This is a genomic window from Nostoc sp. WHI, assembly GCF_015714725.1.
In the GTDB taxonomy this organism is placed as follows: Bacteria; Cyanobacteriota; Cyanobacteriia; order Cyanobacteriales; family Nostocaceae; genus Nostoc.
In genome coordinates this window covers 1-55731 of sequence record NZ_WBKM01000219.1, presented here as the reverse complement: position 1 = coordinate 55731, position 55731 = coordinate 1, and the positions used below count along the sequence as shown (strand labels likewise).

Annotated in this window: 69 protein-coding genes and 2 tRNA genes (1 of these 71 only partly in view); 14 read left to right on the top strand and 57 right to left on the bottom strand. The window is 43.1% G+C overall.

The window, feature by feature from the left end; genetic code table 11:
- A protein-coding gene (locus F8S12_RS22020) for a YcjF family protein (protein WP_196518391.1) crosses the window boundary here: on the bottom strand, positions 1-433 show its 5' portion. The gene continues 1022 nt to the left of window position 1, outside the view; only the first 433 of its 1455 coding nucleotides appear in the window; its start codon is at positions 431-433; the stop codon falls past the left edge of the window.
- Positions 434-475: 42 nt separating this feature from the next.
- Positions 476-697, bottom strand: a complete 222-nt coding sequence (locus F8S12_RS42415) for a group I intron-associated PD-(D/E)XK endonuclease (protein ID WP_442946819.1) — start codon at positions 695-697, stop codon at positions 476-478.
- 168 nt (positions 698-865) lie between these two features.
- On the opposite strand from F8S12_RS42415, the gene F8S12_RS22015 reads away from it, so the two are divergent.
- The gene (locus tag F8S12_RS22015) at positions 866-1309 is read left to right on the top strand and encodes a hypothetical protein (protein WP_196518390.1); all 444 of its coding nucleotides are present in this window, start codon (positions 866-868) and stop codon (positions 1307-1309) included.
- Positions 1310-1443: 134 nt separating this feature from the next.
- Here the strand turns inward: F8S12_RS22015 and F8S12_RS22010 are convergent.
- The 5 genes from F8S12_RS22010 to F8S12_RS21990 all read right to left on the bottom strand — a co-directional run bounded on the left by F8S12_RS22010 (position 1444) and on the right by F8S12_RS21990 (position 5517).
- Positions 1444-1520: transfer RNA gene (locus tag F8S12_RS22010), tRNA-Met, on the bottom strand.
- Between the two features lie 46 nt (positions 1521-1566).
- Positions 1567-2520: an asparaginase gene (locus F8S12_RS22005; protein ID WP_196518389.1), complete on the bottom strand. Its 954-nt coding sequence runs from the start codon at positions 2518-2520 to the stop codon at positions 1567-1569.
- A gap of 89 nt (positions 2521-2609) precedes the next feature.
- A complete protein-coding gene (locus F8S12_RS22000; protein WP_196518388.1) occupies positions 2610-3110 on the bottom strand; it encodes a CGLD27 family protein in 501 nt (166 codons plus the stop codon).
- Positions 3107-3565, bottom strand: a complete 459-nt coding sequence (gene rsfS / locus F8S12_RS21995) for a ribosome silencing factor (RefSeq protein WP_196518387.1) — start codon at positions 3563-3565, stop codon at positions 3107-3109. Before rsfS ends, F8S12_RS22000 begins: the two co-directional genes overlap by 4 nt.
- 680 nt (positions 3566-4245) lie before the next feature.
- Positions 4246-5517: a glycosyltransferase family 4 protein gene (locus tag F8S12_RS21990; protein ID WP_196518386.1), complete on the bottom strand. Its 1272-nt coding sequence runs from the start codon at positions 5515-5517 to the stop codon at positions 4246-4248.
- A gap of 275 nt (positions 5518-5792) precedes the next feature.
- Between F8S12_RS21990 and F8S12_RS21985 the strand changes: the two genes are divergently transcribed.
- The 5 genes from F8S12_RS21985 (at position 5793) to F8S12_RS21965 (ending at position 11997) form a co-directional block, all read left to right on the top strand.
- Entirely contained in the window at positions 5793-6971 is a 1179-nt protein-coding gene (locus F8S12_RS21985) for a DNA cytosine methyltransferase (RefSeq protein ID WP_196518385.1), read from the top strand.
- A 171-nt stretch (positions 6972-7142) separates the two neighbouring features.
- Positions 7143-7823: a deoxyribose-phosphate aldolase gene (gene deoC / locus F8S12_RS21980; RefSeq protein ID WP_196518401.1), complete on the top strand. Its 681-nt coding sequence runs from the start codon at positions 7143-7145 to the stop codon at positions 7821-7823.
- A 114-nt stretch (positions 7824-7937) separates the two neighbouring features.
- Positions 7938-8867, top strand: a complete 930-nt coding sequence (gene recO / locus F8S12_RS21975; RefSeq protein WP_196518384.1) for a DNA repair protein RecO — start codon at positions 7938-7940, stop codon at positions 8865-8867.
- Positions 8854-10506 (top strand): MFS transporter, encoded by a 1653-nt coding sequence (locus F8S12_RS21970; RefSeq protein WP_196518400.1) that lies wholly within the window; start codon positions 8854-8856, stop codon positions 10504-10506. The genes recO and F8S12_RS21970 overlap by 14 nt, the downstream gene beginning before the upstream one ends.
- A gap of 342 nt (positions 10507-10848) precedes the next feature.
- Positions 10849-11997, top strand: a complete 1149-nt coding sequence (locus F8S12_RS21965) for a glycosyltransferase family 4 protein (protein WP_196518383.1) — start codon at positions 10849-10851, stop codon at positions 11995-11997.
- Between the two features lie 270 nt (positions 11998-12267).
- Here the strand turns inward: F8S12_RS21965 and F8S12_RS21960 are convergent, their stop codons facing one another.
- From F8S12_RS21960 to rplC, 40 genes are all read right to left on the bottom strand, one after another.
- Positions 12268-13092 carry a peptidase gene (locus tag F8S12_RS21960; RefSeq protein WP_196518382.1) on the bottom strand — a complete coding sequence of 275 codons (825 nt, stop codon included), beginning with the start codon at positions 13090-13092 and terminating at the stop codon, positions 12268-12270.
- A gap of 2 nt (positions 13093-13094) precedes the next feature.
- A complete protein-coding gene (gene secG / locus F8S12_RS21955) occupies positions 13095-13328 on the bottom strand; it encodes a preprotein translocase subunit SecG (RefSeq protein WP_094328436.1) in 234 nt (77 codons plus the stop codon).
- Positions 13329-13441: 113 nt separating this feature from the next.
- Positions 13442-15040: a 2,3-bisphosphoglycerate-independent phosphoglycerate mutase gene (gene gpmI, locus F8S12_RS21950; protein WP_196518381.1), complete on the bottom strand. Its 1599-nt coding sequence runs from the start codon at positions 15038-15040 to the stop codon at positions 13442-13444.
- Positions 15041-15260: 220 nt separating this feature from the next.
- On the bottom strand, positions 15261-16946 hold the full coding sequence (locus tag F8S12_RS21945; protein ID WP_196518380.1) for an ABC-F family ATP-binding cassette domain-containing protein: 1686 nt from the start codon (positions 16944-16946) through the stop codon (positions 15261-15263).
- A gap of 154 nt (positions 16947-17100) precedes the next feature.
- Positions 17101-17436: a hypothetical protein gene (locus F8S12_RS21940; RefSeq protein WP_196518379.1), complete on the bottom strand. Its 336-nt coding sequence runs from the start codon at positions 17434-17436 to the stop codon at positions 17101-17103.
- A 30-nt stretch (positions 17437-17466) separates the two neighbouring features.
- A complete protein-coding gene (locus tag F8S12_RS21935; RefSeq protein ID WP_196518378.1) occupies positions 17467-18324 on the bottom strand; it encodes an Rpn family recombination-promoting nuclease/putative transposase in 858 nt (285 codons plus the stop codon).
- A gap of 34 nt (positions 18325-18358) precedes the next feature.
- Positions 18359-18490 (bottom strand): hypothetical protein, encoded by a 132-nt coding sequence (locus tag F8S12_RS41710; RefSeq protein ID WP_269144839.1) that lies wholly within the window; start codon positions 18488-18490, stop codon positions 18359-18361.
- 114 nt (positions 18491-18604) lie between these two features.
- Positions 18605-19315 carry a DUF4336 domain-containing protein gene (locus F8S12_RS21930; RefSeq protein WP_196518377.1) on the bottom strand — a complete coding sequence of 237 codons (711 nt, stop codon included), beginning with the start codon at positions 19313-19315 and terminating at the stop codon, positions 18605-18607.
- Positions 19316-19423: 108 nt separating this feature from the next.
- Complete coding sequence (locus tag F8S12_RS21925; RefSeq protein ID WP_442946820.1) at positions 19424-19882, bottom strand: DUF29 domain-containing protein; 459 nt, start codon at positions 19880-19882, stop codon at positions 19424-19426.
- A gap of 156 nt (positions 19883-20038) precedes the next feature.
- Complete coding sequence (prfA, locus tag F8S12_RS21920) at positions 20039-21139, bottom strand: peptide chain release factor 1 (protein WP_196518375.1); 1101 nt, start codon at positions 21137-21139, stop codon at positions 20039-20041.
- Between the two features lie 105 nt (positions 21140-21244).
- The gene (gene rpmE, locus F8S12_RS21915; protein WP_196518374.1) at positions 21245-21487 is read right to left on the bottom strand and encodes a 50S ribosomal protein L31; all 243 of its coding nucleotides are present in this window, start codon (positions 21485-21487) and stop codon (positions 21245-21247) included.
- A 126-nt stretch (positions 21488-21613) separates the two neighbouring features.
- Positions 21614-22030 (bottom strand): 30S ribosomal protein S9, encoded by a 417-nt coding sequence (gene rpsI, locus F8S12_RS21910; protein WP_196518373.1) that lies wholly within the window; start codon positions 22028-22030, stop codon positions 21614-21616.
- On the bottom strand, positions 22030-22491 hold the full coding sequence (gene rplM / locus F8S12_RS21905) for a 50S ribosomal protein L13 (RefSeq protein ID WP_196518372.1): 462 nt from the start codon (positions 22489-22491) through the stop codon (positions 22030-22032). The genes rpsI and rplM overlap by 1 nt, the downstream gene beginning before the upstream one ends.
- A gap of 183 nt (positions 22492-22674) precedes the next feature.
- Positions 22675-23523: a tRNA pseudouridine(38-40) synthase TruA gene (gene truA, locus F8S12_RS21900; protein WP_196518399.1), complete on the bottom strand. Its 849-nt coding sequence runs from the start codon at positions 23521-23523 to the stop codon at positions 22675-22677.
- Positions 23524-23597: 74 nt separating this feature from the next.
- Positions 23598-23948 carry a 50S ribosomal protein L17 gene (rplQ, locus tag F8S12_RS21895; protein ID WP_196518371.1) on the bottom strand — a complete coding sequence of 117 codons (351 nt, stop codon included), beginning with the start codon at positions 23946-23948 and terminating at the stop codon, positions 23598-23600.
- Positions 23949-23980: 32 nt separating this feature from the next.
- The gene (locus F8S12_RS21890; RefSeq protein WP_196518370.1) at positions 23981-24928 is read right to left on the bottom strand and encodes a DNA-directed RNA polymerase subunit alpha; all 948 of its coding nucleotides are present in this window, start codon (positions 24926-24928) and stop codon (positions 23981-23983) included.
- Positions 24929-25239: 311 nt separating this feature from the next.
- Positions 25240-25635: a 30S ribosomal protein S11 gene (gene rpsK, locus F8S12_RS21885; protein WP_096558115.1), complete on the bottom strand. Its 396-nt coding sequence runs from the start codon at positions 25633-25635 to the stop codon at positions 25240-25242.
- Between the two features lie 54 nt (positions 25636-25689).
- Positions 25690-26070 (bottom strand): 30S ribosomal protein S13, encoded by a 381-nt coding sequence (rpsM, locus tag F8S12_RS21880; protein WP_104906411.1) that lies wholly within the window; start codon positions 26068-26070, stop codon positions 25690-25692.
- Positions 26071-26185: 115 nt separating this feature from the next.
- Entirely contained in the window at positions 26186-26299 is a 114-nt protein-coding gene (gene rpmJ / locus F8S12_RS21875) for a 50S ribosomal protein L36 (RefSeq protein ID WP_015129703.1), read from the bottom strand.
- Positions 26300-26415: 116 nt separating this feature from the next.
- Positions 26416-26640, bottom strand: a complete 225-nt coding sequence (infA, locus tag F8S12_RS21870) for a translation initiation factor IF-1 (protein ID WP_006196724.1) — start codon at positions 26638-26640, stop codon at positions 26416-26418.
- 183 nt (positions 26641-26823) lie between these two features.
- On the bottom strand, positions 26824-27378 hold the full coding sequence (locus F8S12_RS21865) for an adenylate kinase (protein ID WP_196518369.1): 555 nt from the start codon (positions 27376-27378) through the stop codon (positions 26824-26826).
- 2 nt (positions 27379-27380) lie between these two features.
- Positions 27381-28691, bottom strand: coding sequence for a preprotein translocase subunit SecY (secY, locus tag F8S12_RS21860; RefSeq protein WP_196518368.1), 1311 nt, complete (start codon positions 28689-28691; stop codon positions 27381-27383).
- A 70-nt stretch (positions 28692-28761) separates the two neighbouring features.
- Positions 28762-29205: a 50S ribosomal protein L15 gene (rplO, locus tag F8S12_RS21855; RefSeq protein WP_196518367.1), complete on the bottom strand. Its 444-nt coding sequence runs from the start codon at positions 29203-29205 to the stop codon at positions 28762-28764.
- A gap of 103 nt (positions 29206-29308) precedes the next feature.
- Positions 29309-29836, bottom strand: a complete 528-nt coding sequence (gene rpsE / locus F8S12_RS21850; protein ID WP_196518366.1) for a 30S ribosomal protein S5 — start codon at positions 29834-29836, stop codon at positions 29309-29311.
- A 149-nt stretch (positions 29837-29985) separates the two neighbouring features.
- Complete coding sequence (rplR, locus tag F8S12_RS21845) at positions 29986-30348, bottom strand: 50S ribosomal protein L18 (RefSeq protein ID WP_196518364.1); 363 nt, start codon at positions 30346-30348, stop codon at positions 29986-29988.
- Between the two features lie 2 nt (positions 30349-30350).
- A complete protein-coding gene (rplF, locus tag F8S12_RS21840; protein WP_196518362.1) occupies positions 30351-30899 on the bottom strand; it encodes a 50S ribosomal protein L6 in 549 nt (182 codons plus the stop codon).
- Positions 30900-30971: 72 nt separating this feature from the next.
- Positions 30972-31373 carry a 30S ribosomal protein S8 gene (gene rpsH / locus F8S12_RS21835; protein ID WP_012410712.1) on the bottom strand — a complete coding sequence of 134 codons (402 nt, stop codon included), beginning with the start codon at positions 31371-31373 and terminating at the stop codon, positions 30972-30974.
- Positions 31374-31393: 20 nt separating this feature from the next.
- On the bottom strand, positions 31394-31942 hold the full coding sequence (rplE, locus tag F8S12_RS21830) for a 50S ribosomal protein L5 (RefSeq protein ID WP_196518360.1): 549 nt from the start codon (positions 31940-31942) through the stop codon (positions 31394-31396).
- A 110-nt stretch (positions 31943-32052) separates the two neighbouring features.
- The gene (gene rplX / locus F8S12_RS21825) at positions 32053-32406 is read right to left on the bottom strand and encodes a 50S ribosomal protein L24 (protein WP_196518358.1); all 354 of its coding nucleotides are present in this window, start codon (positions 32404-32406) and stop codon (positions 32053-32055) included.
- Positions 32406-32774 carry a 50S ribosomal protein L14 gene (rplN, locus tag F8S12_RS21820; protein WP_069070772.1) on the bottom strand — a complete coding sequence of 123 codons (369 nt, stop codon included), beginning with the start codon at positions 32772-32774 and terminating at the stop codon, positions 32406-32408. The genes rplX and rplN overlap by 1 nt, the downstream gene beginning before the upstream one ends.
- Before the next feature lie 46 nt (positions 32775-32820).
- Positions 32821-33069, bottom strand: a complete 249-nt coding sequence (rpsQ, locus tag F8S12_RS21815; protein ID WP_196518355.1) for a 30S ribosomal protein S17 — start codon at positions 33067-33069, stop codon at positions 32821-32823.
- A 6-nt stretch (positions 33070-33075) separates the two neighbouring features.
- On the bottom strand, positions 33076-33303 hold the full coding sequence (rpmC, locus tag F8S12_RS21810) for a 50S ribosomal protein L29 (protein WP_196518353.1): 228 nt from the start codon (positions 33301-33303) through the stop codon (positions 33076-33078).
- Between the two features lie 3 nt (positions 33304-33306).
- Positions 33307-33732 (bottom strand): 50S ribosomal protein L16, encoded by a 426-nt coding sequence (rplP, locus tag F8S12_RS21805; protein WP_196518351.1) that lies wholly within the window; start codon positions 33730-33732, stop codon positions 33307-33309.
- A gap of 94 nt (positions 33733-33826) precedes the next feature.
- On the bottom strand, positions 33827-34609 hold the full coding sequence (gene rpsC / locus F8S12_RS21800) for a 30S ribosomal protein S3 (RefSeq protein ID WP_196518349.1): 783 nt from the start codon (positions 34607-34609) through the stop codon (positions 33827-33829).
- A 53-nt stretch (positions 34610-34662) separates the two neighbouring features.
- Positions 34663-35019 carry a 50S ribosomal protein L22 gene (rplV, locus tag F8S12_RS21795; RefSeq protein ID WP_196518347.1) on the bottom strand — a complete coding sequence of 119 codons (357 nt, stop codon included), beginning with the start codon at positions 35017-35019 and terminating at the stop codon, positions 34663-34665.
- An 81-nt stretch (positions 35020-35100) separates the two neighbouring features.
- The gene (rpsS, locus tag F8S12_RS21790) at positions 35101-35379 is read right to left on the bottom strand and encodes a 30S ribosomal protein S19 (protein ID WP_196518345.1); all 279 of its coding nucleotides are present in this window, start codon (positions 35377-35379) and stop codon (positions 35101-35103) included.
- A 157-nt stretch (positions 35380-35536) separates the two neighbouring features.
- Complete coding sequence (gene rplB / locus F8S12_RS21785) at positions 35537-36400, bottom strand: 50S ribosomal protein L2 (RefSeq protein WP_196518343.1); 864 nt, start codon at positions 36398-36400, stop codon at positions 35537-35539.
- A gap of 106 nt (positions 36401-36506) precedes the next feature.
- Positions 36507-36821 (bottom strand): 50S ribosomal protein L23, encoded by a 315-nt coding sequence (locus F8S12_RS21780; RefSeq protein WP_196518341.1) that lies wholly within the window; start codon positions 36819-36821, stop codon positions 36507-36509.
- Positions 36814-37452: a 50S ribosomal protein L4 gene (gene rplD / locus F8S12_RS21775; protein ID WP_196518339.1), complete on the bottom strand. Its 639-nt coding sequence runs from the start codon at positions 37450-37452 to the stop codon at positions 36814-36816. Before rplD ends, F8S12_RS21780 begins: the two co-directional genes overlap by 8 nt.
- A gap of 110 nt (positions 37453-37562) precedes the next feature.
- Positions 37563-38201: a 50S ribosomal protein L3 gene (gene rplC, locus F8S12_RS21770; RefSeq protein WP_196518337.1), complete on the bottom strand. Its 639-nt coding sequence runs from the start codon at positions 38199-38201 to the stop codon at positions 37563-37565.
- 898 nt (positions 38202-39099) lie between these two features.
- On the opposite strand from rplC, the gene F8S12_RS21765 reads away from it, so the two are divergent.
- Positions 39100-39576, top strand: a complete 477-nt coding sequence (locus F8S12_RS21765; protein WP_196518335.1) for an NAD(P)H-quinone oxidoreductase subunit N — start codon at positions 39100-39102, stop codon at positions 39574-39576.
- Between the two features lie 126 nt (positions 39577-39702).
- Here the strand turns inward: F8S12_RS21765 and F8S12_RS21760 are convergent, their stop codons facing one another.
- Complete coding sequence (locus tag F8S12_RS21760) at positions 39703-40530, bottom strand: ABC transporter permease (protein ID WP_196518333.1); 828 nt, start codon at positions 40528-40530, stop codon at positions 39703-39705.
- A 494-nt stretch (positions 40531-41024) separates the two neighbouring features.
- On the opposite strand from F8S12_RS21760, the gene F8S12_RS21755 reads away from it, so the two are divergent.
- Positions 41025-41564, top strand: a complete 540-nt coding sequence (locus tag F8S12_RS21755; RefSeq protein ID WP_196518331.1) for a DUF3172 domain-containing protein — start codon at positions 41025-41027, stop codon at positions 41562-41564.
- A 155-nt stretch (positions 41565-41719) separates the two neighbouring features.
- Here F8S12_RS21755 and F8S12_RS21750 read toward each other — a convergent pair whose 3' ends face one another.
- The 5 genes from F8S12_RS21750 to F8S12_RS21725 all read right to left on the bottom strand — a co-directional run bounded on the left by F8S12_RS21750 (position 41720) and on the right by F8S12_RS21725 (position 46470).
- Positions 41720-42559: an AMIN domain-containing protein gene (locus F8S12_RS21750; protein ID WP_196518329.1), complete on the bottom strand. Its 840-nt coding sequence runs from the start codon at positions 42557-42559 to the stop codon at positions 41720-41722.
- Positions 42537-42749, bottom strand: a complete 213-nt coding sequence (locus tag F8S12_RS21745; RefSeq protein ID WP_196518328.1) for a hypothetical protein — start codon at positions 42747-42749, stop codon at positions 42537-42539. The genes F8S12_RS21750 and F8S12_RS21745 overlap by 23 nt, the downstream gene beginning before the upstream one ends.
- Before the next feature lie 41 nt (positions 42750-42790).
- Positions 42791-43300: a hypothetical protein gene (locus F8S12_RS21740; protein ID WP_196518326.1), complete on the bottom strand. Its 510-nt coding sequence runs from the start codon at positions 43298-43300 to the stop codon at positions 42791-42793.
- 4 nt (positions 43301-43304) lie between these two features.
- Positions 43305-45497: a cation:proton antiporter gene (locus F8S12_RS21735; RefSeq protein WP_196518324.1), complete on the bottom strand. Its 2193-nt coding sequence runs from the start codon at positions 45495-45497 to the stop codon at positions 43305-43307.
- A gap of 538 nt (positions 45498-46035) precedes the next feature.
- Positions 46036-46470, bottom strand: coding sequence for a hypothetical protein (locus F8S12_RS21725; RefSeq protein WP_196518322.1), 435 nt, complete (start codon positions 46468-46470; stop codon positions 46036-46038).
- A gap of 318 nt (positions 46471-46788) precedes the next feature.
- On the opposite strand from F8S12_RS21725, the gene F8S12_RS21720 reads away from it, so the two are divergent.
- The 4 genes from F8S12_RS21720 (at position 46789) to F8S12_RS42035 (ending at position 51255) form a co-directional block, all read left to right on the top strand.
- Positions 46789-46932 (top strand): hypothetical protein, encoded by a 144-nt coding sequence (locus F8S12_RS21720; RefSeq protein ID WP_196518319.1) that lies wholly within the window; start codon positions 46789-46791, stop codon positions 46930-46932.
- A 397-nt stretch (positions 46933-47329) separates the two neighbouring features.
- Entirely contained in the window at positions 47330-48895 is a 1566-nt protein-coding gene (locus tag F8S12_RS21715) for an AAA family ATPase (RefSeq protein ID WP_196518317.1), read from the top strand.
- Position 48896: 1 nt separating this feature from the next.
- Positions 48897-50645 carry a hypothetical protein gene (locus F8S12_RS21710; RefSeq protein ID WP_196518315.1) on the top strand — a complete coding sequence of 583 codons (1749 nt, stop codon included), beginning with the start codon at positions 48897-48899 and terminating at the stop codon, positions 50643-50645.
- Positions 50575-51255, top strand: coding sequence for a WD40 repeat domain-containing protein (locus F8S12_RS42035; RefSeq protein ID WP_196518313.1), 681 nt, complete (start codon positions 50575-50577; stop codon positions 51253-51255). The genes F8S12_RS21710 and F8S12_RS42035 overlap by 71 nt, the downstream gene beginning before the upstream one ends.
- Positions 51256-51268: 13 nt before the next feature.
- On the opposite strand, the gene F8S12_RS21700 is transcribed toward F8S12_RS42035, so the two are convergent.
- A complete protein-coding gene (locus tag F8S12_RS21700) occupies positions 51269-51832 on the bottom strand; it encodes a Uma2 family endonuclease (protein WP_196518311.1) in 564 nt (187 codons plus the stop codon).
- Positions 51833-51877: 45 nt separating this feature from the next.
- Between F8S12_RS21700 and F8S12_RS21695 the strand changes: the two genes are divergently transcribed.
- Positions 51878-53056 carry an ATP-binding protein gene (locus F8S12_RS21695; protein WP_196518309.1) on the top strand — a complete coding sequence of 393 codons (1179 nt, stop codon included), beginning with the start codon at positions 51878-51880 and terminating at the stop codon, positions 53054-53056.
- 37 nt (positions 53057-53093) lie between these two features.
- Here the strand turns inward: F8S12_RS21695 and F8S12_RS21690 are convergent.
- The 3 genes from F8S12_RS21690 to hisF all read right to left on the bottom strand — a co-directional run bounded on the left by F8S12_RS21690 (position 53094) and on the right by hisF (position 54332).
- Positions 53094-53166: transfer RNA gene (locus tag F8S12_RS21690), tRNA-Ala, on the bottom strand.
- A gap of 97 nt (positions 53167-53263) precedes the next feature.
- Positions 53264-53455 (bottom strand): hypothetical protein, encoded by a 192-nt coding sequence (locus tag F8S12_RS21685; protein ID WP_196518307.1) that lies wholly within the window; start codon positions 53453-53455, stop codon positions 53264-53266.
- 88 nt (positions 53456-53543) lie between these two features.
- Positions 53544-54332, bottom strand: a complete 789-nt coding sequence (gene hisF / locus F8S12_RS21680) for an imidazole glycerol phosphate synthase subunit HisF (RefSeq protein ID WP_196518304.1) — start codon at positions 54330-54332, stop codon at positions 53544-53546.
- Between the two features lie 259 nt (positions 54333-54591).
- Between hisF and ruvB the strand changes: the two genes are divergently transcribed.
- Positions 54592-55692: a Holliday junction branch migration DNA helicase RuvB gene (ruvB, locus tag F8S12_RS21675; RefSeq protein ID WP_196518302.1), complete on the top strand. Its 1101-nt coding sequence runs from the start codon at positions 54592-54594 to the stop codon at positions 55690-55692.
- Positions 55693-55731: the final 39 nt, after the last annotated feature.

Genomic DNA, 55731 nt, shown 5'->3' with positions numbered 1-55731 from the left:
CAAAATTTGAAGACACGAAATTTTGCTCTAGCACTTGAATTAAAGTGCTTTTGCCCACGGATTTCCCACCAGTCACAGCCACTTTAATTTCTTGTCTGTCTAATTCCAACAACAATTGTGAAGCTTGTTCTCTAAGTGTTTCTAACGCCCGATGGTTTTCTGCTTCTTGTGCAAGTTGGTTTATTACGGCTTCAGTTTTAGCGATCGCACTTTCCACAGTCGCCCGATCCACTAGCCTACCATTTAGCTGCTCTAAACTATCTTTCGGGCGATTTTGCTGGAATAACCACAAACCACCCCCAACTGCAAAAACACTCAATAAACCAAACTCACCCACCTGCATTATTGAATGATGCCAACTTTGTAGCATCCACAGAGAAAAGGACAGTCCCAATCCTCCCACTAAAATTGGTCGCTGCAACTTCACAACCATGATTCTCCGCGCCTTTTAGATGGCTATTTCTTCCAGAATAGATCAAAAACCTGCTTCTCTGAATTTAACAGGCGATCGAACACAACTTTCTTTACCTACAGATGCTTGTAAGATTAACTTCCAAGCATTCCTATATTGTCTCGAACGCGGTTTGCGCTGTCTTTTATCAGCCTTAAAAAGGTGTATTTTGCTACAGTAGCCAATAAATATATCTATTGAAAAGATATAAAACAGGTCAAGATTTTCTATGATTTTCTCTTTCAAACAGTTTAGTATACGGAAAAAGTATGGATATTATCTGAAAAGGGATGTTATGCGGAAACTTTCTATATATTTGTAACTCTTAAGTAAATATGCGGTTATTTTCTGTATATAACTGACTTAGAATTCAGTTACTCGAACACTTGGCAATTTCATATATGGAAACGTGTAATGATGAAATTTCTTGAATCTTTATCGGGAAACAAGCAGAACATTCTATCAATAAATTTCACTGCAATATTCTTTAGTAGTATTCTTTTTACCTGTTTGTTTAAAATTGCTCCGGAGCGAGTTTGGCTTAATTTGCTAATCAGCTTATTAGGTGCTCTAATCGGCTGGGTATTTGGGAACGCTGGATCACCTGTTAGCGAGGAGGAAGAGAAAACTTTTAGTGAATTAGCAAAAGTAGTAGCGACATTCTTTTCTGGCTATTTAGTATCCAAACTAGACAGATTTCTTGAGCGCGTACTATTTACAAATAATCAAATTGATGAAAATTCCTGGATCTCTGTATGCTTCTTCTCGTCAGATCTCATTCTTACTAGTGTTACTGTTTTTCTAAACAGAACCTATGGGTTAAAGCCACCAAATCAAACTGAGCCAACCACGTTTTAAGGCATGAAGAACAGATGCTTGTTTAGCTATGTCTCCTCTAAGCTTTGTGTCCATCCGTGAGATCAAGTTGACAATCAGCATAAAACAAAACCCCCTAATCTTCTCTGATTACAGGGTTTCATTATTTTTGTATTTGGTGGCGGGAAGTGGATTTGAACCACTGACCTTCGGGTTATGAGCCCGACGAGCTACCAGGCTGCTCTATCCCGCGTCGCTCTTGACTTTTCTAGCATAACCTATAGTCAAGAGTTTGGCAACTACAAAAATGATAATTCTCCAATTACTTCTAAACGCTTGTATTTACCCAAGGTGACAAACTTTTCTGAGAGACTTTCTGCGGCGCTGGGACTAATCCAACCCATTTGCTGAAGCAAGTGAATAGCAACAGCATGTTTTGCTCGTTTTGCCCCATCCATGACTTTGATTGCCAATCCCAAGCCTTCACCGAGTCTACCAATGCACTGCACTCCTTCGGCACCAGTTTTGCTGACCAGTTCCCCTGGAGTTAAGCGCATCAGTTCCGTGTCAAATTCTCCATCTCCTGCTACCATAGCGGGGTGATGCGTCATAGCACGGACAATGCGCTCCATATCCAAGTTGGTACTAGAGGCTAGTAGGGCATACAAAGACGCCATATGACCAATTTGCATTAGATAAGTTGGAGCGCCACAGTCATCATGAGCGCTGATAAATTCCTCAGCTGGCATTCGCAACAACTCTGCTACTTTGCCCAAAATCAACTGCTGTATTGGGTGCTTGCGTTCTAAGTAGTTATTCAAGGGCCAATGGCGTTGCTGACAAACGGCTAACATCCCTGCATGTTTACCAGAGCAATTGTATTCCAGACTACTCCGCTTACCTTCAGAAATCGGACATTGGAGTGTAGTCGGGTCAATATCTGCCCGCCAAAGGATGTTAAATACCTGTCGGACTTGCTCTATTGTTCCTTTGTGGGAACTTGTGATTATTGCTAAGTCGCGATCGCTGAGGTTATAGCGTTCCAGTGTGCCTGTGGTGGTGACTGCGAGTGCCTGAAATGGTTTGAGCGCTGAACGAATAAATGCAGCAGTTTCAGAGTTTCCGGCAACGGTTAGAACCCGTCCCCGTTCGTCGCATACAACAGCTTGTACTATATGCCTGGATTCAATAATGCCTTCCCGCAGCAACCGTACTTCTAGTGCTGTGGCTTGAGTTCGTTTTCCCATTGTCATGGGTTAATATTTATTACCTTTTATTAGTTATTAGTCATTAGTCATTAGTCATTAGTCCTTAGCTAATGACTAATGACTAATGACCGTTTTTATAACAAATGCCAAACTATAGTACCAGTAACTAACATTCCCGCCAAGCCAGCAAAGGTAAATTGTAATCGCTGCAAAATAGGTTTGATTTCGTATGCGACAATTAAGCGATCGCGGTTGAGAACTTCCTGTGGTTTCGTCCAAGTTTGGCCATCGTACCAGCCTGACTCTTCATAAAATACTGTAGAATTGCAAAGGCGATCACGCACGTAGAACCAGCCTAAGTACAATCTCACAAGTGCCAGCACTACCCCAACGCTTGCTCCTGCTGCACCACAGAGGATAAAATGTGCAACGTACTTTTGTGGAGAAAAACTTGCTGCGGCCACAGGGCCTGCTATTAGCCAAGATAAACCCCAAATCCAAACCATTTTCGTGATATATTTGCGCCAATCTAAAGTGCTATCACGAAACAGCCAGGAAGTTTTTAACTCTTCGTACTCATTGAGCGGTTGTTGGTCTGTAGGAACTGGACAATTTGAAACCGAAGACCTAATCATGTTGGCTTACCCTCACCCTCATCAGATTCTGGAAGGGAAATACGCTCTGCATGAATCCAGAACGCTTCTAAATTATAAAACTCTCGTTCTTTGGGCATCATGATGTGAACGATCACATCACCGTAGTCTTGTAATACCCAACTCCCCTCGGCTTTTCCTTCTATCCTTAGGGGACGCCGTTGCAACTCACTTTCAACTTTTCCTTCAATTGCTTGAGCGATCGCCCTTACCTGTACCCTAGAATAGCCAGTCATCATCACAAAGTAATCAGCTAAGTAAGATACCTCTGCTACTCTGAGCAATAAAATCTCACCCGCTTTCCGCTCTGATGCCGCTTCGGCAATGGTTGTGGCTAATTTTCCGCTCGCCTCTTCAGTTTGGGCAAAGCTTCTCACCGCACTCTTCGTCAGTGAGATAGACTGTAATGGGGAATTTCCTTGGAAATAATCAGTCATTAAACCTCAGGTGCTTTCTTTCTTTTGAAACAATTGTTTACATTTCCTTACAAACAACAAACAATTGATCTGAAAATGTGTCAATAGGTTTTTTTGAATACTAACAAAAAAACAGGTGTTTATGGGGACTAGTTTGACAATTGGCTGTTCAAATTTCGGCATCAGCAAGAAGCAGTTGCGGATGGCTATTGGGGAGCGAGAAATTAATCAATAGCTTTCCAGCGAGAACTTCCGGCGAAAATAAACGCAGATTTATGAAACAGCCTAATATGTAAAGTTAGTACATTTCCGCCATAGTGTACTAGTAATTCGTAAGTAAGGCCACATCTATGTCTTGGCTTGTCTACTAAAAATTACGATACAACACAGCACACTAATACATGATTTACCGAAAGTGTGATTGGCATAAGCGTACTAGTCGTTATTTGGGCGTAATAAAGCATTCCTATTGTATAATATGTAAAAAATTGGCCTTCCCACGGCTTGAATGAAGTGAAGCCGTGGGATTTTTTGCTCAACAAAGCACTTGAAAACTTGCTCGTCTAGTTGCTATATGTTTTTTATAGAATTAGCCACCCTTCAAATCTCCTGCTACCTAGATTTTGAGAAGATGATTGTGACTAACATATCAGCGAATTTCCTGAAAGTACAGGTATGTAATGTAACATCAGTACCGGAGATTAAACTTCTTGTTTCGTAACTATTGTGGACTGAATTGCCCCACGATTTGCCTTCAATGAGTAACACAAGGACTCATACTGATTTAAAGCTTGCTCAAAAGCATAGTGTTCAACTGCATATTGGCGACTTTTATAACCGAGAGTTTTGACTTTTTCGGGATTTTGGTACAAATCTAAAATTGCCATTGCTAAAGCTTGGGGATCTTCTGGAGGAACTATAACTCCGCCGCCACTTTGCCTGATGGCTCTTGCTGCCGTACCATTATCAGGGACAGAAGCAACTAAGGCTCTTCCACTGGCAAGTAGCACTTGAATTTTTGATGGCATATTGAAGGATACAATATTTTTCTTTTGCACCACCAAACCAACATCCGCAGCCGCCAACATTTGTGGCAAATATTTGCGGGGTTGAAACGGCAGTAGCAAAACATTATCTGCACCGCAGTCTAGACATTCTTGTTGCAATCGCTGTAAACCTTGTGCCTCTCCAACGATCACAAAAACAATATCTGGGATATGGCGTAATACAGAAGCAGCTTTGACGACGCTTTCTAAGCCTTGGGTTAGGGCAATATTACCAGAATACAGGACTACAAATTTGCCATTTAGATTATGTGCTATGCGGAAAGGGTTATTTTCTTTAGGCAAAGGGCGGATAAAATTTACATCAACCCAGTTGGGAATTTGCACAATTTTGTCGGCTTCTACGCCCTTAGATCGCAAATTGTCCACAAACCCATCGGCGATGACGCTAATTTTATTGGCAGTATGGTAAGCAAATTTTTCCAATAGTGTAAACAATTGGATAAGTAATTTATTTTTCAGTAGACCGACATGGACGGCTGCGTCTGGTAAAATATCTTGTAGATTTAAAATCACAGGGCAACCACGTAACCATCCTAAAAGAGCAACTGGTACACAGCTTGGCAAGGATGGTGAGGTTGAGAGAATAACATCTGGACGCCAACCGATGAGGGCAGGCACAAAACTAGTGACAACGAAACTAGCATCTAGTAATACCCGATCTAATAGATTTGGTTGTGGACGAATCCAAACGTAACTGCGTTGAATTTGAACGCCATTTTTGTATTCGTTGAGATACCACTTGCCCCGATATTCCTGGTAAATTTGACGCTCAGGGTAGTTGGGCATAGCAGTGACTACGCGCACTTGATGCCCACGTTTCACTAGTCCCTCTGCTAATTCAGTCATCAGTGGGGCAATACCAATTGGCTCTGGATAGTAATTGTAGGAGTAAATTAAAATTCGCATAAAAAATTAGTCCGAAGTATCCCGACTTTTTATTTAATGACAATAGTTGTCTTACACATGATTGGAGCTTGAAAACTCCTGTATTTAATTGTGGCTTTATACTTTTTTTCTGTCAGGCATTTTTGTTAAAGATTAAGTAAAATTTAATATTAAGTACTTAAGAAGGTTTTGATTATTTTTATTATTTTTCAAGTATTCATTGATGATGTACGTGTAAGTATAAACTCTTAAGCATTATGATACTGATAAAACTATTTCACAATACTAGTTATTGAATGAGCGATCGCCCTTGTATCTTCTCCTTTTTTGCTGGCTCAGGTTTCCTAGATTTAGGTTTTGAAACCAGTGGTTTTAATATTATTTATGTCAATGAAATTTTTTCTCCATTCATGGCAGCATACCGCTATTCACGGCAAGTTCTCAATCTACCGTTGCCAGAATACGGATATTATCATGGGGAAGCAGGAGACATAACTAAATTTACCCAAGGATTACAAGCACAACGCCTTCAAGAATTAGTCAAAGACTGCCGCAAATCTCATAATATAATTGGTTTCATCGGTGGGCCTCCTTGTCCTGATTTTTCTATTGGGGGGAAAAATAGAGGACATTTGGGAGATAATGGCAAGCTTTCGGCTTCTTATGTTGAATTAATTTGCCTAAATACTCCAGATTTCTTTTTATTTGAGAATGTTAAGGGTTTGTGGAGAACCACAAAGCACCGCTTATTTTTTGAATCGCTCAAGCAACAATTATTGGAAGCAGGCTATATATTAACAGAGCGGTTAATTAATGCTATCGAATACGGTGTACCCCAGGATAGAGAAAGAATTATTCTCATTGGTTTCCGAAATAATTTTATCAAAAATATAGGAATAAAACTCGGTAGTGAAAAGTTACTACCTGAGAGATATTTTCCTTGGGGAAATCATATTTTATATCCTCAAAAAAAGGTTTTTGCTTACCCTTGGCGTAAGTGTGAACCATTTCAAGAAAATTCTATAATGCCTTGTCCTGATGGCATACCTCAAGAACTCACAGTAGAATACTGGTTTAGAAAAAATAATGTGCTGAAGCATCCCAATGCTGAAAACTGTTTTCAACCAAGGGCAGGGATCACAAGATTTGCTGCTATTGATGAAGGAGATGATTCTAAAAAGTCTTTCAAACGTCTGCACAGATGGCGTTACTCTCCGACAGCTTGCTATGGAAATAATGAAGTACATTTGCATCCCTATAAAATCCGTCGAATATCTGTGGCAGAAGCTTTAGCTATTCAATCTTTGCCTGCAAATTTTGTGCTTCCAGAGGATATGTCGCTTACAAATATGTTTAAAACTATTGGGAATGGCGTACCATATTTGGCATCGAAGGCGTTAGCTACAAGTATTTTTGACTTCTTAGGAACTGCTGTTAAAAATACTGTTGATATTTTTAACCTTACTACTGTCTAATGTCAACTTAAATACTTATAATAATTACGGTACATCTACAAAGCCGACATCTCAAGACAAGTCAGCAGTTTGTTTTCAGGATAAACTCGTAATAAATGTGGTTTAATACGTATATAAGAAATGTTTTAATTTTTTATAAACTTTAATAATCAATTAGTGGCAGAAGACACGATGGCAGCAGACTATCCAGACATTGATATTGCGCCATTTATCGATCACGCCCTGTTAACGTCAACGGCTACTCCAGAGCAGGTTGAGCAGTGGTGTGAAGAAGCATATAGATTTAATTTTGCGGCAGTTTGCTTGTACCCTGCCTATATCAAACAAGCAGTCGAACTCCTCCACGGCAAGAACCCGAAAGTCTGTGCGGTGATTGGCTTTCCTGCGGGTGCGACGACTTCAGCCGTGAAACTATATGAGGCTCAAGAAGCGGCGGATAGTGGGGCCACTGAGTTGGATGTGGTAATGAACTTGGGCTGGTTGAAAGCTGGTAAAATTGAAGAAGTCCACCGAGAGATTGCCGAAATTTGTGAAGAAACTGGGCAAACTGTCAAGGTAATTTTGGAAACCAATCTGTTGACAGATGCGGAGAAAAAAATAGCTGCTGAAATAGCTATGGAGGCGGGAGCAGCTTTCTTAAAAACTAGTACAGGTTTGAATGGTGGGGCTACAGTCGCAGATGTGCGACTTTTGCAGGAATTAGCAAAAGAAAGAGTGGGAATTAAAGCATCGGGCGGTATCCGTACTATCGATCAAGCCCTAGATTTAATTGTAGCGGGTGCTACTAGATTAGGCACATCTCGCGGTATTGATTTGCTCCGCCAGCGCGATAACCTGGGAAAGGGTGAATAGTTATTTGTCTCTCCTCTTACCTGCGGGAAGGCACGGGCGCGTCTTTATGTCATTTGTCCTTGAAGTTCTGGCCTTTGGCTTTTCTCTTTGTCCTAACCTAATGACCAATGACTAATGAGTAGAACCTACAAAGCAACCGGAATTAATCTTAAAACTCAGGTGCTGGGAGAATCGGATAAAATAGTCACGATTTTGACACGGGAATTTGGGCTGATTCGAGCAGTGGCTCCAGGGGCACGCAAGCACAACTCCAGCCTGGGTGGTAGGAGTGGTATGTTTGTTGTGAATGAACTATTGATTGCGAAAGGGCGATCGCTTGATAAAATTACTCAAGCACAAACGTTAAAAACTTATCCTGGTTTAGCGAAAGATTTGGGAAAACTGGCTGCTGGTCAGTATTTAGCAGAAATAGTACTGTGTCAAGCTTTGAGCGAACAACCCCAAGAAGAACTTTATGAGTTGTTCAATGAACATCTCCATCGGTTGGAGGCGTTGTCTAGTGCAAATGCATCTGGTGTTTTGGCTCATCTAGCTCATGGGGTATTTCACCTTTTAGCCTTGGCAGGACTAACGCCGCAAGTCCAAGTCTGCTGCCTATCTGGACGCCCCCTGAAGCCAGACTTTACAGACCCCAACTGGCAGGTAGGATTTAGCATCCCTGCGGGTGGAACGGTTTCCTTAGAAGCTTGGAAAAGTTTACACAGAGAGGTGGAAAGGGAGAGAGGCATACAAAGAAATTCATCTTTTTCTCCATCACCCAACCACCCCATTATCCCATCACCTCTAAAACCTGGCTCCCAAACAGTTGTTGTGCATCGGCAAGAAATACCTGTGATTTCTAGTCGTCTAGGTGCTATGGAATTAGTTTTGCTCCAACATCTGTCACAACCAGAGATAATGCAAATTGATGGTACTAGAGATTATGACTGGTTATCTGTTGAGCAGATTTTGCGCCAGTATGCTCAGTATCAATTAGGTCGCCCTATTCGCTCTGCTACCTTGCTCGACTCTTACTTTGCTGCCAACCATGATGCAATCGTCTGATTTGGATCGAAAAATCCTGCCTTTGTCACCAAGCCTCATCAAAAAAGAGAATAGTGCATCAGATCATACAGTCAGGAATCACCTAAGTGCGGTTTCCAAGTCTACACCTAGTCAAACCAATGGTCAAGAAATGTCCCCAAAAGACGTTTCTAAAAACGACCAAAGTTGGACAGGGGAGATCCCAAAAACTGATGTTTCAAGTCCATCAGAAACACAATCTGAAGACCAATTAACTACTTCTGAGGTAGATAGCAACGGCGTTCGTAATGGGCAGAGTTTGCCAGTAGCCACTATTCCAGAAAAAGAACCACCGAAATTAAATGGGTCTGGTTTAGGTGGAGATGCTGTTTTAGGAAATGTAAAACAGCAGGGGTTTTTGCCTGTATTAAAAAATCCTAATTTCCTGGCTCTTTGGGGCGGCCAAGTTTTCTGTCAACTAGCAGATAAAGTTTATTTGGTACTGATGATTGCCTTGATTAATACTCAGTTTAAAGCAAGTGATCAGAGTATTAGTGGCTGGGTATCAACCTTGATGATGGCTTTTACTATTCCAGCCGTATTGTTTGGTTCCGTTGCTGGTGTATTTGTCGATCGCTGGTCGAAAAAGGCTGTGCTGGTGGCAACGAATGTTTGGCGCGGTATCCTAGTTTTGTCAATTCCCTTTTTGCTGTGGTTGACTCATGATTGGCAACCCATAGGAGTGCTGCCAGTAGGTTTTATAATCATCCTGGGTGTAACTTTTTTAGTTTCCACACTGACGCAGTTTTTTGCACCAGCAGAACAGACGGCAATTCCTTTGGTCGTAGAAGAACAGCATTTGCTCTCGGCAAATTCGCTTTACACGACAACAATGATGGCATCGGTGATTGTTGGGTTTGCCGTCGGGGAACCGTTGTTAGCGATCGCTGATAGACTTTGGTTGCAGATTGGTGGTAGTGGTGGTTTAGGTAAGGAACTTTTAGTTGGTGGTAGTTATGCGATCGCTGGACTAATTTTGTTTCTGCTGGCGACTAACGAAAAAACCCACGACCCCAAAACAGAATTTCCCCATGTATTCTCTGACTTGCGGGACGGTTTCAGCTACCTCAAAGCAAATCATCGCATTCGTAATGCCTTGCTTCAGCTAATTATCTTATTTTCTGTCTTTGCAGCACTAACTGTTTTAGCCGTTCGGATGGCAGAAATAATTCCCAATTTAAAAGCCTCCCAGTTCGGCTTTTTACTAGCAGCAGGTGGTGTTGGCATCGCTGCTGGAGCAACAATTCTCGGTCAATTTGGTCAACGCTTCTCTTATATACAACTAAGTCTGTACGGTTGTATAGGTATGGCAGCATCCTTAATTGGTCTGTCAGTATTTACAACCCAGCTGTGGCTAGTCGTGTTACTTCTAGCACTGTTGGGTGTCTTTGGAGCGCTAGTAGGGATTCCCATGCAAACTGCAATCCAAACAGAAACACCTCCAGAAATGCGGGGTAAAGTCTTTGGCTTGCAGAACAATGTAATTAATATTGCCCTCTCCTTACCTTTAGCCTTAGCAGGTGTAGCAGAAACCTTTCTGGGATTACAGGTAGTTTTTTTGGGATTAGCAGCGATCGTCTTTTCAGGAGGTATATTAACCTGGTATAACTCTCATAAGTAGTTATCAGTTAACAAGAGTTATTATTTATTACCTTGAAGTAATTAGTAATTTCCTTAAAGCTTTTGTGTTCATGGTAAACTGTCGTCAGTGAAAATTTATCACATACTTGCGGGATATGATCTGACATTAGTCAGAATAAGTTGTTTAGATATCAGAAATTAACAACTTAATAAATAGAATAAATCCACTGATTTAATTAGCTCAAAATAGGCTTTTTAAACTAGATTATGGCGGGAATCTGTAATAACTAAAAAACCCAGCAAGTATAGCTAGATAAAATAAAAATCACAAAGGACACACAAGTAATAGATCAAACTCGATTTTCTTACAGCTAAATAAAGAATGCGTATAGCCTGGATTGGAAAAAAATCACCCTTTTGCGGCAATGTCACTTACGGTCGAGAAATTACAAATGCCTTGCTAGACAGGGGACATCAAGTTAGCTTTCTTCACTTTGCCCAAGAAGAATCGGAACCTGATAACTGGCCAAATCTTCGAGAGGTTTCCCTTCCTTTCATTTATAAGTCCCAGGTTTACACAATTCCCACTTTTAAAGCGACCAAACTTTTAACCGAGTCGCTGCGGGAAATCAAACCAGATATAGTCCATGCTTCTTTGACCCTCTCTCCTCTGGACTTTATTTTACCGGAAATCTGTGAAGATTTGAGGTTGCCTCTAATTGCCACTTTTCACACACCGTTTGCTGGCAAGGGGGCAAAGCTGATATCGGGAACACAACTTTTGGCTTATCAACTTTACGCACCTTTTTTGGTTAACTACGATCGCGTGATTGTCTTTTCCCAAATTCAGCGAGAATTATTGGCACGCATGGGCGTGCGGGAAGAAAATATCGCTGTAATTCCCAACGGTGTTGATACTATCAAGTACTCTCCAGGAGCTTCTAAAATTAAAGCAGAGTATAAAGCCGAACGCTTGTTTGTCTATCAAGGTCGAATAGCCCCAGAGAAAAATGTCGAAGCCCTCCTCCGGGCTTGGAAGCAGGCTGGAATGGAGCCTGGTAGTAAGTTGCTAATTGTTGGCGATGGCCCTTTGAAGCCTTCTTTAGAGCAATTTTATGGTTGGGAATATGGCATTATCTGGTTGGGGTTTGTTGCTGATGAAGAGCGACGCATCGAAATTTTACGGGGCGCAGATGTATTTGTTTTGCCTTCATTGGTAGAGGGTTTATCCTTATCTTTGTTAGAGGGAATGTCATGTGGCGTAGCTTGTTTAGCAACAGATGTGGGTGCAGATGGAGAAGTATTGGAAAAGGGCGCAGGTGTAGTTATTAATACTAAAACAGTGCGATCGCAATTGAAAACGCTCTTGCCAGTTTTCCAAGACCATCCAGAGTTAACAACCCTGCTGGGGCAAAAAGCTAGACAGCGTGTATTAGATCGCTATACCCTGAATAAAAATATTACTCTGCTGGAAGAACTTTATAAAGGAGTTTTAGCACAGCGACCTCTACCGCTAAGTCGCAGAGCGTAGGGAAAGGGAAGAAGTGCGGAAGCAAGCTACGCGCAGCGTCTCCCTTAAGAGAAGTTTAGAGCGACCACTTCCGCCGCTCTGAACTTCTCTGTGTGGTTCGGTTCGTAAAAAAATTGACTTTGACAAAGGATTTTAGCTTTAACTAAACCTTATTGAAATATAAAGCATCAGTTTGTAACTGACTATGACCAAGTACAATGTGGTACGGATTTATCATGATTTCGCAGTAGCATTTTTGCTCTAGCGACCAGCATATACTCTACCTATTGATCAATTTATCTTTGAATTATCTACTAAAAACCATCCCAAAGTAGTTGGCTGTTCATAAACCCGCTTTAATGTATTCACATCCCTAACAGAAATAGGCGATGGGTTACGAACTTGAGAAAAATACAAAGCATCAGTTTGTAGCGGACTATGACCCCAAATTCCCAGCGCATGACCGAATTCGTGGCGGGCTGCTGCTTGGATATACTTGCCTGTTTGACTAGGACTTAACAAGATGGTGAAGCGGTGGGATAAAACTTTGTTGTTGGTGTATAACTCGTAAGTAGTTTGGGCCGATCGCGCACGGGGTATATTACTACCAGGGGAAATTTGTAGAGGTGGCGCTTTTCGTACAATCGTAATATCAGCAATTTCTGGCTGTTGGACTATTGTTAAAGGTAAATAAATACTCCATTCTTGCACACCTCGCAAGACACCGTTAACCCATGCTTGAGCTTGTTTGTCGCTGACGGCTTTTGGTAGTTCTACGTAAACTCGAACAGGAAATTGTGACCAGACTAAATAACCAACTTGGGTTGTTTCAACTTGAGAAAAGTAATCACCACTGTTATTCCTATCTTGCCACTGTGCCAGTGTAGGCGGTAAGGGATGAGGTTTTGGGCGAGATGAGAGTGATGAGAGAGAAATTATAAATTTTGTTTTATATACAGGTAACTTTGTCAAAGCAATAGTCAACTGAAAGTTAGTGAAAATTACTAGCAGCCCTATGCCAATAGCTAAGGCAAGAGCTGCAAATAATCGCCATCTAATTAAATTTTTCAGGGTTTTAGGTATTGGGTTGTGTTGCCCATCTTCCTGTGTCCCCATACTTATTTAGGTAGCCAACCAGCACTTAAAACTACTGTTAAACCGAGAAAAATTACTGTTAATGCCCAAGTAATTCGGTTTAAGGTGTTTTCGGCACTTTTTGTACTGCTAAATAGCTGGGCTTGGCCGCCAATGGCTCCAATGCCATCACCTTTGGGGCTATGCAGTAAAACCAAAATAATCAAACCAGTGGCGGAAAACGCCCAAATGCCTTGCACGATATTAGTAACTGTCATGGTAGGAATCTCATTTATAACAATTTTTAAAACAGGAGTCAGGGTTGCGAGTTAGGAATTAAAGGTTAGGAAAGTTTTAATTTATCACTATTAACTCTTAACTCCTCACTCTTTTACAACCCTACTTGCACGGGAGTACGAGTGAGTTGCAGGTCATATTCTGCTGTTTTTAGCAGCGATCGCCCGGTCATTTCTGGTGGCTGAGGCAGCTGTAAAATCTCTAAAATAGTGGGTGCGATGTCGGATAGCTTGCCATCGCTTCGCAGTTCGACATTTGTACCATATCCAGGGATTTTGATTTTCTCTCCTTCCACCAAGATGAAGGGGACGGGGTTAGTGGTGTGAGCTGTCCAGGGATTACCCCCCTCATCTAGCATATACTCAGCGTTGCCGTGATCGGCAGTGATAATTGTTGTACCACCGGCCTTGATAACGCTCTCTAATAAACGTCCCAAACAGCGATCAACTGTTTCAACTGCTGTAATGGTAGCCTCGATTTGACCAGTATGCCCTACCATGTCTGGGTTGGCATAGTTAATCACAACTAAAGAATATATACCCTTTTGAATCGCAGCGATCGCTACATCTGTAACTGCTGCTGCTGACATTGCCGGGGCGTGATCGTAAGTTGCCACCATCGGGCTACTTACCAGTTCTCGATCTTCTCCGGCAAAAGGTTCCTCCAGACCCCCATTAAAGAAATAGGTGACGTGGGCGTATTTTTCTGTTTCAGCAGTGCGGAACTGCTTCAGACTATGATTAGCTATCACTTCTCCCAGAATGTTACTGAGATTATGAGGCTCAAAGGCTACAGACACGGGTAAGTCTGAATCATACTGCGTAAACGTGACAAAGGACAGGGGTGTAATTTGCTGTCTTTCAAAACCGTCAAATTTAGGACTGACCAAAGCTTGAGTTAGTTGTCTGGCGCGATCGGGGCGGAAGTTAAAAAATATCACTCCATCCCCTGGTTCTATTGCGCCGGGGGCAATTCTGATTGGGTTGACAAATTCATCTTTTACCCCTTCGGCGTAAGATGCTTGTAAGATTTCCAAAGCTTTGCGATCGTCACCCGCACCATCTTGGGTCATGACATTGTAGGCGCGTTTGACTCGATCCCAGCGGTGATCGCGATCCATCGCATAGTAGCGACCGCTGAGGGTGACTATGCGTCCAATTCCTGTGCGGTCTATGTAATCTTGCAGCAGTGTGATTGCTTTTACACCGTCAGTTGGGGCGGTGTCACGGCCATCGGTGATGGCGTGAATACAAACTTCTGGAATTTGCTGGTCTTTGGCTAAGTCAAGTAGTCCGAATAGATGGGTGATATGTGAATGCACCCCTCCCTCAGAACAAAGCCCTACTAGATGCAGCTTGCTATTCCGAGAACGAACTTCTTGGCAAATTTTGACGAGTGCTGGGTTTGAGGCAATAGAACCGTCTTCGACCGCATCAGAGATGCGTACCAGTTCTTGCGGTACAACTCGTCCAGCACCAATGTTCAAATGACCAACTTCTGAGTTGCCCATTTGACCCTCTGGCAACCCTACGGCTTTTCCTGAGGTGCGGATGAGGGTATGCGGGTAAGCTGCCCATAAACTGTCCACGATTGGAGTTTTAGCAGCAACAATAGCGTTTCCTCGCGTCTGGTCGCAGTAGCCCCATCCGTCTAAAATGACTAGCACCGCAGGAGCAACAGGTGCTTTGGTCATAGTAAAATTGCCCTTTACTTTTTGTAATACCCGAATGATACCACTGCTAATCCACGCCGCAAGTGAATTTTTGCTTATTAACTTCTTTTATGAAGGACTTGCAGTTTTTTGAAAGGTTTTTAAATTTTTAGTAATTTTCCGTGATGTTTTTGCTCGCTAATAACGAGTGATTACTTAGTAGTAGCGTTTTAGGACTACTACTAAGGCATTATCCAGTCCCTCATTTACTTTTTGTGGAAGCTTTAGCAGCTTTCTTAGCAGCTTTTTCGGCAGCTATTGCAGCTAATTTTGCTTGTTCTTTTTCTTCGGCAATTTTCTGGAGATAGTAATGATAATCTCCTAAATAGACGCGGAATTCACCATCACGAATTTCTACGATTTTGTTCGCTACCTCAGAAATAAAATAGCGATCGTGGGAAACTACGATCGCTGTGCCATCATAATTTTTCAGGGCTTCTTCCAGCATTTCTTTAGCTGGAATATCTAGGTGGTTTGTCGGCTCATCTAAAATTAGTAAGTTCGCGGGACGTAAGAGCATTTTTGCCAATGCCAGACGAGCTTTTTCTCCTCCACTTAATGCCCCAACTGCCTTAAATACAGTGTCACCAGTAAATAAGAAGCGTCCTAAAAGTGTGCGGACTTCTTGATTATCCCAGTCGGGAACTTCATCATGGATAGTTTCCATGACAGTTTTCTTTAAGTCCAAAGCTTCAGCTTGATTTTGCTCAAAGTAACCGGGAATAACATTGTGATCGCCTAATTGAACACTACCTTCTGTGGGTTGTTCCATACCCATAATCACGCGTAGAAGGGTAGATTTCCCAGCACCATTGGGGCCAAGAAATGCAATGCGATCGCCCTTTTCAATTAAGAGATTTGCTGCCAAAAACAGGATTTTCTCACCATAAAGATGAGTTAAATTTTTAATGTTCACTACCTCGCGTCCACTGCGGGGTGCAGGGGGAAAACGGAAGTGTAGAGTTCTTACCCCTGCAATTGGTGCTTCAATGCGCTCGATTTTGTCGAGTTGCTTTTCCCGGCTTTTTGCCTGGGTACTGCGGGTAGCACTGGCGCGAAATCTATCAACAAAGGTTTGCTGTTTTTCTAATTCTTTCTGCTGGCGTTCGTAGGCGCTAAGTTGTGCTAATTGACTTTCGGCTTTTTGTTCCAAATATGCCGAGTAATTGCCAAGGTAGCTAGCGGAAACGCCACGTTCAGTTTCTACAATTTGGGTGCAGAGGCGGTCAAGAAACTCCCGGTCATGGGAGACTATTACCATCGGAGTGATTAGCCCTTTGAGGTAATTTTCCAACCACTCAATGGTTTCTAAATCCAGGTGGTTAGTCGGTTCATCCAGCAGCAACAAGTCGGGTTTTTGCAGAAGAATTTTACCTAAACTCATCCGCATCTGCCAACCACCACTGAAGGCGCTAACGAGGCGATCGCCATCTTCTAGCCCAAACCCCATCTCTGGTAAGATTTTCCCGATGCGTGCATCTAAGTTGTAGCCATCCAAGGCTTCAAATTTGCGCTGTAAGCGATCCAATTTGTCGATCAGTCGATCCAGTTCATCTGGGTTAGCCGTTTCCATTTCTTGTGGCACATGCGCCAGAGATAGCTGTACTTCGTTGGCTTCTTTGAAGACAGTCCAAAATTCTTCTCTAACGGTGCGGGTGGGGTCTACTTCAAACTCTTGGTTGAGGTAGGCTATATGTAAGCTATTGGGACGAATGATTTCGCCGGCGGTGGGTTCAATTTCCCCAGAGATGATTTTGAGTTGGGTGGATTTTCCAGCACCGTTGACACCGACTAAGCCGATGCGATCGCCTGGTTTAACTTCCCAGTTGATATCTTTAAGAACTTCGCCTGTGGGATAAATTTTACTTATATGTTCTAGTCGTAGCATTAAGTTTTTCTCACGTAGTGACTGGGTGGTTGAGGACGAAGTACTAACACCGCTTCCAATATTAACAAAAATTAACTATAAATTCGTCGTGAGAAAGTTCGGAAGTGCAAATAAAATTTGGCTTAAGTAACGCATTAAAATTACCGCATCCCTCTCAAGGCTGACTTTGTTGTGTTGCTTGTCTGACTTCTTCGACACTAAAATCAAACGCCTCAGCCACTTTTTCCACTGTCACCCCTAATTTCAATAAGGTGGGTATTAATTTTAATTTAGCCATACGCTCCCCTCTTTGCATACCATCATGATAAAGTTTTGCGTTTTGAACTTGGTTTATGGTTAAACCTAATCCCTCAGCAACTTGCTCAATAGTTAACCCTAAATCTAATAGACGAGGTACTGATTGTAATAAACCTTCCAAACGCCCTTCTTCAAATGCTTCTTGATAAACTTTTGTATCTTTGAAACTCATAGTTCCTATGTTGTAGTCCACCAATTCCTCTACTCCTTGATCAGAAGAATCTTACTGCGCGGCTTGTCTGACTTCTTCGACACTCAAATCTAACGCTTCTGCTACTTGTTCTACAGTCAACCCTGCTGCTAACATTGCTGATACTGCTTTTAGTTTACCCTTAAGCTCACCTCTAACCTGACCTCTAATCTCACCTTGAACAATGCCTTGTTTAATGCCTTGTTCAATGCCTTGAACCTTACCTTGTTCAACACCTTCCTGAAAGGCTTCCTGATAAAATCTGGTTTGCTTTAACTCGCTTAAGCCAAACATTTGCTCCATCTCCTCCCTACTCATTGTGGGAAACTTGTAAGCCAAAATAGTCTCTATAAATTGTAATAATTGCTGCTGTTTTTGTAATGAGCTTATCTCGGAATTAGTTCTGTGTATCAACTCCCTTGCTTGTGCGATCGCTATATCTTCGGTTGCAATTACTAATTTAGCAGTTGCAATGCCAATTGGAAGCGATGCAGCCTCACCCAATTCATCCAAATAAATGCGCCTGATGCGCCCACTTGTGAAAAACTCACGGTAATGTTTGATATCTCCTGTATCTATATTCCTGTTTGGGTATAAAACCACAGCACCCCAGTCATTTGAAGGTTGATTTTGACGGAGATATAAACATATTTCTGAAATTAATCGTGAATAAATTCCGCTATCTGTTTGGAATTGCACTTCAACAAAGTAAATCTGGTTCTCACTTCCTTGTATAGGCAGAAATACCCCATCAATTCTGAAGGCTGTTTGTTTGATTTCAACTGATGAAAATTGATAAAGGCTAGCTTGTTCTGGAGGATTACCAATAAGTTCAAAGAATATATCAGGAAATTCTTGAAACAGCCGATAAAAGATGATGTCTGTTTTCAAAATTTTATATCACTTGAAGATTTTGATTTGCTGTTCATGTGTTACTTGACTCTTCAGAACCATCTCGCGCTTTCAGCGATCGCTCTTTTGCTATCCCTAATATTCGTGATAAAAACGCTAACAAACTATCATCAAATGTTTCTCCACCATAAATAGATTGCACCATTTTAAAACCATTTATTCCTTAACTGCCAGTAGTTCTATTTGGTCTAATACCAAATCTATGTGAGGCTACCTTGTGCTGAAACTATCTCCCTCAAAGCTTCGGTGGTACATGGTTTTAAAGAGATTCCCCTAAAAACCACTCGTACCCTTCTTTAAACTGCTTCTTCGCATCATGCTCTACAATGCTGCCATGAGCTACAATAACTCTTCTAAAGTCCCATCGCAGTACCTTTTGAACTGATTGTTTAACCTTTTCCTTTTCTTGAGTAGCCAACTGTTCTAACAATGATGGTCTAAGTTTCTTGTACCCTCCCATTATTTTGGATACTAATTTTGTTGTCATTGGGAAACTTTCATCAAAATAAAAAGCTGTGTCTGTCAAAACCAAAGTTTGACTTTTAGCATGAAAAAAAATATACTCATTTAAAAGTAATGCTCCACTTGGAAGAAAGGTTTTGAACCCTTCAAATAATAAACATTCAAGTTCGCCTAAAAGATTTTCGCCATTATCCTCTAAAGCTTGATCAATAGATATCTCAGGTATTTTAGCCTTCAATCCCGATACAGCATAGACCTTTGCTTGAGGATAGAGAGCCTTAAAGTTAGATAAGAACAGATAGTGAAAAAGATTTGGGGCAATAATATGCTTAACATTTCCAAGCTCATTGAGTTGCTCAGTAGTTTCGTCATCAACTTGGATCGGAGAGATAACAGCTAATTCACCATTATTGAAACGAATTACCGTCATTCTTGTACCGACACTCAATCCAAAATACTTTAACGGTTGCTCGGCAATCCAAATATTCTGATCAATTTTTCTGAGCATAACTAATTACAGCAGTGGCTTTGAGTGGTTATGTGTGGCGAACTGACAAGGCTCAATAGTCGATTCTGTATTAAACTAAAAACTTATAATCCAGAAAAATTGTAGTAATTATCCTTCCCAGTCTTGACGAGTATCGCACAGAAAATTGGCTGCGATCGCATCATCAAACAAATAAGGGCAATGCTCTGGAAAAGTTCGTAATGGTAAGTTAGTTTCTCGTAGCGCCAAATCTACTCCCGCTTCAAAGCCATCTAACAAGGCTTCTTCGATTCGAGACTTTAAGCTGGGGTTCTGTCGCAAATCCCTACCGATGGCGCGACGCTGTTCTCGAATTGTTAAAAACCAACTGCGAGAGCGTTGTTCGGGTTGATACTCCCACTTCAAGAGATGACCGAGTAATACACTCAAATGACTCACGAGTTCCCGATACTCCTGTCTGCCCAAAGCTTGAATTTCCTCTTGCAGGTGTTGCCAATCTAGTTGCATAACTTGCCTCTGCTCTAATGCTTTAGCCTGGTGTTGTGTCCAGCCATAGAAATCTTCGTCATACAAAAAAGGTTTGTCTATATCCATAGAGTTGAATCTTGATAGCAAAAGATCACGAGCTAATTTGATGATTTAAATCAGTTTTTCTCTACTTTCAATGCCGCATTAGAAAACCGCTTGTCTGTGTTAAAAGTAACAGACTAACAAGCGGTTTTCTTGGAAATATAACAATGAGGATTAGTTGCTAGCAGCAGAAGTTGCTAACTCCGCAAGACGTTCTTGCTGGTCTAGAGATATACAAGATTGGATCAGCGTCTCTAAATCACCTTCCAAAACAGGGTTAAGAGAATAATTCTGACCTAACCGATGATCAGTAGCGCGGTTATCTTTATAATTATAGGTGCGAATTTTTTCCGATCGCGATCCTGTACCAACTTGCGATCGCCGCATTGAAGTTACAACTTCCTGTTGTTCGCGTAACTTGATCTCATACAACTTCGCCCGCAGAATTTGCATCGCCCGTTCTTTGTTCTGTAACTGGCTACGTTCTTCTGTACAGAAAATCCGAATCCCTGTCGGTTTGTGCATCAAGTCGGCGGCTGTTTCCACCTTGTTGACGTTTTGCCCACCAGCACCGCCAGAACGAGCTGTAGTCATTTCAATATCTTTGGGGTCAATGTGAATTTCCACATCATCCACCTCTGGCATAATCGCCACGGTAGCTGTGGAAGTATGAACCCGTCCCCCAGATTCAGTTGCCGGCACGCGCTGCACACGATGCACTCCAGCTTCAAACTTTAACTGGCTGTAAACGTCATTACCTTTAATTTCTAGAATGACCTCTTTCCAGCCACCCATTTCTCCTCGAGATTCGCTCACTAGAGAAACTTTCCAACCTTGAGTCTGGGCATAGCGGGTATACATCTGCATCAAATCGCCAGCCCAAATACTTGCTTCATCGCCACCAGTGCCAGCGCGAATTTCCAACATGATATTCTTTTCATCATTGGGGTCGCGTGGTAGCAGTAAGACTTTCAAGCGAGCCTCTAAGTGTTCTATTTTTGCCTCAAGTTCCTTTACTTCCAGTGCTGCCATTTCTTGCAACTCTGGGTCACTCGCAGATTCTTTATAAACCTGACGCGCTCCGATCAAGTCTTCTTGGGCTGCTTTCCAAATTTCGTAGGTATCAACTACCTCTTCCAAAGAAGAACGAGACTTCGCAATTTCTTGGTACTCATCAGGGTTACTAGCCGTATCGGGGTCGCCAAGACGACGTGTTAATTCATTAAAAGTTTGTTCAACGGATTTTAGTTTGTCCAGTAAGTATGATTCAGCCATGACGAGTGCGATCGCTCCTTAAAAAAATAACAAATTGGCTCGAGCATATAAATGACAATCGACCCCGAAGAATGCAGGGTCGTCGTTAACAGCAGAGCCAACCCGCTACTTTTTCTTTTCTTCGTCGCCAGATGTTTGAGTGCTGCTCATGCCATATTTGCGGAGGAAGCGCTCTACTCGACCCTCAGTGTCAATAATCTTCTGAGTGCCGGTGTAAAATGGGTGATTTCCAGACCAAACATCTACGTGCAATTCTGGCTTGGTGGAGCCAATGGTCATAACAACTTGACCGTTGCAGTAAACTTTAGCATCTGGATACCACTTGGGATGAATATCAGATTTAGCCATTGTTCTTTGTGGGATGAATCTATATAAATTATAACTTTCAGGTTTCAATTGGGGCTAGGGATTGAGGGCTGCCAAAGAGATAAAAAACCGACTTTTTCCAATGCCCAATGCCCCATGCCCCATGCCCTATCTCTTAGAATACTGAGGTGCTTTCCGGGCTTTATGTAAACCATATTTTTTCCGCTCTTTTGCCCTGGGATCGCGAGTCAAATAACCTTCGGTTTTTAAAGGTGGGCGGTTGTCTGGGTCTAGTTGGCACAAAGCACGGGCAACTCCCAAGCGGACAGAATCAGCCTGTCCAGTCAAGCCGCCGCCTTCTGCTTTCACCAAAATGTCATACTCGTTTTCTAGTCCCAGAGTTTCCAAAGGTGCTTTAATAACTCCCAGGTAGTTGGCATTGAATTGGAAATACAAGTTTCCATCTTTACCGTTTACAGTCAGTTGACCTGTACCTGGAACCAAGCGTACCCGTGCTACTGCGGTCTTACGACGACCAGTACCCCAGTATACGGCGCGACCGCTATTGGCGTCTGCTACTACCATTAATTTTCTTCTCCAGGAATTGTACTAATTTTTAGTTCTTTGGGTTTTTGAGCATCATGGGGATGCGTGGGGCCAGCGTAAACTTTTAGCTTGGTGAACAACTGCTTCCCCAGACTATTTTTGGGTAGCATACCTTTGACAGCTTGTTCTAAAATTCGTTCTGGTATCCGCTGTTGCAGTTTAGCGAAAGTTTCTGTTTTCATCCCACCGGGACGACCAGAATGGCGACGGTAAAGCTTTTGAGTGCGCTTTTTGCCTGTAACTGCTACTTTTTCGGCATTGACGACGATTACGAAATCACCTGTATCTAGGTGGGGTGTATATTCAGGTTTGTTTTTGCCTCTGAGTATTTGAGCGATTTCGCTAGCGAGACGACCAAGGCGTTTATCGGTGGCATCTACTATGTACCACTCATGCTCAAGGGATGCTTGAGAAGGAAGGTATGTTTTACTCGTTGTCATTTGTCATTTGTCCTTTATCATTTTTAATTTGTCATTTGTCATTTGCCCTTTGTCATGGTGTATTTACTAAGTACAATATTTCATTAATTCCTAGCGAATTCTCTGCGTGCCTCTGCGCTTCCCTCTGCGCCCCTTTGCGTTTAAATTTCAACCCAATTCGCCACGATTTTACACAAAGCTGTACTAAGAACCAATGACTAACGACTCTTGACTAATGACGAACTTTGGCCAGGTGTCGTACCAAATCTCTTTAGGAAAAGGAAAATCTGGATAGCCGACTCGCAACAAGCACAAACCTTGAGGTGGTGCGGCGTGTTTCACTTCTTCTCGACGTTCTTCTTTCCAGAGTTCAGTGAAGTTAGAAAGTGTCCGTTGTTCAGAACCTACTTGTACCACCATCCCTACCAACAGCCGTACCATGCCATACAAAAACCCATCTGCCTGTATTTCAATATGGAGAAATGGCCCACTGCGACGACACTCTGCTGCTTGCACCTCTACCCAGGAATGCGATCGCTTAGAGCCTGCACGATGAAAAGCAGCTAAGTGATGCTTTCCCAACAGAGGTTTTAAGGCAGCTTGAATTAAAGATTCATCCAGGGGTGCATAATAATAATGCCAACTGAAGGATCTCACAAACAAGTTCGGTAGGTCTTCAGTGTATATTGTGTAGCGATACCGTCGATAGGCTGCACTAAAGCGAGCGTGCCAACGGTTATCTACACTAGCTGAAGCTCTAATTAATATATCTGGCGGCAGATAGCTATTGAGGATTGTTGCCCACTTGTGAGCCGGAATCAGACTTGTCGCTTCAAAATGGGCTACTTGAGCAGCAGCGTGAACTCCAGAATCAGTTCGCCCAGCGCCGTGTAAGGTTACATGATGCCCAAGAATAGTAGCGATCGCTGTTTCTATTTCTTCTTGAACTGTACGCTGCTTTTTTTGCCGTTGCCAGCCATGAAAATGAGTGCCCAGGTATTGGATAACCAGGGCTACTCGATAAGTTGGTTTAGGCTGGTGGCTTTCTAACATACAGATTTTGTCCTTTGTCATTTGTCAGTTGTCCTTTGTTATTCACTAATGACTAATGACCAATGACTAATGACTTAAACCAATTCAATTATTGCCATTTGGGCATTGTCACCACGACGCGGTACGGTACGCAGGATGCGGGTATAACCGCCCTCGCGATCGCCATATCGAATCGGAGCTTGCTCAAATAGAGCGTGAACCAGTTGTTTGTCGAAGATGTAGCCAAGGGCTTCACGGCGTGCTGCCAAGGAGCCATTTTTGGCTAGGGTAATCATTTTTTCCACTTTACTTCGCAGAACTTTGGCTCGAATTAAAGTGGTGGTAATCCGACCATGACGGATCAACTCGGTGGAGAGCGATCGCAGTAAGGCACGGCGCTGATCGGCGGGTTTACTGAGTTTTTTGACGCGACAACGGTGACGCATAATTTTGCACTATGAATTATGAATGGTTTTTCTTAAGGGTGTTTAGAGCCTCTTTCCATTGGCAGGGTGATGCCCAAGCGTCGCTGCAAAGCTTCCACAACCTCTTCTGCTGACTTCTGCCCAAAGTTCTTAATTTCTAAGAGGTCTTCTTGGGTATAATCCAACAAATCTGCCACAGAATTAACTTGTGCCCGTTTGAGACAGTTATATGCCCGTACAGAAAGTTGCAACTCTTCGATAGGTATCTGGGCAGTTGGGTCGTCTGGAATGTCCGAACCCGTGTCTGTTGGTTCTAGGGAGATGTCTTTCAACGGATTGAATAAATCTACCAAGATCGCAGCAGCCGAAGATAGTGCTTCCTGGGGGGAAATACTGCCATTTGTCCAAACTTCCAACAGTAGTCGGTCTTTTGGAATCAAGCCTTCCCCACGAGATTCTTCAACACTGTAGTTGACTTTTCGCACTGGCATAAATATGGAGTCGATTTGGAGAAAGTCCAACGATGTGGCTTCCTCACGCCCTCGCTCTACGGTGCGATAGCCTTTGCCTTTCTCGATCCGAAATTCCATTTCCAGCTTTCCACTCTCAGCGATGGTGGCGACATACTGGGTCGGATCGATGACTTCTACTTCACTGGGCAAATCAAAATGTGCCGCAGTTATTGTTGCTGGTCCACTAACGAGTAATCTACCAATCTGGGGCTGCGAAGAATAGTTTTTTAGGATAACTTCCTTCATTCTCATGAGGATTTCCAATACATCTTCCCTCACACCCGGAACTGTGGCGAACTCATGTGAAACGCCTGCAATCCGCACTGCTGTAACTGCTGTACCTTCTAGATTAGATAGTAAAACTCGCCGCAGTGCGTTGCCAACAGTTGTTCCTTGACCGCGTTCTAGAGGTTCCAATACAAATTTACTGTAATGGTTCCGACTTTCTTCGGTATTCGACTCTACACATTCAATTTGAAACTGCGCCACGGATGAGCCTCCCTTTTTCTAAGGTGCTGCTAGCAGACAAATCAATTGCCTCCAGAATTGAATTTATGTCCTGTAGATTATTAGGTCTATCAAACTATTAGTATAAAATTACGGTATAGTTTGACACTCCCATTCAGCTTGCAGGCGCTAATAATATTTTGGGTAGCCCGAAGTTTAACAGCTTTCCCGGCGGGAAAATCTGACACGCTTCTGGTCGCCCAAGCTTTAACTCAATGACAGTTTGAACGTTAGACGCTCAAGCGGTCATTGCTGGCTGTAACTTTTCGTCCTCACTGCCCAAGTTTTGGTGTTTAAACTCGACGGCGCTTGGGTGGACGACAACCATTGTGAGGAATCGGGGTAATATCCCGAATCAGTGTAATTTCCAGTCCTGCTCCTTGAAGCGCCCGGATAGCGGTTTCTCTACCTGCTCCTGGCCCACTGACCATTACCTCAATTTGGCGCATTCCTTGATCAATAGCTCGACGGGCTGCACTTTCAGCTGCGGTTTGTGCTGCAAAGGGAGTTCCCTTTTTTGCTCCCTTAAAACCGCTAGAACCAGCACTAGCCCAGGAGATGACATCTCCATTTTGATCGGTAATGGTGACAATGCTATTGTTGAAAGTAGACTGGATGTAGGCCATGCCATTGGGTACATTCCGTTTCTGCTTCTTGCTCCCGGTTTTTTTAGTTGGTTGTCTCGCCATACTTGTTTAGTTGATTTAAGGTAAAACTTGCTCGCATTAGCAAGCGTTGCAAAATTATTTCCCTGGAGCCTTCTTCTTCCCAGCCACTGTCTGCCTTCTGCCTCTACGGGTTCTGGCATTCGTGCGAGTTCTTTGGCCTCTGACTGGTAAGCCCATGCGATGACGACGCCCTCTGTAAGTACCAATGTCAACTAAGCGTTTGATGTTCAAAGACTCCAAGCGCCGCAAGTCGCCTTCAACTTGATAGTTGGTTTCTATTTCCCCTCGCAGGGCTGTCACATCGGCATCACTTAAGTCCTTAACGCGGGTGTCTGGGTTCACACCAGTAGCCGCTATAATTTCTTGAGAGCGTGATAACCCAATTCCGTAAATGTAAGTCAGACCAATCTCGACGCGTTTGTCGCGTGGAAGGTCTACTCCGGCAATCCGTGCCACAATGAACTCTCCCTATTGTTTTCGCAATTACTGTTGGTTGGAAAAACGTGATTAATCGCGTCTTTTCGTTTTAATAATGAGATGCGTGTCAAAACTCACTCTGTTGGTAAGAGCGCTATCCTTGACGTTGCTTGTGCTTGGGGTTCACGCAAATCACCATGACGCGACCACGACGTTTGATCACGTTACATTTTTCACAGATTTTCTTGACTGAGGCTCTGACTTTCATGCCTTTTATTCTTTGACTCCAAATAGTAAATTATAGCATTTCTAGGTAAAATATTCAGCTAAGTGACTAAGAAACAGTCAAAAAGATGATTTTATGGTAAGATTCTCTACATACACTTACTTTTTTCGTAGTCGATAGGTAATTCTGCCTTTGCTTAAGTCGTAGGGAGTCAGCTCCACCTTGACGCGATCGCCAGGCAAAATCTTGATATAATTGCGGCGAATCTTGCCAGAAATGTGTGCCAGCACGTTAAAGCCATTGTCCAAGTCAACGCGAAACATCGCATTGGGCAAGGACTCTGTAACCGTGCCTTCCATTTCAATTAAATCTTGTTTAGACAATTTGTTTTTTCCTCAACTCAACAATCCCCTGTTCAGTCGCAGCACTTAATCTGCAAGAAAACACACTTTAAGAAATATATCAACAGTTTATTAATATATCTTAGCTAAAATCGCTCTGCTTCTTGCTAGAGGGGAGTATAGAGTAGTGAGTGCTGAATTATGTCCTCTCTACTCCCCTGCTTTTCAGGAAACAATCACTTTTTGTAGTTCACCAGTGACATCTTCTTGGGACTGATTGCCATTGACTGTTAGGAGTTTATGGCGATCGCCATAATAATCAATTAAAGGTGCAGTTTCAGCGCGGTATACTTCTAAACGACGACGAATCACCTCTTCGGTATCATCTTTTCGTCCTCTAGCTAGCAAACGTGCTACCACAATTTCATCTGGTGCATCTAAATTGACCACCCTTTCGCCACTCTGATGGATTGTTTCCAGTAATTCCTCTAAAAAAGCCGCTTGCGTCACTTTCCGGGGAAAACCATCAAGAATCCAACCATTTTTGGCATCTGGTTGACTGAGGCGCTCCTGTACCAAGTCCTGCACTAGCTGGTCGGGTACTAACTCGCCGCTATTTACATAGTTTTGAGCCTTAATTCCCAAATGACTTTGCTCTTTCATGGCTTGTCTTAATATTTCACCAGTAGAAATATGGGGAATATTCAAGTATTCAGCCAAAGCTTGAGCTTGTGTTCCTTTACCAGCTCCAGGTGGCCCCAAGAAGATTAGTCGCGTCACTATTATTTCACCATTCCTTCATAGCGCTGAGAGATGACGTAAGTTTGGACTTGTTTGGCTGTCTCAATTGCCACACCAACTAAAATTAACAAAGAGGTAGCACCTATTCCCTGGAAAGTTTTCACATTCAAAGCACTTTCCACGGCAGTGGGGATAATCGCAACCAAGCCTAAAAACATCGCACCCAAAAAAGTGAGTCGGTTAGATACGCGTTCGATATACTCACTAGTTGCTTTGCCGGGACGAATGCCAGGAATACTAGAACCCATTTTCTTCAAGTTCTGCGCCACATCTACTGGGTTGAGAATCAACGAAGAATAGAAGTAGCTGAAGAAAATGATCGAAATCATGTAAACCAAGGCATAGACCCAGGAGCTAGAACCGCCTGGACTCAGATAATTGTTAACTATATTCGCCAATTCGGCATTTTTAGTAAAATTGGCGATCAGCAGTGGCAAACTGAGAATAGCAGCAGCAAAAATAATTGGCATCACGCCGCCTTGATTTAGCCGCAGGGGCAGATAGCTGCGTTGCTCTGCTAAAACTCGCCGACCGACTTGGCGACGCGCCGAAATAATTGGGATGCGGCGCATTCCTTCCTGCACAACCACAATACCAACAATTGTCGCTAGGAAAACTAAGATTAGCACGATTACCCGACCCACTGTTTCACGACCGCCGACTTGCACCAAGTCGATGGTATCGCCTAAGGCTTTTGGTAATGACGCGACAATGTTGACAAAAATCAACAATGATGCTCCATTACCAATGCCGCGTTCTGTAATTAATTCTGATGCCCACATTACGAACATAGAACCAGCAGTCAGAGCGATCGCAGTTTCAGCTACGAAGAATGGGCCTGGCTTTAAGGCGAATTGCTGCAAGAATAATGCCGAAAAAGCTGTACTTTGAAGAATCGCCCAACATACAGTGACATAGCGAGTAATTTGCGATATTTTCCGCCGACCTGCTTCGCCTTCATTTTTCTGTAAATTTTCTAAAGCTGGAATCGCAGCGGTGAGCAATTGGATGATAATAGACGCATTAATGAAGGGCAAAATCCCTAAAGCAAAGACTCCCAAAGTCGAAAGTCCTCGCCCGGAAAATATATCCAATAAGCCGAATATAGAATTACTGCCCGATATAGCTTCGGAAAATCTCGGTCTATCAATCCCTGGCACGGGCAAGAAGATGCCCAGGCGAACCAAAATTAAAATCCCGACGGTGACAAGCAGCCTACCTCTCAGCCCGGCTGCCTGTGCCATCTGCATAAAAGTTTCTTGAGCCGTTGGGGCTTTATCTCGACTGATCATAGAGTGCTACCTTTATAGTGAACCAGGCGCTGACAGCGAGTTGGCTTGCAAGTGCGCTGTTCCGGCTCACTCATAAGACTTCACAACTCCCCCCAGCAGCCTCAATTTTGCTTCGAGCTGTACCTGTGAAAGCTGCCGCTTTAACGTTGAGCGGAATGCTCAATTCCCCATTACCCAAAATTTTCAATGATCCCTTGGCAGCAGTCAGGATACCTGCTGCTTTCAAGGAGGTCAAAGTTACTTCCGTATTAGGGGGAAGGGAGGCTAGCTTCTCTACATTAATCGTAGTGTAAATCTTCTGATTCACAATCGGAAAGCCCTTTAGCTTGGGTAAGCGGCGGTACAATGGCTGTTGACCACCTTCAAAACCTGGTCGAGTCCCACTACCAGAACGAGATTTTTGACCTCGCATACCTAGACCAGCACTGGCACCTTGACCGGCAGAAATACCTCTAGCTACACGCTTCTTACGTTTCTTTGAGCCTTTTTGCGGCTTAACATCGTTGATTCTCATAAGTTATCAAGTTGTCATTTGTCCTTTGTCGTTTGTCCTTTGTCATTTGTCATTTGTCCTTTGTTATTCACTAATGACTAATGACCAATGACTAATGACTAAATTAGATGTAGAGTTTTTCAATAGGAATACCGCGATCTTCGGCAACTTCAGAAAGGGTACGCAGTGTAGATAAGGCATTGACTGCGGCTCTAGCATTATTGAGCGGATTATTGGAGCCAAGTTGTTTGGCTAATACGTTACGAACTCCTGCCAATTCCAACACAGTTCGCACAGCACCACCAGCGATTACCCCAGTACCAGGTGCGGCCGGACGCATAATCACCTTTGCACCGCCACCGACGCCATCAATGGGATGGGGGATGGAGTTGGATTTGGTGATTGGGATATCAATGAGGTGTTTTTTACCGTCAGCTACGCCTTTTTTGACGGCGCCAATTACATCTGAGGCTTTGCCTACTCCGACACCAACTTGACCGCGTTCGTTACCAACGACAACGATCGCTCGGAAGCTGAGTTTTTTACCTCCTTTGACCACTTTACTTACGCGTCGGATTTGGATCACCCGTTCTTGCCAAGTGGTTTCTTCTTTTTTGGCGCGCTTTGTTCTACTTTTACGCTCTGTTGCCATAATTTATTGCTCTGGTGAACGTCATTTGTGAGCCAGTGCGGTCTTGGGGGTCTCCCCCATGAGTAACTGGCGAACCCGAAGGGTCAGTTGTCATTTGTCATTTGTCTTTTGTCATCTTTCCAATGACTAATGACTAATGACTAATGACTTTAGAAATCTAAACCAGCCTCGCGTGCTGCATCAGCTAGGGCTTTGACACGACCGTGATACAAGTTACCACCGCGATCAAAAACTACTTTGGTGATGCCTTTTTCTAGCGATCGCACTGCGATCAACTTACCAACTTGCACCGATGCGTCGCGGTTTGCACATGACGCTAAACTAGATTTCAACTCTGGTTCTACAGTCGATGCTGCCACTATGGTTTGATGCTGAGTATCATCAATCACCTGGGCATAAATATGCTCATTAGAACGAAATACCGCTAAACGCGGACGTTCTGGGGAGCCAATAACTTTGCCACGAACGCGTCGATGACGACGGTTTTTTGATTCTCTACGAGTAAGTTTCATTTCTACTTCTTACCACCCTTACCAGTCTTACCAGCTTTCCGTCTGACCACTTCACCGGCATAGCGAATGCCTTTACCTTTGTAAGGTTCTGGTGGACGAACGGCACGAATTTTGGCGGCTGTATTGCCGACAATTTCTTTGTCATAGCCACTGACAATGACGTTAGTGGTACCTTCTACGGCAAACTGAATTCCTTCTGGTGGTTCAATTTGCACCTGATGGCTATAACCCATATTCAAAACTAGGTTACGACCTTGAACTTGTGCCCTGTAACCAACACCTTGAATTTCTAAACGGCGCTGAAAACCTTGGGAAACTCCCTCGACCATGTTGGCAACTAAAGTGCGGCTCAAGCCGTGCAGTTGCTTTGAGGTACGAGTTTCATCCCGACGGGTTACGTGTAATATTTCTCCCTCTTGAGAGAGTGAGACATTAGGTGTGAGAGTGCGAGAAAGTTCTCCTTTGGGCCCTTTCACCACAACATTTGCACCATCGATCGCCACTTGGACTTTGGCGGGAATAGTAATTGGACGTTTACCAATACGAGACATGACTTTTTGTCCTTTGTTATTTGTCCTTTGTCCTTTGTCTTTCACTAATGACAAATGACTAATGACCAATGACTACCAAACGTAACAAAGCACTTCGCCACCCAAGTTCTGACGCCGCGCTTCGCGGTCAGTCATAATGCCACTGGATGTAGAAATAATGGCAATGCCAATGCCGCCTAGTACCCTTGGTAATTCTTTTCGATTGGAGTAAACACGCAAGCCAGGCTTACTCACCCGCTTTAAGGCGGTGATCAGAGGCTGACGGTTTTTACCCTTGTATTTCAGGGAAATCACTAGATTGTGTTTTACCCCTTCTTCTGCTTCTTCGATTTCAGCAATAAAGCCTTCCTCCCGTAGTACTTTGGCAATACTCCGGGTCATTTTTGTAGCTGGCACTTGTGTAGTTTGATGCCGCGCCAGGTTGGCATTGCGGATGCGCGTCAGCATATCTGCAATTGTGTCGTTAGCCGCCATCGTTCCCTCTATAGATGAACTTATTGATCGCGAAAGGGCATTCCTAATTCTTTGAGTAAGGCGCGTCCCTCTTCGTCGTTTTTTGCTGTGGTGATGATGGAAATATCCATCCCACGCACTTGATCGATGCTGTCGTACTCGACTTCTGGAAAAATTAGCTGTTCTCTCACACCCAGAGTATAATTCCCGCGTCCGTCAAAGCTTTTAGGGCTAACGCCGCGAAAGTCTCGAATTCTGGGTAATGAAAGGCTAACAAGTCGGTCAAAAAAGGCATACATCCGTTCGGCTCTCAGGGTAACCATGATCCCAACTGGCATTCCTTGACGAATCTTAAAGCCAGCGATCGCCTTTTTCGCCCGTGTCACCACTGGTTTTTGACCTGTTACCAAGGCAATTTCATTGATGGATGCCTCTAGTGACTTCGCATTTTGAGCTGCTTCCCCTAAACCTCGGTTAATCGTAACCTTGATCAACTTCGGTACTTGATGAACGTTGGTATATTGAAACTGATTGATCAGTTTGGGGACGATTGTCTCTTGATATAAGCTTTTGAGTCTTGTTGTCGCCATAGTTTTTTGTCCTGATATCCCTGGGCTTGGTCAGGGAACCTTTAATTTTGGATTTTAGATTTTGGATTTTGGATTAAATTTAAAATCTAAAATTTCAAATTGGCTAATTCTTATTTATCCAGAATCTCGCCAGTTTTCTTGAGTTTTCTGACTTTTTTGCCTTCTGAAGTAAAGGTATAACAAACACGACTGGCAACGTTTTGCTTGGTGGAATAAAGCATGACGTTGGAGCTATGAATCGGGAATTCTTGGGTAATAATTCGCCCTGATTCCCCTTCTTGCTGGGGTTTGACGTGCTTGGTTTTAATGTTGACACCTTTGACGATCACTTTACTCAGTTGGGGAAGTGCCTGAGTAATTTCGCCAACTTTTCCTTTGTCTTTGCCAGCAATCACTTGCACAGTGTCGCCAGTTTTGACGTGCATTTTATGGAATACTTTGGGCGTACCCTGTTTGGTTGCCATTAAAGCACCTCCGGAGCCAGAGAAACAATTTTGGTAAAGTTTTTATCGCGCAGTTCCCGTGCAACTGGGCCAAAAACCCGTGTGCCTCTAGGATTACCGTCTTTGTTGATGATCACAGCAGCATTATCATCAAAGCGAATACTCATGCCACTGTCACGAGATACAGCTTTGCGAGTTCGGACAATTACTGCTTCCACGACATCAGACTTTTTTACAGCCATGTTGGGTGTAGCATCTTTGACAACGGCGATAATTTTATCACCGATAAAACCATAACGGCGGTTGCCTCCACCTAAGATGCGGATGCACATTAGTTTACGGGCGCCGCTATTATCTGCGACATTCAGGTAAGTCTGGGGTTGAATCACAATTATTCTCCCTTGTAATGTTGTTAGAAACTAACAACGATGAGGTTTAAGCAGGTTTGACGTTGAGGACTTCTGTGACTTTCCAGCGCTTGGTTTTACTCAGGGGTCTAGTTTCCTGAATGCGAACGCGATCGCCTACTTTACACTGATTTTCTTCGTCGTGAACTTTATATCGTTGGGTGTTGACTACAATCTTGCCGTACTTGGGGTGAGGAGCGCGGTTTTCTATGGCAACTACCACAGTTTTTTGCATTTTATCGCTCACTACCAAGCCAACTCGTTCTTTTACTGCCATAATCTCCTACTTTTCTTCTTTAGCCAATTGACTTGCTGCCCGTTTACGTTCTGTTTCTAGCGTCAGCAATTGGGCTAGGCGGTGGCGCATCTGCCTGAACTGATGGGGCTTTTCTAGTTGTCTAGTGGCTTTTTGTAAGCGCAACTGAAATAGTTGTCTTTTGATAGCGACAATTTCCTCAGAGAGTTTATCGTCACTTAATTCTCTAGCTTCTGACATTTTGGGAAGAGGCATAAGCTACTCCTGCTCCTGTGGTTGAGGGCGGATAATAAACTTGGTTTTTATGGGCAGCTTAAATGAAGCCAAGCGCATTGCTTCACGCGCGATTTCTTCAGTAACTCCACCGATTTCAAACAAAATTCGCCCTGGCTTGACTACAGCTACCCAAAACTCTGGATTACCTTTACCGGAACCCATCCGGGTTTCAGCAGGACGCATGGTTACAGGTTTATCAGGAAAAATCCGAATCCAGATTTGTCCACCCCGACGAATATAACGAGTCATTGCCCGACGAGAAGCCTCGATTTGCCGGGCGGTAATCCAAGCAGGTTCTTGCGCTTGGAGTGCAAAATCACCGAAGTTTAGGGTGCTGCCACGGGTGGCTAGTCCCTCCATCCGTCCGCGCTGTTGTTTGCGGAATTTAGTTCTTCTAGGGCTTAACATGATTGGGTACTAGGTACTGGGCATTGGGCATTGGGCATTGGGCATTGGGCATTGTCAATTCTCTATGCCCCATGCGCCATGCCCCATTCCCTTTTTATCCTTCATTTGATCGGTCTTCAAATTGCTGGCGACGACGCTGTTGTTGACGACGACGGGGTTCACGTTCCCGATCGCGGGGATCGCGATCGCGATCACGACTTGCGGGTGGTGGCGCAATTGCTTCCTGTCCAGGGATAATTTCTCCCTTAAACACCCATACCTTGATGCCCAGAATGCCGTAAACAGTTTTTGCCGTGCAATAAGAGTAGTCAATGTCAGCCCGCAAAGTATGTAAAGGAACTCTACCTTCACGAGTCCACTCTGTCCGGGCAATTTCCGCACCGTTGAGCCGGCCGCTGACTTGGATTTTAATTCCTTGGACACCAGCGCGTTGGGCACGCTGAATCGATTGTCGCACTACCCGCCGAAAGGAAACCCGGCGTTCCAATTGTTGAGCAATGTATTCGGCAATCAGGTAGGCATCAGCATCAACTCGTTGGATTTCAACCACGTTAATGCGAATTTGGCGATTACTACCCAAGAGTCCTTGGAGTCCGGTACGTAAGGATTCGATGCCTTGCCCACCACGTCCCACGACTACGCCTGGTCTCGCTGTGCGTACTTCTAAGTCGATTTGGTCGGCTTTGCGCTCAATCCGCACCTCGGAAATTCCGGCGTTGTTTTGAGCAAGTCTACCCAGCTTTTGTTCTATATATTGCCGGAGTTTGTAGTCTTCTTGTAAAAGTTCTGGATAGCGATGAGCAACAGCAAACCAACGGGATTGATGTTCATGTGTAATACCCAGGCGAAAACCAACTGGATGAATCTTCTGTCCCACGAATACTTCCTCTAAAATTTCTTACTTTACGCAATTTATTCGTGTAAAAAAGCTTATTTTTCTGGGGCGGCTGCAACAGCCACAGTAATATGACACGTTGGCTTGCGAATTTGGTAAGCTCGACCTTGCGCCCGTGGCTGGAACCGCTTCAACGGCGGGCCTTGATCGGCATAAGCTTGAGTAATTACTAATTGAGTCCGATCTAACCCAGCGTTGTGTTCGGCATTAGCAGCAGCGCTTCTGAGAACCTTCAATATGGGTTCAGTGGCGCGATAAGGCATGAATTCCAGGATGATTAGCGCTTCTCGGTACGATCGCCCCCGGATTTGATCGAGTACGCGACGCACTTTGTAGGCCGAGATGCGGATAAAACGAGCGATCGCCTTTACTTCAGTAGTATCATTAGCCATAATTTTCTCCAATTTTGTCATTTGTCATTGATCATTTGTCACTTGTCTTTAGCTAATGACTAATGACTTCATGACTAACGACTACCTACCTGCTTTTTTATCGCTTTTTCCATGACCCCTGTAGGTACGTGTTGGCGAAAATTCCCCCAACTTGTGTCCTACCATCTGTTCATTTACAAAAACTGGAACGTGTTGCCGTCCGTTGTGAACAGCGATCGTATGACCTACCATTAAGGGCAAAATCGTCGAAGCTCGTGACCAAGTTTTTATAACTTCTTTTCTGTTGCTGTCGTTGAGCTTTTCAATTTTCTTAAGGAGATGATCCGCAACGAAAGGACCTTTTTTTAGAGAACGACCCATAGTTCAATTTTGGATTTTGGATTTTGGATTTTGGATTTTGGAATTAGGATTTAAAATTTCCGATTTTGGATAATTAGGTGTCTTAATCAAGTTTCACAAATTTTCAATGTTCACAAGTAGACCCCAATCTAAAATCCAAAATCTAAAATCTAAAATTCTATGATTCACGACCACCGCGACCGCGTTTAGAAGACTTACGGCGACGACGTACAATCAATTTGCTGCTGAGTTTCTTGCGATTACGTGTCTTCGCACCCAATGTGGGTTTACCCCAAGGTGTTACAGGCCCAGACCTACCGATAGGTGCCCTACCTTCACCACCACCATGTGGGTGATCAACTGGGTTCATGACGCTACCTCTAACCTTAGGACGGCGACCTTTCCAGCGATTGCGCCCGGCTTTACCTGCACTTAGGTTTCTCGCATCGGTGTTGCCTACTTGCCCAATAGTGGCGTAGCACTCGCGCCGAATCAAGCGGACTTCTCCAGAAGGCAACTTGAGAGTTACATAATTACCTTCTTTTGCAACAACTTGGGCGCTAGCACCAGCAGCACGGACAATTTGACCACCTTTACCAGGAGTGAATTCTACGTTGTGAACACTAGTACCCAAGGGAATCTTCCAAAGCGGTAAGGCATTACCATCTTCAAAGGGAGAATCAGTCCCAGAAATAACTATTGTTCCAACTTTCAACCCATTGGGATGGAGGATATAACGTTTTTCGCCGTCTTGGTAATACAAAAGAGCAATTCGAGCATTGCGATTAGGATCGTATTCAATCGCTGCGACTTTGGCAGGAATATTATGTTTATCCCTTTTAAAATCGATGATCCGATAAAGTTGTTTGTGTCCGCCACCCCGGCGACGACTAGTAATCCGCCCGCGATTATTCCGACCTTTGGCGCGATGCTTTGAGGTTGTTAAAGATTTCTCTGGCTCGGTTTTTGTAATTTCCGCAAAGTCAGAGATTGTAACTTGGCGAGTGCTGGGGGTATAAGGGCGATAAGAACGAGTACCCATATTTTTAAGTGCTGAGTGCTGAGTGCTGAGTGCTGAGTTTGAAATTTTGAGTGCTGAGTTTTGAGCGTACTAACTCATAACTCTTAACTCCTAACTCATAACTTTTCTAGACATCTGGGAATAGAACTTGTCTAATCTTGTCTTCATCACCAGGTGCGACGGTAACAATGGCTCGCTTGTATTGGGGCTTATAACCAATAAATTTACCAACGCGCCGCTTTTTACGCGGTGGTAGGATGGTGTTCACCTTTACAACCTTGACCTGAAACAAGTCTTCGATCGCAGCCTTGATTTCAGGCTTAGATGCCTTTGGAATTACTTCAAAGGTGTACTTATTCTGCTCCATTAAAATGGTCGCTTTCTCGGTGACAATTGGGCGACGCACTAAGTCGGCAAGATCACGGGGGTCAAAGCTAGGCACTGTAGACCTCCTGAATTTTTTCTAAGGCTGATGCCGTAACTACAATTTTGTCAGCGTGCAGTAAATCAAAAACATTTAGCTGGTCGGCTGCAATTAGTTTTAAATTTTCAATATTGCGGGCTGACAAATAAACGTTATCTGTATCCGCAATCTCAGACAAAATTAACAGTGACTTGCTTTCTGGTACTACTCCCCAACGGGCAAGGGCTGCCACTAATTCTTTAGTCTTGGGGCGAGATAGCTCGGTGCTAAATTCTTGTACTACAATCAAGTCGTCAATGCGGCTGACAAACGCTGTTCGCAGTGCTAAACGTCGCTCTTTGCGGTTCAACTTGAGGTTGAATTCTCTAGGCTTTGGCCCAAAGATCACACCACCACCACGCCACAGTGGTGAACGAATAGACCCCGCACGAGCGCGACCAGTACCTTTTTGTCGCCAAGGTTTACGACCGCCACCTCTGACTTCGGCCCGAGTTTTGGTACTGGCATTTCCTTGACGAGCATTGGTCAATTGCCGTACTAAAGCGCGGTGCACAATATGAGACGCTGTTTCTTCCTTGGCAACGCGCAACTCGAAGGTCGTCTCGCCAACCTGCTCTCCTTGCCAATTTTTAACTACGCTTTCAACCATTTTTGTTATCTGTCCTTTGTCATTTGTCCTTTGTCATTTGTTATTTGTCCTTTGTCAGTTGTCCTTTGTTATTCACTAATGACCAATGACTACTGACTGATGACTACTGACTAATGACTACCCACTATCGTTGCAGGCACAACACTTACTAATGCACCCGGTTTACCAGGAATGGCTCCCTTAATTAGTAATAAGTTCCGTTCTAGGTCAACTCGCACTATGGTCAGCTTGCGGATTGTAATGCGTTTCCCACCTAAACGCCCTGCCATCCGCTTACCTGGATAAACACGACCTGGTGTTGTACCAGCACCAATAGAACCGGGTGCTTTGTGGTTTTTGGAACCGTGTGACATGGGCCCCCGAGCAAAGTTGTTGCGCTTCTGGTTACCCGCAAAGCCGCGCCCGATGCTTGTGCCGATTACATCTACAATTTGACCTGCACTAAAAATATCTGCTTTAATCTGTTGACCTAAAGCATAATCGCCAGAATTATCAGTGTGATATTCATTTAGATGACGCAATGCTGGGGCAGATGATTTAGCCAAATGACCCAGTAGTGGTCTGTTCAGTGCCTTTGGTTTGACTTCGCCATACCCAACTTGAATGGCAAAGTAACCGTCGGTTTGTTTCGTTTTAACTTGTGTAACGGTGCATGGCCCTGCTTGAACGACAGTCACAGGAATGGCTACTCCTGCTTCGTCAAATATTTGGGTCATGCCCAGCTTGGTGCCGAGAATACCTACAGACACAGTAACTGGTTCTCCTTTCTACTTACTGACCTTGGAATTGGACTCTAGAGGACACGCTTTGTACGCATCAGTTTAGGCTGGGTTAGCCTGCGAAATTTGGAATGGCTTAAATAAACCGCTCCAAATGCTTTGGGACACAACAAACCGTGTCCGTACTGCTTGGTGAATCTGTTTAGTTTCACTCACTAGATCACCAGAACAGCTACAAGTCCCTTCCTATTAGGAAAGAGTAACTTCTGGCATCAATGCAAGGCGCTACAGCTTTTTGCTGTGTGCAGCAATGCTTTTGTCCAAGCAATTGCTCTGGCACGTTTTGGAGGCAGCGCTTCGGATACGCCCATAAGACGGATTCCCGGAGCTTGGCTACTGCCCTGTTGCAGTTGGACTTAAGCGGTTTTTACCGCCCAGTATCCGTTAACTGAGACTAACGTAATGCCATGAAACCAACATTTCTGCTCAGTTTTTACTTCTTTAAATACCTTAAATTATTGTTTAAGATTTTGCCTACTTTTTCAGAGGCACAGAAGCAAATGTACTTTGGAGCTTAGAATTGGCTTTGGTTGTTCGTCCATAAGCTCCAATGTTGACCTGAAAGCTTTCTTAGTTTACCAGTCTTATGATCAATCTGAGTTAGGTTATCCAATTTGCATTGAGTAGTCAGCTTTTGATGCTAACACTACCTCAGAATGAGAGTAAAAAATTCAACTATTTTGCGTCTTCGGTCACAATCTAATAATATAAATTATTTGTTTATGTTTGTCCAGTAATTTGTAGAATTATTTTTAGGGAGTAGAGACTGGGGACTGAAGAAATGGGCATTATGTCCCAAATATTTTAACTTAATCTATCGGTTCAGGGTAAATAATAGAGATATCTGAGTGGGATAAGACAAAAATCTATGGCACTAATTACCACTGGCAACGGTTTAATCCGCGATCTGGAAAAATTTGGCGCTCTTGGAGTGTATGTACCTCTGGAAGGGGGTTATGAAGGTCGGTATCAGCGCCGACTGCGTGCATCCGGCTATACCACCCTTCACATTACTGCGAGAGGACTGGGCGATGTGGCTGCGTATCTCACAAGAGTTCATGGAGTCAGACCTCCTCATCTTGGTAAAAAAACTACTGGTAGTGGTGCGGCAGTAGGTTATGTATACTATGTGCCACCAATTATCGGTTCTCATTTAGAACAGCTACCACCCAAGTCAAAGGGGCTGGTTTTGTGGATTATTGAAGGGCATATTCTCTCTAATGAGGAACTTGAGTATTTAGCGAATTTGCCTCAGCTAGAACCACGAGTGAAAGTAGTCATTGAAAGGGGTGGCGATCGCGCCTTCCGTTGGACTTCTCTAGAAAAAACTCTCTTAGCTAGTTAGTCCTTTGTCATTAGTCATTAGTCATTTGCTCATAACTAATGACTAATGACTCAATTCAATTAAAGCAGAGGTTGTAATGAAGCCTTTAACTAATTACGAATTACGAATTACGAATTACGAATTACTTTAATCTTGTTGATGAGCAAATTTATAACCACCCCACAGAGAAAGAGCGATCGCTATCACCAGCAAAATTGGTATGCTGTACCAAGGAAACTGGGACAAGGGTAAATGAGCCACTGCACGCAGTCCAATGCTAGCGTAGGTCAGTGGCAACAGGTAAACTATGACTTTGAGGGCGGCTGGTAATGTACCAGGGTCAAAGAAGGTTGCACCTAAGAAGGACATGGGAATAATTATAAAGTTGTTGTAGAGTCCGACTGATTCGAGCGATCGCACACTCAACCCGACAATCACCCCTAACCCAGCAAATACTGAACAATTCAGCACCACCAACAATAGAAATAGTGGGTTGAGAAAATTCCAGTTCCCAGTCAACAGTATTGCCACTAAAATTACGGAACCGGATGTCATCAACCCCCGCACTACTCCCGCTAGCATTTTTCCGATATGCAACGCTAGAGGGTGTATGGGAGTTAACAATAATTCCTCAAAGGTTTTGGTAAATAATCTGTCTCCGCAAATCGAAAATGTCGTCCCTCCAAAGCTAATCGTCATCGACGATAGTGCCACCATCCCCGGTAAGATAAATTCTAAATAGTTGTTATAGTTACCACTAATTCCTGAGCCGGGTTTGATGTAATTACCTAAACCCAAGCCAAAAGCTAAAATATATATCAGTGGAGATATTAAGCCTGATGCAGCAATTTGTACAATTCTTACACGTAAATCTAACCAATCTCCCCAAAAAATGGTCAGACTATCAGCTAGGAAAATTTGAAGTTGCGAAGTTTTGAACCTCTTGCCCGAAAGTGGCGTTTTTTGAGATATCACGTGCTTTCAATTACTTATTAAAATTTCATTAAATGTTAATTTACATTGTTTGGCACATCAATTACTAGGGGTAACGAAAATCTCTAATACTAAAAATAAAAATAAAAAGCTAGATGATCCAAGCATTCTGACTGTATCGGTTATGCAAATCAAATCAAGAGTATCTGATACAAATCAAAAATATGGTATAATCTTTGAATGCAGTTCATAGGTGATTTGCAGATCAAGTAGCATAAAAGTAATAACTAATAACAATTCGTTAAACAGGACATAAATAAATAACAATTTTCACGAGTTATTTCTAAATAGAAACAACAACCGAGAAAGGTGAAATTATGTCGAAATATTATCTAGATAAGTTTCTATTTTTCTCTTTTAACAAGAATACTATCCAAAAAGTTGTAGGCAATTACAGTCAAGACTAGGCATACTGAAGGAGGGAGAAAACTTTAGACCACTCCCTGCCAAATAGGCGTGAAGGTGATTAAACAACAATGAAACGTAAATCGACTGGTAGATCGGCTACTACTGCTAAACCCTCTGCTTTCCAATCTCCCATGTTTAACCTCTTGACTATGGCAATTATGGGAGGGGTGTTGATTTTGGGAATTGGGATTGGCATTGCTTTTAGTTCTACAACCACGTTGGCTCCATCAAATGTGGCTTCCCGTGAATTCATTGACACCAAAGCGCCAAACCCGGAAATTTGCGTGCAGAATGGGGCTAGCGCTATGGTGATGGACGCGAGACTGTTTGTCACTCTCAACCCCTTCAACGTCTACATTTCTCAACCGAGTATGCGTCCTGGATGCGTGATCCGACAAAACAACTGGGCAATTTTAGAGCAACGGAAGCTGATAACATCTGATCAGGTAAGAGATTGCAAAAATCGCCTGAACACCTTTGGCTTTACAGGTAATCTGGACAGTGACAAACCTGATATTAGGTGCATATATCAGAATGAAGCGGCTCAAAACTTCTTTACGGCTCAACCAGGAGCAGTTGGAACGCCTCAGGAAACGGACAGATTTTAGATTTGAATAATGGGCATTGGGGATTGGGGAAACTCTGCTCCCCTGCTCTTCAATAGACCTCTTGCATAAATAATTTTTTGTCTCACGCAAAGGCGCAAAGGCGCAAAGAAGAAAGCGAAAAGAAGGACTTTTGCAAGAGGTTTAATCTTTAGCGCTTATCTACTTTTAGGAAGGGGTTGTCCAAACTCGATCACTTGGGGATTGGGAATATTGGGGATTGTTGGAATTGGGAATTCAGACATTCCGAAAGGAGGAATGCTGTTTAAATTACCGGGTTGATTTGGGAAGGAAGGAGGGGGAAGAATAAAACCAGGTTGTTCAAAGGATGTATTAGGAGTTAGGGGAGGTACAGTTACAAAAGGCTGCCCAGGGTTAGTAGTAATGGTTGGGGGTAGTGCGCTCGATGGAGGCGGAACTATGAGTAAGGGCGGTTGTGGGTTAGTAGTAGTTACGGGTAGGTTAACAGGCGGCTGTGATTTATACGGTGTTTGAGGTTGTTTCTTGGGTGAAGGTGAGGAATTTCCTGGTTTTACGGTAGTACTTTTACCAGAAATAAGCGGACGTAATACCCAGCGAGTGGAGTTTTTTCGGGAAACGGGTTGTAGTTGTACTTGTTTGAGATTTAAAACAGTCCCTGGTGCTAAATCTAGGACAATGCGTGTGGCGTTTGCGTTCAGTTGAGAAACGCGAATGCTGCGGATTGCTCCAGAATAATTTTGTTGTGTGGTAATTTTGCCCAACTTAGTATTCGGTAAATCTACAACAAGACGAGGGGGTTGGGATAGGTAGAAATAACGGGGGGTTGTGCCTGCTGAGAGGGTGATTTCGAGTTGCTGTGTCTTGGGGGAAAAACGCCAATTATTCAGCTTTGCCAATGGCGTAGCGGCAGTGCTGCAAGGATCGAGGGCGATCGCTGCATAAAATCCTAATACACTGATGCTAAATAGCTGCTTGCGCCATTGGCAAAATTGCCTAGTCTTTAGTCCCTGATCCATTCTTTTTATCTGCTCCATAAAACCCATATAAGGCGCTCACATTGCTGTTTACTTGCCGCTTCAACATTCCTACCCTCACTCCCAATAGGGTTCGGTTAAGACAAGAGACGCGATAAATCGCCGTCTCTGCAATAATCAATCTTTCGTCGTGACGGCGATTTATTGCGTCTTTCCGATTTAGAATTTTCATCAAAAAACCTTAACCGAACTGTATTACCCCCACTCTCCAATTCAATGATTGTTTAACTTTTGAGATTCTTCTTGAGCTTTTTGGGGTGTCCCAGTAAATTTCAGAGTTTGTGGGATGTCATTTACGGTTAGTTGACCTGTCATACTACCTTTATTTACCAGTTGCATTTGAATTGTGACTGAGTTCAGAGGATCATTTTGGGGGCGAGGAATATTACAAAGAATTGATCTGCCAACTTTTCCAGATAAATCTAACTGCTGGTTTTTCAACATGCCTGTCAGAGAGTGCTTTTCGTCGGTATCAGGGTTGGCGTTTGCAGGTAATACAGAGGCATTTAAGTAAATACCTGACTGCTCAACATTTAACGTCAGGGTATCCGATTTTTCACAGTTCGGCAAATTTTCAGCCAGGGTTAGACGATAGCGGCCGTTAACTGGAGGAGGAGCTTTGAGATTGTTTTCCCCATAAGCGCTGACAGTTTTAAACAACAGTAGCACTGAACTTATTGCTACTCCGTAAAAGATTAAAGATTTGAAGTTGAAATGATTCATAATCTCAACTCCTTAATGTTGGTTCTTGACTAATAATTTCAGGAAGCACGGAAGCTAGATGAGCGGTGACTTGACTGTAGCGGCGGGTAATCAGCAGGGAAGAAGAACATTGGATGGCTAGTTGATCTGTATATCTTCCCAAAGTTTGACGCTCAATGCCCCAAGTGCGGCTGGTGCCAGCAATTGTCAGGTCTACATTTTTTGAAGCTTCGACTACAGCTTGGATTGGATCTGGAGCTTGGACAATTTTGATTTCTATGCGATCGCGGACACTCTTCGGTAATTGTTGGATCATCATGTCCAGATCGTGACTCAATTCATCCTTGAGGCAATTTGGCGGTAAAACCTGTAAAACTTGCAACATACAAGTTTCATTATTGATTAGCAGTCTCAAAGCCAATATAAATGCCAAATCATCGTGAATATTTGCAGAATAAGGCACCAACAAGCTTTCTAAGCGATCGCTTCCCCGATCTACAAATACTGCGACATCAACTGGGGCAGTGGTGAGCATTTGACCGACTTTTCCACCTAAGCGATTGCTACTAAAAGCTGGACGATGCCATCCCACGAGAATTAAATCAACTTGGTCTAATACGGCAATTTGTGCTGTTTCCCGTGCGACATTGCTGGATATGCGAACGATGGGATGCACATAAGAGCGTGTTTCTGGCGGTTCGAGAGTGTTAATCAGTTGTTCTAGCTGCTGGCGACGCTGGGCGATTAATCGATCTGCCTCAATTGGGGTACTTTCAAAGCCATAATCTTCTTCAAATTCAATCAAGCTGAGGGGATGAACAACTGCGGGTTGTCGATAGTTTCGTGCCAATGCTACTGCCAACTGTAGCAAACCTTTTTGAGTACTCGGATTAGCCACTGGCACCAAAATTCGGTAGGGACGAATGTAAGTTTCACTTCCAGCAGAAGTGCTTATACCTGTCTCTACTTCCGACTCTGGTTCCATGACATCTAACCTGATCAGCTTTTTCGGATATGTCCATTCCAGCAATGGCGAGGTCATGAATGTAGTTACTAATGCCATAATTACCAGCATGGTAAATATTAAGGGGGAAATTACCCCTAACTCTAGACCAATGTTTAGTACTATCAGTTCGGTTAAGCCGCGAGTATTCATTAACCAACCGAGTGCCGAAGCTTCTCGTTTACTAATGCCGCTCACACGAGCCGCTACGTAAGTGCCAACATATTTGCCTGCGATCGCTACTCCTAAAACCAACGCACACAACAGCCACAATTCTGGACGGTTGAGCAAGCCAATCTGCGTTCGCAAACCACTGTAGGCAAAAAATATTGGCAGCAAGAATATCAGAACAAAATCTTCGGTTTTTACTGCCAATTCCCGCACTAAATCTTCATTTTTGGGCATGGCTGCTCCCAGTAAAAATGCCCCAAAAATTAAGTGAATGCCAATTAGTTCGGTGATTAGTGCCGACGCAACCACTCCCATATAAATCCCAGCTAGCAGCAATTGGCTGAGGCGTCCTGCCCGGAGGTAATGGCTGGTAAGGCGTTTGAGGAACCAACGTCCCGCCGTTAGCATCAAGGCGATGTAGACTATGCTGGCGATAATTGTGGGTATGGCACCAGCAAAGTCGCCAGTCCGAGCTACTGCGATCGCTACTGCTAACAGACACCAAGCTGTCACATCATCTACTGCTGCACAAGTTAACGCCAACGTTCCTAAGCGCGTTCCTTGTAAATTGTTCTCGGTAATGATTCGTGCCAATACCGGAAAGGCAGTAATCGACATCGCTGCCCCCAAAAACAAGGCGAAGGCGGTAAAGGATACACTAGCGTTGGAAACTAGGGGATAAAGTATTACCGCTAGCAATGTTCCTAAGGAAAAGGGCACTAAAATACTTACGTGAGAAGTTAAAACAGCTACTTCTAATTGTCCGCTGAGGTATTTTGGATTTAGTTCTAGCCCAATCAGAAACATGAAAAATATTAGTCCCACCTGAGACAAAACATTTAAAAAAGGAAAAGTTTCTGGTGGAAACAAGGTAACTGCTAGATCGGGAGCAACTAAACCAAATAAAGATGGGCCGAGCATAATCCCGGCGACAATCTCACCAATTACCAGTGGTTGCTTAATGGAACGGAATCCTAGCCCTACTAACCGTGAAAGTCCAATAACAATCAACACCTCAACCAGAACGAGAATAACTATGTGCATGGTTTCCTCAAAAGTAACTATCTGGTTTTTCTAAGATGATTCTTTATAAGACTGGAAAATGTCAAGCTTATTAAATATCCCCAAGGTTAATTTGGGCTTAGTTATAACGTCAATTGCTGTCAGGACGCAGTTACAGAGGTGAAAAATGAATTCTGATGAGTTTTAGGAGCTAAAGATAGAAGAACTTCCGAATTACCGATTTAACCAAAAATAGGTAATGGGCATTCAGTTTATAATGGTACTTAAACGTCACTACAAACAAATTAGCGGTTATAGCGAGAATCAAAGCAGAGAATTTTGCCCAATTACTAGGTAATTAATTTTATATTTAAATTTGCTTAAGCGGAAGATTTATCATAGCTTGTACCGTGTAAAAAAACGGCAATCAGTGGTGATGCCATCAGGGTAGTAATGACTGCCATAATAACCATTATAGTGAATAAAGTTGGGGTAATTATTTTCCAAGACTCAAAGTAATCGTCAAATCTGTGTCAATAAACAGGTGAAAACGAATTGAAAATTTTGATGATTTGAGGTATCACAACCACTCCCCACCCCGAAAACGCCAACGAAGAAAAATAATTCGCATCAGGCTTTGTGAACTAATAAAAACTGCTAGCCACACAACGCTATAGTGTAATAGAAAACCTGCTGGCGAGAGTTCCTCTTTTGGTAAAGGTATTGGTAAGAAGCCAAACAGCTTTATTCCACAAAACACAAATACTAATTCCCATATACCAGCTAAGAGTTGATAAACTGCTGGCCAATCTCTATCCCATCGGGATTTTTGCAGATAGTCATAAAGCACATCCCAACCTAAGCCAAAGATAGCGACATAACCAAGTATCCAAAAATAAACTGAGTTAGCACTAAAACCAATCCAACCAATTGCAAATGGCAAAGATACGAGTACGCCGACAGTTGCAAGTAATAATAATCGAGTTTGCCAACGACCAAATAAAGTTGGTGTCATAGGAGTGCTGAGTGCTGAGTTAGGAGTTAGGAGTAATGAAGAATAGAGAAATTAGAGTTTTTATAAATAGATTTATCCATAAATTAAGCTTTCCCCCGTGCGACAATCTTCATTGGCTGAAAGTGATTTGGTGGTACAGACAGCTGCATTGAGAAAGAAACTAGAAATATGTGCATTTAACAACTATATTTTATATCTTTACAAGATTCTATACATTTCTATACCATAGATGGTTATCTTTAGTATCCAAGCATCTATGGGGTTTCTACTTGTTGATATGGTTGCAAAGTTAATATTGCCGCAGTTGAGCTTTTGAGGGTGAATGTTGAGCCTTTGAGCTTGAAGGTTGAGCCTTTGAGGGTGAACGTTGAGCCTTTGAGCTTGAACGTTGAGCCTTTTATGCTGAAAGTTGCACCTTTGAGCTTGAAAGTTGCACCTTTTATGCTGAAAGTTGCGGTTTAAAAGCTCAAGTTTGGGGTTTGGTACTGAAACGTATATGCGATGTCTACGATGGTCACTGAGCTTGTCGTTGGCGCAGCCTTTCGTAGAGAAGTGCGGGCTACGCCTACGCACCATGTTTCATTTTATTTTAGGTACAAGTGAGCGCTCATACTGCGCTAAATGAGTCTGAGAATTGAACCGCAGAGGCGCAGAGGACACAAAAGAAGAGAGATGAGGAAGCGTTAGCGCAGCTTACCGTACTCCTACGGACAAACAAGCTATGCGTAGCGTTCCATTGGCGCAGCCTCTCGTAGAGAAGGAAAGGTATCGCTATTATACATGTATGTATTTGCTTAATTTTGGCATCTGTCGTTAGGATAAGTTACAGGTGTAAAAATTATCTCTACTGCTAGCAAAGATGAATATTGACCCTGTAGTTAATGCACTTAAAAGTATTGCTAAACCTGCGGCTTCTCTAGTTATTAATCAAGTTCAACGCAATGAAACTGTAGTTAGAACCTTAAAACAATTCAATTTTGACCCAGTACAACCACCTAAAGATGTTGATGGTGTTTATGTTTATTCTTTAATTGAGTATGGTGTGGATAAGCAGGAAGTACTGCTGAATCTTTTTCGAGAAAGAGAAATTAAAAATGCTTTTTGGAGTGCTTATACTTCAAATAATCCCTTGGGTTTCTACAAGGAAGTAGAAAAGTTTTTGCAGGGGAAGGATTCAGAATATGATATCCGATTGATGAGAATTGATCTGCGATCGCAATTAGAAGACTTTGGGGAAATATTTATTAAGGTTGCTAAAAGAAGTAAATCAATCGAGTTTGAACCTTTTCCAGAATGGAATTTAGACGAGTACTCAGCAGAATTTAAGTCATTAATTAAAGAGAAAATTCGCTCATTTTGTGGTCGTCAGTTTGTATTTGACGCATTTAAGCAATTTTGCGATAAAAATCGCAGTGGTTATTTTACAGTAGTGGGTGATGCGGGGATGGGGAAGAGTACCATTGCTGCTAAATACGTCTGGGACAATAAATCACCATGCTATTTTAATATTCGCTCCGATGGTCGCAATCGACCGGAGCTATTTCTTGAAAGTATTCGCAAACAATTAATTAAGCGTTACCAGTTGCAGAATGCCCAGAAGGCTAATTTAGCAGATTTATTAGAACAGGTTAGCAGAAAACTGACTGCTGGCGATCGCCTGGTAATTGTGGTTGATGCGCTGGATGAAGTCGAACAAGAAACAGGGGGGAATCTTTTAGATTTACCGCCGTCGCTTCCTGAACGTGTTTATTTTCTGCTGACTAGACGACCATATACCATAGATAAAAAACGCTTGTCTGCACCAGATGTCCCTGTCGATGAGCTAGATTTAAGCGCAACTAAGTATGTTGATTTGAGTCGTGAAGACATTCAGGAGTATATTCGGTTCTTTTTGAATGCCGATGAAGACTATAAGAAGGCACTTAGACAATGGATTCAAGACCGCAATATTTCTGATAATGATTTTGTTGAGCAGGTAGCAATTAAGAGTGAAAATAATTTCATGTACCTGCGTTATATTTTGCCAGGAATTGCTAAAGGTGACTATAATGACCTGAGTTTAAAGCAATTACCCGATGGTCTAAAGGATTATTATCAAGTTCATTGGGTACGTATGGGGATGGATGCAAAGCCCCAAGAAGAAAAAGTATTTATCCTGTTTATTTTAGTGGAGATTGGCACACCAATTACTTGTGAGATGATAGCGGATATTGCCAAACAAGAGGAATATGATGTGCAATTAGTTTTAGAAGAGTGGGTTGAATATTTGAAGAAGCAGGATATAAAAGGAGAAATCTGCCACAGCATCTATCATGCAAGTTTTTTGGACTTTTTGAAAGCAAAACGGGTTTTAGATTCCAAACGGAACCTATTTCAAGAGGTTAATCAACGCATTGCAGACTACCTTATAAAGAAGATGGCGTGAAATGGGAGAATTTGCTGACAAATTAGCGTTACAAAGTCCTGCTTTTCAACGTGCTTATTTGGGTAGTTTAGCGCCAAGCTTGGTGAAGTCGGGAAATTTAGAGGAGTATTACCAAACCCTGACTGATTTTGATTTCATCACTGCCAAGATTAACCATCCTGAGTTTGGGGTACAGCCGCTAATTGAAGATTATGATTTGATTGATCATAGGGAGATGTCTAATAACTCAGAATACAACTTTAAAAAAGGCACAAGTCTGGAATTGATTCAAGGTGCATTGAGACTGTCAGCGCATATTTTAGTCGTGGATAAGCGGCAATTAGCGAGTCAATTGCACGGACGGTTACTAAATCAGAAAATGCCAGAGGAAATTCAGGAATTACTGGCAAAAATAAAGCAAAAGAAAACTACCCCTTGGCTGTGTCCTTTGACTCTTAGCTTAACGCCACCAGGGGGGCGCTTACTTCGCACCCTCAATGGTCATACTTCCTGGGTAAATGCCGTCGCCGTCACCCCCAATGGGCAACAAGTGATTTCTGTATCCGATGATAAAACCCTCAAAATCTGGAATTTGGAAACTGGAGAAGAACTGTTCACTCTTAAGGGTCATAACTTCTCGGTAAATGCCGTTGCAGTTACCCCTAATAGTCAACAGTTGATTTCTGCTTCATCTGATTGCACTTTGAAAGTTTGGAGTTTGGAGACGGGGAAGGAATTGTTCACTCTCACAGGTCATAGTCATTCTATCAACGCAGTCGCCGTCACACCTAATGGTCAACAGTTAATTTCTGCTTCATCTGATTGCACCTTGAAAGTCTGGAGTTTAGAGATTGGAGAGGAATTGTTCACTCTCAAGGGTCATAGTCACCCGGTAAATGCCGTTGCAGTTACCCCTAACGGTCAACAGTTAATTTCTGCTTCATCTGATGAAACTTTAAAAGTCTGGAGTTTGGAGATTGGAGAGGAATTGTTTACTCTCAAAGGTCATAGTCACTCGGTAAATGCAGTTGCCATCACACCTAATGGTCAACAGTTGATTTCTGCATCTTCTGATGAAACTTTAAAAGTCTGGAGTTTGGATACTAGGGAGGAACAATTTACTCTCACTGGTCATAGTGATTCCGTAAATGCAATCGTTATTACCCCTAATAGCAAACATTTAATTTCTGCATCTGATGAGCGTACCCTAAAAGTTTGGAGTTTGGAAACTAGAGATGAGAAATTCACCTTCAAAGGTCATAGTAACTCGGTAAAAGCAGTTGCTGTTACTCCCAATGGTAAACAGATAATTTCTGCATCTCGTGACTGCACTTTAAAAGTTTGGAGTTTGGAAACTGGGGAAGAACAACTCACCCTCAAGGGTCATAGTCACTCGGTAAATGCAGTTGCTGTTACTCAAAATTCTAAACAGGTGATTTCCGCATCCCGCGACCGCACTTTAAAAGTTTGGAGTTTGGAGACTGGGAAAGAACTATTCACCCTCAAGGGTCATAATCATTCGCTCCAAGCAGTTACCGTTACTCCCAATGGTAAACAGGTAATTTCTGCATCTTCTGACGAAACCTTGAAAGTCTGGAGTTTGGAGACTAGGGAGGAAAAACTCCCCCTCAAGGGTCATAGTAACTGGGTCAAAGCAGTTACTGTTACTCTCAATGGACAACAGGTAATTTCTGCATCCGATGACAGACAACACCCTCAAAGTCTGGAATCTAGCAACAGGGGAGGAACTATTTACCCTCAATGGTCATAATTCCTCGGTAAATGCCGTCGCCGTCACCCCCAATGGACAACAGGTAATTTCTGCATCCGATGACAACACCCTCAAAGTCTGGAATCTAGCAACAGGGGAGGAACTATTTACCCTCAATGGTCATAATTCCTCGGTAAATGCCGTCGCCGTCACCCCCAATGGGCGACAGGTGATTTCTGCATCCGATGACAACACCCTCAAAGTCTGGAATCTAGCAATAGGGGAGGAACTATTCACCCTCAATGATCATAATTCCTCGGTAAATGCCGTCGCCGTCACCCCCAATGGGCGACAGGTGATTTCTGCATCCGATGACAACACCCTCAAAGTCTGGAATCTAGCAATAGGGGAGGAACTATTCACCCTCAATGATCATAATTCCTCGGTAAATGCCGTCGCCGTCACTCCCAATGGGCAACAGGTGATTTCTGCATCCGATGATAACACCCTCAAAGTCTGGAATTTGGCAACTGGAGAAGTTATTACAACTTTCACTGGGGATAGTCTCATTTATTGCTGTGCAGTTGCTCCAGATGGTACGACAATCGTAGCAGGAGATGCTTCAGGTAGAGTGCATTTTTTGCGTCTTGAGGAAATGAAAGGAAAATGAAAAGGAAGTAATTTTATCTGCCAAAGATTTCATTGACGGTAATGTTTACATTAGGGAAAGCTTTAATTGATAAACTTTGACCGCTAGTAAACTTTTGCATCAACTGATATCCTGCGGCTGTTGGTTGTTGATAAACTTCCACAATTTGCTCGTTAATATTTACTAACCAAACTTCAATTATGTTTGCTTCTGCATATAAAGGAATTTTCACTTCCCGGTCATACACGATAGTCGAATCAGAAACTTCAATTAGTAAAAAAATATCTTGTGGTTGGGGGTGTGCAGTGGCGTAGAAATCATCACGGGGCTTAAGTAATGCTACATCTGGCTGAGGTTCTGAGTTATTGTTCAACGCGACCGGATTTTGAGCAGCAAGTATAACGTGTTTACCCAACAGCAGAATCAACAGATTAACAAGTCGATTTACACAAGCAGCGTGTTTTGTTCCAATAGGCGACATATCAATAATCTCTCCCCGAATCAATTCCACCCGGTCATCCTCTGTGAGAATCGCCGACTCAACCATCTTATGATATTGCTCAATTGTGAATTTTCGTCTTAGCAATTGTACAGTCATGATCACCTCTACTGTTGCCTCATCTTTTAATTATTCCTCACAATTATGAACTTACCACCCAGACCACCCACTGCAATCAATTCCAGAGGACATCCCACGGAGTTTGAGCAAATCATTCAAGAAAAAAGCCAAAACTTTGTCGGTCGTGAATTTGTTTTCACCGCTATTAACAACTTTCTCCACCGCCATAAGCAGGGTTACTTCACCATCATTGGCGCACCCGGTAGCGGGAAAAGTGCCATCCTCGCCAAATATGTGACAAACAATCCTCAAGTTATTTATTACAATGCCGAACTTGAGGGTAAAAATCATGCTGACGAATTTCTCATAAATATCTGCACGCAACTCATTAATCAATACTCGCTTAATTACACCTCCCTCCCTGATAACGCCACTGAGGGAAGTTGGTTTTTCTCTAGTCTTCTCCAGCAAATCAGTGATGAGTTAGAACCTCATCAAAAACTGATAATTGCCATTGATGGGTTAAATTGCATTGACTGCAACAGCCAACCACCTGGTACAAATCTGTTTTATCTCCCCCGCTATCTCCCGGATGGGGTCTATTTTCTCCTCACTCGTAGACCTTTTTTGCGCGAGAAATCGGGTTTATTAATTGAAACGCCGTCGCAAAGTCTTGATTTAGCAGATTATCCAGAAGAAAGTCGCCAAGATATTCAAGCATATATTCAAAGTTACCTAACCCTTCAAGAGATCCCCCCAACCCCCCTTCAAAAGGGGGGCAATATTTCCCCCTTGTTAAGGGAGGATCTTAAATCTTGGTTGAGTAATCACCAGATTAAGGAGCAAGAATTCTGCGATCGCCTTACCACTTTGAGCGAAAATAATTTTATGTATCTCAGTCAAATAATAAGTGCGATCGTAGAAAATTTCTACCCGGAACCATTGCAATACAATCAACTCCCCCCAGCTTTAGAAGCATATTATCAGCAGCATTTACACAAAATGATTCCACTCGAACAAGGAACGGAACATAGCATAGATGTGTTAAATGTCTTAATACAGCAGCAAAAAGCAATATCAGTGGAAGCGATCGCTTGTATTCTTAATACTGATGAGTATGAAGTTGAGGAAGTCTTAGAAAATTGGCTAGAGTTCTTACAGCAACAACAAACCTCTTCAGAAACCCATTACAGTCTCTATCATTCCAACTTTCGAGACTGGCTAGTTAGACAGCAAATAAAACCTTTTGAAAAACTTTCCTAACCCTATCGGTTAATGGAGAGGGTTAGATTGTAAAAAATGGAGCTAAGCGGATTCGAACCGCTGACCCCCTCAATGCCATTGAGGTGCGCTACCAACTGCGCTATAACCCCTTAAAATCCATTATATATATTCGCTTAATTATTGGTACTTTGTCAAGCTTTTTATCGAAACTAAATTTTAAATATCTCCTCTAGTACTTAGCACTCTCTACGACACCTTTAACAAATAAGTCATACAGTGCCCCATCAAAAAGTAAACTACCAGCATGGCAGCAGCAGCTAAAGCAACCAACGTACCAGCCAACATTAGAGAAAATTCCTTACTCTCATAGGCTCTTTCCATCAGGTGCAGTGACCACGCCACTAAAGCTACATCAAAAAGTAAAATAGGAAGTAACATATTTTTTAATATTTATTAATACTTGTAAAATAATATTAACACCCTTTTAAGGAAGTGTGTCTTACCTAAGATAGATGCCATTAATTAATTAATGAATAACTGTTTCGGAGGACAAGCGGACTGGTACATTGCGATCGCGCAAATAATTTTTGATTTCTGCTACGCTTAATTGTCCGTAATGTAACAGAGATGCCAGTAATGCTGCTTCAGCTTTGCCTTCAGTTAGGGCAGTGTAAATGTGTTCACAATTACCTGCACCACCAGAAGCAATGACTGGAATTTCTACAGCATCGGCAATTGCCCGTGTGATCTCGATGTCATACCCGGCTTGGGTTCCATCAGCATCCATACTTGTAACTAGCAGTTCTCCGGCCCCCCGTTTTTCAACTTCTTGTGCCCACAGTAGGGCATCTAAGCCTGTATTTTCTCTGCCACCCCGCACATATACATCCCAACCTGGATTTTCCGGGTTAATTCTGCGTCTGGTATCAATAGCAACAACTATGCACTGATTACCAAAGCGATCGCTAGCCCGATTAATCAAGTCTGGTTCCCGCACTGCCGCAGAGTTAATACTAACCTTATCTGCGCCGGCTCGTAACAAAGCTTTAACATTTTCTAAGGATTGAATGCCACCACCCACAGTCAATGGAATAAAGACCTGTTCAGCAGTTCGGTAGACCACATCTAAAATAGTAGCTCGGTCTTCATGAGTAGCTGTAATATCTAGAAACACTAACTCATCAGCACCGGCTTCATTGTAAACCTTGGCCAGTTCTACCGGATCGCCTGCATCTTGGAGGTTGACAAAGTTAACTCCTTTTACAACCCGTCCCGCCTTCACATCTAAGCACGGTAAGATTCTTTTAGATAACATAATAACTTTTGTACTCCTGGGTAATTGACCGGAATTTAAATTTTAAATTGGCGCGGGTATTCTCAAACGAAAATTTTCACGGGCGTTATTCATGGGGCAAAAACAGTTCCGAGTTCCGAGTACTGAGTGAAGAAGTGAGATTCTCAACTCGGTACTCACCACTCCTGAAGGGCATTGGTTATTCTTTTTCCTTCTGCCTCCCCACTCCTAATTACAAATTACGAATTATTCTGTTCCCTTAAAAGTAGATAGCTGAATTATGGCGATAATCTCCTCGAAAAAACAGCCTCCAGAACCCAACGGAGAACCAAAGCAGCTTCGAGAGTCGGCGAGGACACCATCCACAGACAATATTTTGCAACCTGAAGCTGCTGTTGATGAACAAGATAAGCAGGAAGAGGGAATTCGACCGCAGCGATTTGCCGATTACATAGGGCAAAAAGATTTAAAGGATGTGCTAGATATTGCCATCAAAGCAGCCAAGTCTCGTGGTGAGGTGTTGGATCACTTGCTGCTGTATGGGCCGCCGGGATTGGGCAAAACCACAATGGCAATGATTTTAGCATCGGAAATGGGGGTAAATTACAAAATTACCAGTGCGCCAGCCCTAGAACGTCCACGAGATATTGTCGGGCTACTAGTGAACCTCAAGCCAGGGGATATTTTATTTGTAGATGAAATTCATCGCCTCTCGCGGATGACAGAGGAAATTCTCTATCCGGCAATGGAAGATTATCGCTTAGATATTACTATTGGTAAGGGTTCTGGCGCTCGCATTAGAAGTTTGCCTCTGTCCAAGTTTACTCTAGTGGGAGCTACAACCCGTGTGGGTGCTTTAACTTCACCACTGCGCGATCGCTTCGGTTTAATTCAAAAATTACGATTTTACGAAGTTGATGAACTGACTAAAATTGTACTGCGAACCGCGCAATTACTCAAAACCCCTGTTACAGAAGATGGTGCCACAGAAATTGCCCGTCGTTCACGGGGAACGCCACGTATTGCTAATAGGCTACTTAGGCGAGTCCGTGATTATGCGGAAGTAAAAATAACTGGCGAGATTAATGAAAGCGTTGCATCTGAAGCATTGCAACTATTCCAAGTAGATCCCTGCGGTTTAGATTGGACAGACCGCCAGATGCTAAGTGTGATAATTGAACAATTTAATGGCGGGCCAGTAGGGTTGGAAACAATGGCAGCAGCCACGGGTGAAGATACCCAAACTATTGAAGAGGTGTACGAACCTTACCTCATGCAGATTGGCTATTTAACTAGAACTCATCGTGGCAGAATGGCAACTAAGGCAGCATATAAGCATTTGGGATTCACGCCGCCTAATGAACAGTTGTCATTATTGTAATGAAAGTAAATTGGGCATTGGGCATTGGGCATTGGGCAT

Excerpts from the sequence above, each read along its gene's own strand:
- F8S12_RS22015 (WP_196518390.1), top strand. The coding sequence starts at position 866 with ATGATGAAATTTCTTGAATCTTTATCGGGAAACAAGCAGAACATTCTA.
- F8S12_RS22005 (WP_196518389.1), bottom strand. The coding sequence starts at position 2,520 with ATGACAATGGGAAAACGAACTCAAGCCACAGCACTAGAAGTACGGTTG.
- F8S12_RS22000 (WP_196518388.1), bottom strand. The coding sequence starts at position 3,110 with ATGATTAGGTCTTCGGTTTCAAATTGTCCAGTTCCTACAGACCAACAA.
- rsfS (WP_196518387.1), bottom strand. The coding sequence starts at position 3,565 with ATGACTGATTATTTCCAAGGAAATTCCCCATTACAGTCTATCTCACTG.
- F8S12_RS21990 (WP_196518386.1), bottom strand. The coding sequence starts at position 5,517 with ATGCGAATTTTAATTTACTCCTACAATTACTATCCAGAGCCAATTGGT.
- F8S12_RS21985 (WP_196518385.1), top strand. The coding sequence starts at position 5,793 with ATGAGCGATCGCCCTTGTATCTTCTCCTTTTTTGCTGGCTCAGGTTTC.
- deoC (WP_196518401.1), top strand. The coding sequence starts at position 7,143 with ATGGCAGCAGACTATCCAGACATTGATATTGCGCCATTTATCGATCAC.
- recO (WP_196518384.1), top strand. The coding sequence starts at position 7,938 with ATGAGTAGAACCTACAAAGCAACCGGAATTAATCTTAAAACTCAGGTG.
- F8S12_RS21970 (WP_196518400.1), top strand. The coding sequence starts at position 8,854 with ATGCAATCGTCTGATTTGGATCGAAAAATCCTGCCTTTGTCACCAAGC.
- F8S12_RS21965 (WP_196518383.1), top strand. The coding sequence starts at position 10,849 with ATGCGTATAGCCTGGATTGGAAAAAAATCACCCTTTTGCGGCAATGTC.
- F8S12_RS21960 (WP_196518382.1), bottom strand. The coding sequence starts at position 13,092 with ATGGGGACACAGGAAGATGGGCAACACAACCCAATACCTAAAACCCTG.
- secG (WP_094328436.1), bottom strand. The coding sequence starts at position 13,328 with ATGACAGTTACTAATATCGTGCAAGGCATTTGGGCGTTTTCCGCCACT.
- gpmI (WP_196518381.1), bottom strand. The coding sequence starts at position 15,040 with ATGACCAAAGCACCTGTTGCTCCTGCGGTGCTAGTCATTTTAGACGGA.
- F8S12_RS21945 (WP_196518380.1), bottom strand. The coding sequence starts at position 16,946 with ATGCTACGACTAGAACATATAAGTAAAATTTATCCCACAGGCGAAGTT.
- F8S12_RS41710 (WP_269144839.1), bottom strand. The coding sequence starts at position 18,490 with ATGGTGCAATCTATTTATGGTGGAGAAACATTTGATGATAGTTTGTTA.
- F8S12_RS21930 (WP_196518377.1), bottom strand. The coding sequence starts at position 19,315 with ATGCTCAGAAAAATTGATCAGAATATTTGGATTGCCGAGCAACCGTTA.
- prfA (WP_196518375.1), bottom strand. The coding sequence starts at position 21,139 with ATGGCTGAATCATACTTACTGGACAAACTAAAATCCGTTGAACAAACT.
- rpmE (WP_196518374.1), bottom strand. The coding sequence starts at position 21,487 with ATGGCTAAATCTGATATTCATCCCAAGTGGTATCCAGATGCTAAAGTT.
- rpsI (WP_196518373.1), bottom strand. The coding sequence starts at position 22,030 with ATGGTAGTAGCAGACGCCAATAGCGGTCGCGCCGTATACTGGGGTACT.
- rplM (WP_196518372.1), bottom strand. The coding sequence starts at position 22,491 with ATGACAACGAGTAAAACATACCTTCCTTCTCAAGCATCCCTTGAGCAT.
- truA (WP_196518399.1), bottom strand. The coding sequence starts at position 23,523 with ATGTTAGAAAGCCACCAGCCTAAACCAACTTATCGAGTAGCCCTGGTT.
- rplQ (WP_196518371.1), bottom strand. The coding sequence starts at position 23,948 with ATGCGTCACCGTTGTCGCGTCAAAAAACTCAGTAAACCCGCCGATCAG.
- rpsK (WP_096558115.1), bottom strand. The coding sequence starts at position 25,635 with ATGGCGAGACAACCAACTAAAAAAACCGGGAGCAAGAAGCAGAAACGG.
- rpmJ (WP_015129703.1), bottom strand. The coding sequence starts at position 26,299 with ATGAAAGTCAGAGCCTCAGTCAAGAAAATCTGTGAAAAATGTAACGTG.
- secY (WP_196518368.1), bottom strand. The coding sequence starts at position 28,691 with ATGATCAGTCGAGATAAAGCCCCAACGGCTCAAGAAACTTTTATGCAG.
- rplO (WP_196518367.1), bottom strand. The coding sequence starts at position 29,205 with ATGAGAATCAACGATGTTAAGCCGCAAAAAGGCTCAAAGAAACGTAAG.
- rpsE (WP_196518366.1), bottom strand. The coding sequence starts at position 29,836 with ATGGCAACAGAGCGTAAAAGTAGAACAAAGCGCGCCAAAAAAGAAGAA.
- rplR (WP_196518364.1), bottom strand. The coding sequence starts at position 30,348 with ATGAAACTTACTCGTAGAGAATCAAAAAACCGTCGTCATCGACGCGTT.
- rplF (WP_196518362.1), bottom strand. The coding sequence starts at position 30,899 with ATGTCTCGTATTGGTAAACGTCCAATTACTATTCCCGCCAAAGTCCAA.
- rpsH (WP_012410712.1), bottom strand. The coding sequence starts at position 31,373 with ATGGCGGCTAACGACACAATTGCAGATATGCTGACGCGCATCCGCAAT.
- rplE (WP_196518360.1), bottom strand. The coding sequence starts at position 31,942 with ATGGCGACAACAAGACTCAAAAGCTTATATCAAGAGACAATCGTCCCC.
- rplX (WP_196518358.1), bottom strand. The coding sequence starts at position 32,406 with ATGGCAACCAAACAGGGTACGCCCAAAGTATTCCATAAAATGCACGTC.
- rpsQ (WP_196518355.1), bottom strand. The coding sequence starts at position 33,069 with ATGGCAGTAAAAGAACGAGTTGGCTTGGTAGTGAGCGATAAAATGCAA.
- rpmC (WP_196518353.1), bottom strand. The coding sequence starts at position 33,303 with ATGCCTCTTCCCAAAATGTCAGAAGCTAGAGAATTAAGTGACGATAAA.
- rplP (WP_196518351.1), bottom strand. The coding sequence starts at position 33,732 with ATGTTAAGCCCTAGAAGAACTAAATTCCGCAAACAACAGCGCGGACGG.
- rplV (WP_196518347.1), bottom strand. The coding sequence starts at position 35,019 with ATGGCTAATGATACTACTGAAGTAAAGGCGATCGCTCGTTTTATCCGC.
- rpsS (WP_196518345.1), bottom strand. The coding sequence starts at position 35,379 with ATGGGTCGTTCTCTAAAAAAAGGTCCTTTCGTTGCGGATCATCTCCTT.
- rplB (WP_196518343.1), bottom strand. The coding sequence starts at position 36,400 with ATGGGTACTCGTTCTTATCGCCCTTATACCCCCAGCACTCGCCAAGTT.
- rplD (WP_196518339.1), bottom strand. The coding sequence starts at position 37,452 with ATGGTTGAAAGCGTAGTTAAAAATTGGCAAGGAGAGCAGGTTGGCGAG.
- F8S12_RS21765 (WP_196518335.1), top strand. The coding sequence starts at position 39,100 with ATGGCACTAATTACCACTGGCAACGGTTTAATCCGCGATCTGGAAAAA.
- F8S12_RS21755 (WP_196518331.1), top strand. The coding sequence starts at position 41,025 with ATGAAACGTAAATCGACTGGTAGATCGGCTACTACTGCTAAACCCTCT.
- F8S12_RS21750 (WP_196518329.1), bottom strand. The coding sequence starts at position 42,559 with ATGGATCAGGGACTAAAGACTAGGCAATTTTGCCAATGGCGCAAGCAG.
- F8S12_RS21745 (WP_196518328.1), bottom strand. The coding sequence starts at position 42,749 with ATGAAAATTCTAAATCGGAAAGACGCAATAAATCGCCGTCACGACGAA.
- F8S12_RS21740 (WP_196518326.1), bottom strand. The coding sequence starts at position 43,300 with ATGAATCATTTCAACTTCAAATCTTTAATCTTTTACGGAGTAGCAATA.
- F8S12_RS21735 (WP_196518324.1), bottom strand. The coding sequence starts at position 45,497 with ATGCACATAGTTATTCTCGTTCTGGTTGAGGTGTTGATTGTTATTGGA.
- F8S12_RS21725 (WP_196518322.1), bottom strand. The coding sequence starts at position 46,470 with ATGACACCAACTTTATTTGGTCGTTGGCAAACTCGATTATTATTACTT.
- F8S12_RS21715 (WP_196518317.1), top strand. The coding sequence starts at position 47,330 with ATGAATATTGACCCTGTAGTTAATGCACTTAAAAGTATTGCTAAACCT.
- F8S12_RS21710 (WP_196518315.1), top strand. The coding sequence starts at position 48,897 with ATGGGAGAATTTGCTGACAAATTAGCGTTACAAAGTCCTGCTTTTCAA.
- F8S12_RS42035 (WP_196518313.1), top strand. The coding sequence starts at position 50,575 with ATGACAGACAACACCCTCAAAGTCTGGAATCTAGCAACAGGGGAGGAA.
- F8S12_RS21700 (WP_196518311.1), bottom strand. The coding sequence starts at position 51,832 with ATGACTGTACAATTGCTAAGACGAAAATTCACAATTGAGCAATATCAT.
- F8S12_RS21695 (WP_196518309.1), top strand. The coding sequence starts at position 51,878 with ATGAACTTACCACCCAGACCACCCACTGCAATCAATTCCAGAGGACAT.
- F8S12_RS21685 (WP_196518307.1), bottom strand. The coding sequence starts at position 53,455 with ATGTTACTTCCTATTTTACTTTTTGATGTAGCTTTAGTGGCGTGGTCA.
- hisF (WP_196518304.1), bottom strand. The coding sequence starts at position 54,332 with ATGTTATCTAAAAGAATCTTACCGTGCTTAGATGTGAAGGCGGGACGG.
- ruvB (WP_196518302.1), top strand. The coding sequence starts at position 54,592 with ATGGCGATAATCTCCTCGAAAAAACAGCCTCCAGAACCCAACGGAGAA.